This is a genomic window from Cytobacillus firmus NBRC 15306, assembly GCF_001591465.1.
GTDB lineage: Bacteria > Bacillota > Bacilli > Bacillales > Cytobacillaceae > Cytobacillus > Cytobacillus firmus.
This window is the reverse complement of record NZ_BCUY01000018.1, coordinates 1-56136: the sequence shown is the minus strand read 5'-3', so window position 1 is coordinate 56136 and position 56136 is coordinate 1. Positions and strand designations below refer to the sequence as shown.

The following is a 56136-nucleotide window of genomic DNA, read 5'->3' as shown; positions in this document are numbered from 1 at the left end:
TTTGGGTTCCTGTATTCACCGGGCTCAGCGGCATTCTCATTGCCGTTACACCGATCGTGTCCCACCTCGTGGGAGCAGGGAAACAGAGTGAGGAAGTTGCTTTTTCTGTCATTCAGGGTGTTTATCTGTCCATTATTATGGCCATCGTTGTATTTGCCGGAGGAGCACTCTCCTTAAATCCAATCTTAAGCGGAATGAATCTCGAAAACAGGGTCCAGGATACAGCTTTCAACTACCTTGCAGCCATAAGCACAGGGTTGATTCCCCTGTTTGTCTACAATGTATTAAGGTCGTTTATTGATGCTCTTGGAAAGACCAGGGTCAGCATGATCATCACCCTTCTAACACTGCCAATCAATGCTTTTTTTAACTATATACTTATTTATGGTAAATTGGGGTTTCCGGAACTCGGCGGAGCAGGTGCAGGCTATGCTTCATCTATTACTTACTGGCTGATCATGGTTATTTCGATTATTATTATTCATAAAAATTCTCCGTTCTCGAACTATGGAATTTTCAGAAGAATACATGCTGTTTCTATCGGCAAATGGAAGGAAATCCTTCTTATCGGGATCCCGATTGGCTTATCGATTTTTTTCGAAACCAGTATCTTTTCAGCAGTTACTTTATTAATGAGCACATTTGAAACAGCCGTAATCGCAGCTCACCAGATTGCCCTCAATTTCGCATCACTTCTTTATATGATTCCGCTAAGCATTTCAATGGCATTAACAATCGTTATAGGCTTTGAAGCGGGGGCTGGAAGATTCAGGGATGCTAAAGAGTACAGCTGGATCGGTGTCAGTATTGCTGTATTTATGGCATTAATTTGTGCAGCTGTTCTTTTGGCTTTCCCAAAAGAAGTGGCATCGATTTATACAAAAGACGACCATGTATTACAATTAACAGCCGCTTTTTTAATTTATGCCATGTTCTTTCAGCTTTCAGATGCCATTCAGGCACCTGTCCAGGGAGCGCTGCGCGGATATAAGGACGTGAACGTCACCTTCATTATGTCCCTTATTTCTTATTGGATCATCGGGTTGCCGTTTGGCTATTACCTGGCCAATCATACTGATTGGGGAGCATATGGTTATTGGATCGGCTTGATTACCGGGCTCGCAGCCGGCGCCATAACTTTAACAAGCCGGCTGATCTATCTGCAAAACAGAAAATACCCGGCATATATGGAAGCGAAGTAAATATAAAGTGAAACTTCAATCAGTGGGGGTTTTCCTTATCCCCCACTTTCCTCCTTTGATTCCTCTGAGTCTTGAAGTGGGGGTCTTACTGCCCGTTAGACTGCGATAAAAAGGCAGAAGAATACGGTTCTTCTGCCTTTTCTCTTTCATTCCTGATATATTTTTCCGAGGACGTCCTTTCCGCCTGTAACCGGGATTATGCTGCCAGTAATAAAGTCGGATTTTTCATCGGTAAGAAAGCTGATTACACGGGCAATATCTTCACCTGTACCCGGCCTTCCCACTGGTGATGCATTATCCTGAACCTTAGCAGCTTCTTTGATATTTTTTTCCTTCCAATCACCGATAATATCTCCCGGACAAACCATATTTGCAGTAATTCCGTTACCGGCCTCTTCAAGTGCAATGGATTTTGTTAAAGACGCTGCGCCCGTTTTTGCAGCCGCGAATGCAGAACGGTATATCCAGCCAGATGCTGCTTCGACACGATCAAACCCTATGGTTATAATTCTTCCCCATCCATTTTCCCTCATTTTCGGTATAAACAACTTGGATAAATAAAATACCGCATTTAAGTTGCCATTGATCAGGTAATTCCATTGTTCGAAAGTATAATCCAACATCTCTTTTCTTTCGTGCTCATAAGGACCGGCATTATGAATGACTATATCCATGACTTGAAATTCATTAAGAGCTTTTTCGGACATCTTTATACAGTCAGCCGGTAAAGAGATATCTCCCTGCAAAGCAATATTTTTAGTGCCGAATTTTTCGGTCAGTTCCCCGCACAATGAGACAGCTTCCTCTTGACTGCTACGGTAATTGATCACCAGATCGATGCCTTTATTTGCAAGCATGTACGCCGTTCTTTTCCCGATCCCTGTTGCCCCTCCCGTGATTAAAGCTGCTTTATTTCTCACAAAATTACCCCTCAGTATTTAATTATTTTATATACATCGATACCAATATAGTAGTAATTACAGTGTATTAATGCAAATAATAAGAAGCTTCCCCCCATAATGCAGCAAGTCTGTACAAGAAAACGAATCCATTATTAACAGATAGGCGCATATCTGCATAGAATATATGACTTAGTGTTGAATCATTGCCCATCGCGGCAGTTTAGCAAGGAAAGGATGAGAAGGATGTTCCCGTGGAATCTTTTTCCGTTTAATAAAGATATGAAGAATCCTCCCAGCCAAATGAAACCGGAGGAAATTGATAAATATATTAAAAATATCATGGGGCAAATGTTTCCTCAAAATATGCAGGGAATGACTGGAGCACCGGATTTTATGAAAGGCTTTAATGCTGCAGCTCCCGGAACTAATCAGCAGTCAAATTCTGCACCACTTAACTCATCCGTCTTCGAAACCCATGATTATGTTTATGTGAGATTCCCAATAAAAAACGAGGACTGGTTAAAAGAAATGAAGCTTTATCACACCTCCAACCAAATGATTATCGAACATATTCCCGAAAAAGACGACAAACATATCATTACCCTCCCTGCCATTGTCAGGAAAAAAGGATCATCTGCCAGCTGCAAAGAAGGGTATATGGAGATAAAGATACCTAAAAATGTCGATATGCAATATTCAGAAATAGATGTAACAGAAATATTATAAAGGGGGTCTCCTTATGGAACTGGAAAAATGGAAAGATTTAATCAAAATGACCGCACAATATCAGGATCAGGATTTCTGGGAAACGCTTATTTCACCTGAGGATTCCAATCATAATAAGAAACTTTCTTTTTCAGTCCTGGAGCAGGAAAAAATCAATCGTTTTCTGTCAAATCAAGAAATTTTTCCGCGCTGTGATATGTATGAGAACAATGGCAATATCAAAATTGAAGCAGAGCTCCCAGGTATAAGCAAAAATGATATTAAAGTATCTCTGGTACAAAATGAACTAATTATTAAAGGAAAATGTTCAGCATTTCAGCAGGACTTGCTCTATTTTCTGAAAGAAAGACATAGCAGAGCTTTTGAAAAAGTTCTGACCCTCCCTATGCCTGTTGATAAATATTCGATAAAATCATCATTTGAAAATGGGATACTTTCCATTTCTCTTCCCATCTTATTCGAAGAGGAAGAAATAATACCCATTTTTGTAAAGAGTGAAGAGCAGCTTTAATCAAGCAGCTTATCATAGCAATAAAAAGGGCTTTCCCGATCCATGAAGATTGTACCTGCTTTAACATATCCATTTTTCTCAAATAAATTTTGAGCCTTTTTATTCAATGAGTATGTATCTGTTCTCATATACGGTATCCCGTTCTTCACTGCATGATCTTCAGCAAATGCAATTAACCTGCTCGCAATTCCCTCCCCTCTAATCTCAGGATCTACGGCCAGACGGTGAAATACAAAGCATGGCTCTTCCTTTCTCCATGAGGCATTTTTATATTCTTCCGCCTGGATTTGATCGACAGTAATGGAACCTGCGACCTTTCCTTCATATATGGCAGTATACAAACTGCCTGCTTCCACATCAGCTAAAAAATCCTGATCCTGAGGATAAGTCCGGTTCCATTGATCATTCTCCTCAGATTCCATAATGCTGACAGTCTTTTGGACAATTTCCATTATTTCCTTCAAATCGTCTTTTTTCCCTTTTCTAATTTCCATTTATATCACCTGTTGTTTTTCATTTTTTAGCAGCTACTACTAATGTTCCAATGAATGATTGAATACATACATGGTGCTGAAGGAAATACTATACTGAATTAATTCAGGTGACAAGGCAAAAACTCATAAAAAAAAGACAGCCAGAAGAGGCTGCCTTTTAACTATTTAAACATTATTTCCCAATGAACATTTGTGTCCAGTAGTTTCCGTCAGCAACATGGCCAACACCAAGGTGTGTAAAGTTGGCATTCATGATGTTTTTACGGTGGCCTTCACTATTCATCCAAGCTTGTACAACTTCTTCAGGAGACTGCTGGCCCATAGCAATGTTTTCGCCCGCTGTAGTGTATGAGATGCCGAATTGCTTCATCATATCAAATGGTGAACCGTAAGTTGGGCTGTTATGGTCAAAATATCCTTTAGACTGCATATCACGTGATTTTTCACGAGCCACTTTGCTTAGTTCTGCATCCAGTTTAAGGGCAGGCACTCCTGCTTTTGCACGTTCCTGGTTCGTTAATTCAAGTACTTTTTTCTCGTAAGCACTTACTTCAGAAGAAGCAGGTGCTGCTTCTTTTGTCTGTTCAGCAGGTGCTTGCTGCTGTGCAGGCTGCTGCGCTGGAGCTTTTGCTGTTTCTTGTGTTTTGGCAGGGGTTTTTGCAGGCTGCTCTGCTGGAGCTGGAGCTGCAGGCTTTTGAGCTTCCTGTTTATTTACTTGAGCATTTCCCCAATTTATATTGTAGTCTTTAAGGTATTTTTGAAGAATGTTATTAATTTGATCCTGGCTTAGGTTGCCAGATTGAGAGATTGCGATTTTTTTAGCTTGTTCAGGAGTAGGACAATTTGAAGCTGCGTCCGCTTGGTTAGCTCCCGGTGCTGATACTAATAATGCTGCTGCCGCTGCTACTGAGTAAATAACTTTCTTATTCATGTATATAAATCCTCCCTGTGTTTGTTTTCTTTGTTGTGTGGTGCTGTGTGACTTGCACAATCATCATAACACAGGGTTTTTCGTAATATTTCTGGACAGATTTTACAAATACCTGATTACAGCACACTTAAGAGACTTTTAAACTTGTAAAAATAGACTTACAACTTTTCATAAATCCTTATTTTAATAGGTTTATGATCACTCAAAAATGGGTAAACGATTTTCTGGGTTTTTTTCTCTGTAGTGGAAGCCGCTCTGAACAAATACCATTTATATACTAAAACATCGCTATTGACAGGTATTTAGGCCGACCGTAATCTTTACTTTTATTACACCAATGTAACAAATATGATAGGTATATGTACCCGTTTTTGGGTATTTATGCCCCTGAAGGAAAGCTGTTGCAGAGTAACTAGACCCAAAACAAAAAGCAGCCAATGCTGCTTTTTAATGGCTGCTATGATCATTGTCCTCCATATTTTCTTCCTGGCTGCCCAACTCTTTTTCTGGTGCACTGGGCTTGCCGATAACAAATTCTTTTTTAGGCATATTATGCATCCTGCGCGCCGTTACATGTGAATATATATAATAGGTACCTTCTTCTTTAAAGCTTTTCTCCAGTCGATAGATCCCGTTTTCTGCATGTTCAACAGGAATTTTTTCGTGTTCTTCGGCATTCGCTCTCCATATCTCAAACTTGACTTCGTCTGCATCTTTAACCTCTTCTTCTCCATATGTAACTTTTGCTTCAAAAACAACCGGTTCATTTGCTTTTGCTTTTTCAGGGTTTATCGATAACTCGACTTCCAGGAATTGTGGTTCTTCTTCAGCTGCATTATGATTGCTGCAGGCTGCCAGGCTAATAATTATCATTAACGGGAGCCAAATATACATTAGTTTTTTCATCATAAATCTCCTCTATATTTACTTTATTTCGAGCAGCGGCAACATGATTCTAACTGTAGTCCCCTTATTTAGTTCACTCATCACAGCAAGCTTGCCTTGATGAAGCTTAACCAGCTTTTCTGCAATTGCAAGACCAAGCCCTGTGCCTCCATCTGATCTCGTTCTGCCTTTATTCACTCTATAAAACCTTTGTTTAATTTTGCTTAAATGTTCTTCTGAAATCCCTATACCTGTATCCTCTATTTCAATCAGGCATTGATCTCTCTCTTGAGATAAACGAATGCTGATTCTGCCTTCTGCTGTATACCTAATGGAATTGTCCATAATATTTTGGATAACCTGCTCAATCCTGCCTTCATCTCCGTTAATGATTACTTCAGGATCCAGGCGATATTGCAAATCCACATTTTTTTCACGGAGGATCGGCTTGTATTTTTCAATAGCGTCCTCTATAAGCTGTGCCAATGGCAGCGGCATTTTTTCAAGTTTGTATTCGTCAGCTTCAAGCTTAGATAAATCAAGCAAATCTCCCACCAGACGTTCCATCCTTCGTGATTCTCTTAATATCAGCTGCAAGTATTTTTGCCTGTCCTCTTCGGATTTTTCCATTCCGGAAATGAGCGCCTCACTATAGCCTTTTACATAGCTGATAGGGGTTCTTAACTCATGTGAAACATTTGCCAGAAAATCCCTTTTCTTTTCATCTTCTTTTCGTATAGATGAAGACATATAATTGAAGGCATTTGCCAGCTGGCCAATTTCGTCCTTTGAATCAATGTTTAAATGAATATCATAATATCCCTTTGAAACATGTTCAGCTGCATCCTTCATATCCAGCAGGGGCTTTGTCAGTTTTTTAACGAGCATCGTGCCTAAAATGATGCTGATAACTGTAAAAACTGCCGCAGCTGCGAGCCACAGATAGGCAAAATCCCGGGTAATCTCTGAAATCTTCGCGAGGGGAACATATAAATAAATAATGCCTTGAAGCCGATTATCATCAAGAAGCGGAATAATGACACCCATAATTTTTCTGTCAAACCTTTTTTCATAGCCGAGTTTTTCAACTGGAATGCCTTTAAGAAGCTCTTCACGCTCTGCTTTGCCAATTAGTGTCTGATAGTCAATTTCAAAAGGCAGACAGGCACTAAGCTCTCTGGGATTACTGACTATAAAAATCTCTGTTTCTGATTTTGAATTATACCATTCGATTTTTTCCCTGAGATCCTCTGTCAAAGCACCTCCCTGGTACTCTGAGGCCAAGCTTCTCCCTTCAGTCAGCAGGGAGTCTCTGACATTTTCCACATAAATTTTTTCATAAAATAAGTAAGATAAAAAATAGGAATATAAGATCGTAATAATAATCGCTGCTGTTACGGTCAGCCACATTTTTTTAGCCAGGCTATTGGTCAGGAATTTCATTCATCCGGCACCTCGAATTTATAGCCAACTCCCCAGACTGTTTGAATATAGTCACCAACTCCAAGCTTCATTCTCAGCGTTTTTATATGAGTATCCACTGTTCTTAAACTCCCTGTATAATCAATGCCCCATATATATTCAAGCAGCTGCTCCCTGCTTAATGCCTGGTTTTTATGTTCGATAAAAAACAGAAGCAATTCATATTCTTTAAGAGTAAGCGTGACATCCTTTTCCGCAACTGAGACTTTTCTTGCTTTCATGTCAATTGCGACCTTACCAATTCGAATAGAATCCATGTCACTTTTTAATCCGCCCGTTCTTCGAAGGACAGCATTGATTCTGGCGACAAGCTCTCCAGGACTGAAAGGTTTGACAATATAATCATCCCCTCCTAACTGCAGGGCTTTCACTTTATCCCATTCCTCTCCCTTAGCAGATAGAAATATAATTGGCACATTTGATTTTTTTCTGATTTGAGAACATACTTCAAATCCATCCTCCCCAGGCATCATTATATCCATAATAACTAAGTCCATCACATTATTTTCAAGTATGCCATATGCTTCAAAGCCGCTTTCTGCTGAAAAGCATGCAAATCCTGAATTCCCGAGGTACATTTCAATTAAATGCCTCATATCTGCTTCATCATCTATAATCAGGATATTCAGCATATCATTTCACACTCTCCCTAATGACTATTTTAAAAGGTCCCTCTCCAACCTTGATGCGTTTAAGCGTTTTTAAATTTTCCGGCTCCAGTATATGTAAATCATTGCTGTCATAACCGGCCACTAATAGTTTATCTGCTGCGAAAGCCATTTCAAAAGGATTTGCCGCAATCGAAACAGAGTCTGCTTCTTCCCCTGATTCATTAATTTTATATAACATATTTGATCCATGGCTTAGGACATATACTTGATTTTCTTGTCCCAGAAAATTAATCGGCATCGAAGCGGCTGGAATTTTCTTTTTTAACTTTCCTGTTTCTTCATCATATACATGGATATTTTGTTCAATATCTACACCTTCTCCATGTCCGCCAATCCAGATTTCACCGTTTTTCTCATTAAGCCAAGCACCGGCTGCTGAAGGATGGATTGTAAATTCCCCGCTTTTTTCTTTTGATTCAAGGTCGATAATTCCCAGTTTTTCATGATTGAAGCTTAGGACAAATAACTTATTCTCTTCACCAGATTCCAGCAGGGTAAGGGGATCCATCTCAGATTCGACCTGTTTTACTTCTTCTCCATTTAAATGAAAGAACCTTATTTTGTTTAAATGCTGATCTGCAAAAGCGATTTCATTCGTTTCAAGCAGGATTCCATTTACGATTCCTTCTCCTGTTTCCCAGCTATCAATCAGTTTGCCTTTCTTTAAGGAGTAAAGATCAGCCGTTTCAAGCTGTTTTCCATACAGAAGGATGGAATCATTGTCCGGGAGAATTAAAGCGCCTGCATAAGGTTTCTCCATAGCCCAATCTGCCGCCAGCTCCTTTTTTTCCAGGTCCACAAAAGATATGGTCATATCCTTGATATTCACTGTGGCAGCAAAGCTTATATCCTCGGGTATTGCAGGGTGTCTCTTTTCAGAGCAGGAAGTAAGGAAGGCCGTTATGATCCATAAAAAGAAAACCCAATACATTTTTTTTGACATACAATTTCTCCTCATGACTATCTTATCTTTATCTTACATTAATATTGTGAGATAAATGTGAAAGGATCTTGAAATCTGCAGTTAACCTATAAATTAAAAAAAGGAGGCTTGAACCTCCCTATTTCAAACCTTCCGCTTCATGGATATGCATATGGATAAGTTCTGCTTTGGATGTGTCATCCAAGTCTGAATGTGCAATTCTCTTAACCGCAAGGTAAAATTTTTCAAAGATAGTCTTACGGACTCTTGGATGGGAATTTTCATCCCTTAGTTCCCTGGAGATTGCTTCCTTCAAAATGTTTTCTGCATTAATATCCTCTTCGAGTTTCCGGTTATTCCAAAGCTTCCGGTATTCATTCAGAAGCTTTTCATAATCTTGACTCATAACTGGCCACATCCCTTCCAAAACAGGAAACAATTATATTCCCTTAGCTGTATTTTTACATAAATAAAATTATAAATGCAAAAAATACAGCTAATATGCGAGAAAGGAGAATGAGTTATGAATTCACCTTATCGGTGCCCAAACTGTAAAACCAACAGAAGCCGATTCAATATTATTCAGCAGGTGCCTCAATCCATCAAAATGGATCCTCAGACAGGGAATGTTTTGGAAGAATACAGCAGTGAACAGCTGTCCCCCTTCCATATGCCTTATAAAGGCCCTGATAAAAGGGTGCAATGTGCGGCTTGCGGACTTGTGGAAGACGAGCGGACATTCATCAAATTTGGCGAAAAACAGTAAAACGAATGAAGGCCTGAGATTTTTGTTCTCAGGCTTTTATTCGTTTACTAACTTATTTTCCTTTAAGAATCTTTTATTATCCACTTTCCATGGGTCTGCCTGTGAAAAGCGCACAAGATAGATGCTGCCTCGAAAATGCTTGTTTCTTCAGCATTTAAAGGCTGAACATCTGCATGATGGCTTCCGGCACGCCGCTGGACCTTAAACTTCTTGCCTGTTTCAACATCCATAACGGTAAATTTACTGTATTTGGGCAATATCCCATTCACTTTCTCCCATGGCAGCATCTCAATCAGCCAGCCAATCCCCTCTTTACTTGCAGATGTGTGTGTGCCTCCTGCAACAAGAAGAAAGATGAATACAATGACTACGTTTAATGTTTTCATAAATTCCACTCATTTATATATTTTTTTGGTTAGGCATTATATAATGAGTTTCCCAAAAAAAGGTTTTCTTCATTCATTCAAGCAATAAAAAAATCGCACCATATGAATGCGATTTCCTTTAAATCCCCTGATTAATTAAATGCTTTCGAGAATTTTTAACCTTTGTTCGATTTCTGCCCAATCAAGTTTCTCTCCAATAAACACCATATTCAGGGGCATATTTATGTTTTCCTGCATATAGAGCGGCATTCCATAAGAAAACTGAAAAAGAAACGGGTACTGTGATGAATTCAGCTTCATATACCCTTTTATTCTGTACACAGTGTCTGGAAGTCCTCTAAGAAAATCCTCAAAATCTGTCTGATTGACAGACTTTTTAAACTGATAAACGAACGTGCTTAGCTTTAGATCAGAAAAAACATGTGACCTGGATCCCTTGCTCTTTTTCCCGGACGATATACCTCTTACCTGCTTCACAGCAATCTTTGAGTATGAAGTTAAGATGGTGAATGCCTGGCTGTTCAGACCCTGAATCTCCATGGTAAGCCGAGCCTGTTCCGCCTCGGAAAGTTCATCTGCTTTATTTAATATAATTAAGTCTGCATGCCGGACCTGCTCAATTAAAAGCTGCTGCACCTGAGGGCTTAACACATTTCGGTTAAGCCATCTTGGACCGTCAACAACAGAAATAATGCCTTTTACCTGCATCCTGTCAGCAAAGAGGGGGGAAAGGATGCTATCCAGAACTTCAATTGGATGAGCAGCACCTGTAGTTTCAATATAGATCGCTTCCGGCTTTTCAACCATCAATAATTCCTGAAGCTGCGCTTCCAGCTTATCTGAGATGGTACAGCATATGCAGCCATCAAGCAGCTCTTTTAATGGCACATCCTCATCGACTGCGTCCGAGTCAATTGAAACTTTCCCGAGCTCGTTCATCATGACTGCCACTTTTCTTCCTTGCTTCTTTTCATCCTGGAGCAGCTGCTTTAGAAGCGTCGTTTTCCCGCTCCCAAGAAATCCTGATAATATATATATTTCTGTTTTATTCATACTTTTCCCCTTCTTCACGATCTGCCAGCATTTCTTCAATCATAATCAACATTTTCTTCTCTATTGAATCAATATCCAGGTTGGTTAAATAACCAACGGAATGAAACATTTCCTGTTTGCATTTCCAGATGGGAATATAAGCATTTGGAAAAAAATCATCCTCCGTCTCAATTCCCAGTTCCAGAATGGACTCATAGTCAATTTCAAACACTTCGTTTTCTGATGCATGCCGGCCTTTTATCGTTCTGACCAGATCCACTGCCAGATTTTCCTCTTCAGTTTGAAAGTCTGTTTTGTACTTATGAAAAAGTTTTTCTGCAAGCTCTTCACATTTTTGTTCAATATCTGATATTTGCCTGCGGGTCTCTTCATTAAGCTTCACTACCTGCTTCAAAGGATCACCTCTTTATAGCTATCCTGTCTAATGACCCATTGTATATGATTTTACCAGTCCATACAAACCATAAGACATATTTGCTATAATTTCTATTAAGGATGGTGGAGTTAACATGCTGGAAAATACCGGGGAAAGAATCATACTGGAGGAAATGCCGGTTACTAACGGAATGCTTCTGGAACATTTGGCACGTTACTATTTTGCCCTTTATTACGCTAAAGGGAGAGTGCTGGATATTGCCTGCGGGACGGGGTACGGTTCAAAAATAATGGCAAAAGCCAAGAAAAAAGAAATTAATGAAATTGTAGCCGTGGACATTGATGAGGGTACATTGAAATATGCCAGACAGCATCATTATCATCCTCTCGTGCAATATATTAAAGCCAATGCGGAAGATGATTCCCTCCCTGAACAATTAGGATTTTTTGATGTGATAACGAGCTTTGAAACGCTTGAACACCTGGCATCAGAAGAAATATTTCTTAACAGTCTTTTTAAGATGCTAAAGCCAGGCGGGACTCTCATTTTATCCACGCCCTTCGGAGCCGGGAGGGGAAAGCCAACAAATGAGCCCTTCCATTTTCACCAGCTGACTGAAGATGAATTTATTGAACTGTTCAAGTCTTACGGAGCGACGGAATTTTATTATCAGAGAAGTGTTCTCATTGAACCGAAAAGAGAAGGCAAACACTACCCTTTTGGGATTGCAGTCTTCACAAAAAGTAAATGAGGAGCCCGCGGGCTCCTCATTTACTTTTTAAAAGCGCCTTTCTTATTACCGCTATTTCTTTTCAGCATCCAAAAACTGCTTAAGCGCTTCTGAATTTTCTTCAAAATCAAGCTGGAGAACCGAACCGGCATGTTCATATGTTTTATTCTCATAACTATCTTCAACAGGTACCCTAAGTGTTTCAATGTCAGTAACAGGATTCATTAAAAATTTCACACCGAGTGATAATGCTTCTTCAATCTTTAAGTCGGTTTCAACGTATTTCATTGCCTGGCTGATTACCTCAGGAAACCTTGCTAAACCGGCAGGTGATGAGAATTGGTTCATCACTTCATCTTTAAGCCCAATCAAAATTTCCTGCTGCCTGTCCACTCTCCCGAAATCACTTTGTCCGTCATGGCGAAATCTCACATATGATAAAATGTCACTTCCCTTAAGCTTTTGTTTCCCCGGCTCCAGTTCCAGTCCCATATCATCAATCATGGCAGAACTTACTTCTGCTTCAATTCCGTCCGGGGCAATGGCATCAAGCATTGCTGTAAACCCCTTAAAATCAATAATTGCTGTATGATCGATTTGGACTCCGAAGTTTTGTTCTATTGTATCCTTTAATAAATCCTTGCCGCCTATATAATAAGCATGATTCAACTTGCTGTACATATATTGGTAATCCGGTATTTTTACATAGCTGTCCCTCATTAGAGAGACCAATTTAATGGATTCCCCGGAAGGTTCATAGCTGGCCAGCACAATGGCATCCGAACGTGAATCCTCTTCTCCTCTGCTATCGACACCAATCAGCAAAAAGTTTTTCGTTTCATCTACAATCGCTGAGGGCTCTTTATTCACCTTTTCGGACTCGCCGATCTCCGTCTCCTGCCTTGCATTATTATTATCTTTTTGCTGAAAAGACATGCAGCCGGATAGTATAGCTGCAGCCACTGCAAATAGAATCATAATTTTTTTCAAGTAAATCACCCCTGCGCTGCTTAATAGTTATTTTTATTACCATTGTGGGAAAGAGAAACGCTTTCTATACCCACTTTCTAAGAACAGCCATACTTGAACTGCCCCCACCTGCCGCTACTTTCTTGAGGAAGGAATCGTCTCGCTTGAAAAATGATGCAAAAAGCTCTCCGAATCGGAGAGCTTTAGATTATGACCCTATTTGTTTTTTCAGCACTTCAGCTGCTTTTTGAATTTGCGTATCATTCTGATCGATTTTTTCACGGAGTTTTTCCATCAGTTTAAGAGTAGACTGCCCTGATAATACTCCATTTTGATCAAGCTTTTCAGCAGCCTGGAATTCTTTGACAGCCGCTTCCGTTTTTTCATCAAAGAAACCGTCTTCTCTTCCAGGATTATATCCCAGAGCTTTCAGCATAGCTTGAGCTGCTTTAACCTGGGCTGAAGAAGCAGAAAGCTTTAATTCAGTGTCTGGATTAATAAATGGCAGTGCAGCGTATTCCGGCAAGGCCACTTTGTGGTCAGGTGTGATTCCCTTTTTATGAATCCAATTCCCATCCGGTGTCAGCCATTTTTCAGTAGTGAATTTCATGTTTGACCCGTCGGAGAAGTCCTGTGCACGCTGGACGGTGCCTTTTCCAAACGATTTTTCACCGACAAGCGGCACATCTGCAGATTCGTGTACTGCCGCAGCCAGTATTTCTGATGCACTGGCACTTCCTTTATCAATCACAACGACTAAAGGTATATTCGGGTTTTCTTCACTCTTTGATTTTACTTCTTCTCTGTTTCCATTGCGGTCTTCTATTTGGAATAATATCTCGCCATCCGGGACAAACAGGCTGGAGATTTCCACTGCCTGATCCAGCAGGCCGCCTGGATTCTGGCGAAGATCAAGGATTAATCCTTTCATGCCCTGCTTCTGCAGCTCATTCAAAGTTTCCACCAGTTCTTTAGAAGTATTTTCCGAGAATGTAGTAATCTGTACTTTTGCAATACCATCTTCAAGCATTTCCCCATAGACGGTTTCAAGCGGAATGGTATCGCGTGTAATGGAAATATTCATAGGCTCATCTGTGCCGGGACGCTGAACTGCAAGTTCTACCTTAGTTCCTTTTTCGCCTCTGATCAGCATAACGGCCTCTGTAGAGCTCATCCCCTGAAGGCTTTTTCCATCAACTGATAGAACCTTGTCATTTGGCCTAAGCCCGGCTTTTTCAGCAGGTGAACCTTTTAATGGGGATACAATGACTATGTAGCCTTCCTGTTCCTGGATTTCAGCTCCGATTCCTTCAAATGAGGATGAAATACTCTGATGAAAGCTTTCGGCTTCTTCTTCATTCATATAGTCCGAGTAAGGATCATCCAGCGCTTCAAGCATACCGTTAATAGCACCATTTATAAGGTTATTCTGATCCACTTCCTGGAAATAGTTTGCTTTCAGTGTATCATAAGCTGTATACAGCTTATCAAATTCCCTTCTTTCACTTGTTCCCACATCTACTGCCTTTTCATCTCCAAAGGCCAGTGCAAATGTAGTAATTCCAGCTGAAAGGAACACAATAAAAAACAGCAGCATTACAAAATGAAACTTTTTCATGCGGATAAAACCTGAATGGTTATTATCTGGTGTTTCAGAAGTTTCTTTGTTTAAATCTTCATTTTGCAAACTTTTCACCACTTTCGTCACCGTAAAATAACTATGTACAATCCTTAAAGATTAGAATAACATTTATCGAAAAAATTACAAAGAAAAATGTGTGCGACGATTGAAAGAGCGCCAGCAAAATATGCGTGGCGCTCTTTCTTATGTCAGGCTACCCCATAGCCCTGGTCTTCTATCGCTTTTATCAAATTTTCCTTATCAGATTTTTCAGGGTCATATTCGATTTCTGCATGTTCATCATGAAAGGCAATCGAGACACTTGCCACTCCATCGATGGAGAGAAGGGCATTTTTGACTGCCTCTTCACAATGGCTGCAGGTCATGCCTGCAACTTTAAGAGAAACTTTTTCCAAAGTATGTGCCTCCTTTTTACAAGTAAACTTAGTTTATTAATACCTCATTTAAGAATGTTTTTAAACATCAGGTAAACAAACTGCCGGCAAAACCATGCTTCACCTAAATTTAACCGGCATTCTGCATCAGGAAAATAAAAGATTAATGTTTTGCCGGTATAAACATATTTTATTATATAGTCATTTTAAAAACCCTCTACCAATCCTTTTCACCGGCCAGCCCTCAGCTCTCCCATCACTTTCTTAAGGGGTGAATTTATGATGTTAACCGCAATATTATGGATAAGCTTCGCATTTTCCCTAATCAGCCTAATTGCCGGGATCATGAATCAGTCATGGAAACTTGCTCTATTAAGTTTTTTTCTGCTGCTGCCATTGGGATATTCTTTAACAGGGGCAGAAAATGTGCTCCGCATTCTATCAGGCCTTCCCGCTGTACCCTTCATTTTGGCGGTTATATTCTATTTTCAATCAGGAAAAAGCAGTCTAAAGAAGAAAGGCAAATAAAAGAGGCCATTTTGGCCTCTTAAATTTTTTTAACAATATCGAAGTACTCCTCCAAAGTCCATTTCTTTTCATAAATGACTTTTGCAGCTTCATGGCCCACATAACGGAAATGCCAAGGCTCATATTTATAACCTGTGATGGCCTCTTTTCCTTTGGGATAGCGGAGAATAAAACCGTAGCGATGTGCATTTTCAGCAAGCCACTTTCCTTCCTGTGTTTCCCCGAATTCTTCTGAAAGTCCAAGGTTTGCACTTCTGCTTGAGATATCCATTGTAAGTCCTGTCTGATGTTCACTGCTTCCGGGAATCGCCACAGCCTGAACCGCTTTTTCTTTACCAACTCTATTTACTTCGGCCTCGAAAACTTCCGATTGCCGTATAAATGAGCGATAGCCGGATACAGCAAATAATTCCACACCTTCATTCAATGCTCCGGTAAACAGCTTCTCCAGCTCCTTAGCTGCGTCCTGGCGCATATAGCTCTTTTCCAAATCTAACTTCCCGTAAGAAAATGCGACATTCGGGATTATTAGCTTGGATGGTTCATAGCCATCCGGAAGGCTGAATTGTTTATTCACCAGAACCATCACATTATCAGGGTTCTGGATTATATTTCTGCCATCCACAGCTTTTATATCATTAAAATATGAAGCTTCCAATGAAAGAGGATCCTTTTGAATATCTTCTTTCTCTTCATTGTCTGCTTTCCCGGCACTGTTTTCTTCTCTATTTTGTGATTCATTTTCTTGAGAAGGTTCATCAAGGCTTTTATCTTCCCCAAGGAACGGAATTTTTTCAATAAGCGGCTTTGCTTTATCCAAATACGGATCAAGCTGGCTGCAGCCGGAAAGCAGGAGGCTGAGGGACCCTGCCATAATTATGATCTTCTTCATTCAAACTCACCTGTCTTTTTATTTCTTTGCAACAATTACTATTTTAACACTACACGTCAACTAGTCCATAATTGTGTTAAAAACAGGACAAACGGCACAAAATATTCTTTTTACAGAGAACACTCTCATCAAAAAAAATAAAACTGGCTCAATGAACCAGTTTCTTTCTATATTAATTCTTAACAGCAGCCTCAAGTGCCACTTCGATCATTTCATTGAAGGTGGTTTGTCTTTCTTCAGCAGTCGTTTCCTCTCCTGTCAGGATGTGATCACTGACTGTTAAGACAGATAGTGCTTTGCGGTCAAATTTCGCTGCAAGTGTATATAGAGCAGCCGTTTCCATCTCAATCGCCAGAATCTGATACTTTGCCCATTTTTCAAGTTCCGCATTGTCATTATAGAACATGTCGGCAGTGAAGACATTTCCGACTTTAAGGTTTAATCCTTTTTCAACACCTGCATCATAAGCTTTTTTCAATAGATCAAAGTTGGCTGTCGGCGCAAAGTCAACTCCTCCGAAAGTGAGCCTGTTCATTTGGGAATCTGTAGAAGAGCTCATCGCCAGGATTACATCGCGAACCTTTACATCTTTTTGAATCGCACCGCACGTTCCTACTCTAATCAGGTTTTGGACATTATAGCTTTGCATAAGTTCATTAATATAGATGGAAATGGATGGCACTCCCATGCCTGTGCCCTGAACTGATATGCGCTTCCCTTTATACGTTCCAGTATAGCCAAACATGTTGCGGACTTCATTGTAGCACTCCGCATTTTCTAAAAATGTTTCTGCAATATATTTTGCACGAAGAGGGTCACCAGGAAGCAGGACCGTTTCCGCAATTTCATTTTCTTTAGCACCAATATGTACGCTCATAAATTAACCTCCAAATTAGTTCTGAAGCCGCTGTAAATGCTTCCAAGTCACACTATACCATATGTGCCATCAGTTAGAAACAAATAAGACAGGGCATGTTTTTTCTCTGTGCGGGAAAGCTAATTTTAGCTTTTCCAAAGGAGGTTGTAATCATGCCGCAAAAAGGAATGAGCAAAAAACTCAGACAGGCAGTCCAGCATGCCAATGAGACAAATCCATCTTCCAGAGCTAATACCGAGCCTAATACATCCAAAACAGTCAAAACAAAAAGCAATCGATAAGCGGAGGGACTTAATATGGGCAAAAAGCACCGCAACCGAATAAATTCACCAAAGAAGAATAATCATATTCCTGCAGAAGCAATTGTTGCAGAGCAGGAAGCACATGGCAAGGAGTTCACAGCCAATAAACGCAAAAACAGTCCGGGATCAAACATAACCGAATAAGAAAAGCGCAAGCGCCTTGGTCACCCCCGACAAGCACAAGACGAGCCTCACGGAAAGGCGTCCTTTGCCTTTTTGGGAGGATTGGCTTGTGACCTGGAGGGGGTAGGCGCTGGAGCTAGACAGTTATCGAAGTTACAAGTTATACTTTCCTATATTATAAAAATAACAGGAGAGCTATTATGCCCTCCTGTTTTCTTTTTTATCTAATATGTATCCTATTAACTTCTTCCCAGCCGCCCGGCTTCAGCTGATAATAAAATTGTCCTCTTCTGCCTTCATCAATATAGAGTATATCTCCTGTGGAAATAAACCGGCCATCGAAATCCTCCGGGATCCGATCATGCACATTAAACTTTCTAAATACTGATTCAAGGCATTCATTACGAGTCAAAGCTTCTACATTAAGGCGATATACTTGCTGAAAGCCTTTTTTGCCCCTGAATTCAGGTGTTTGAAAGATCGTAACATCATACTCTCTTCTTTTGATCCTTGTTAATTCCTTCAGCATATGGCATCCCCCTCTTATTCCCAGCATCCGCTATTTTTGCCTGATTCTAATACACCAAGCATCCTTATGACGTTTGTTCTGACAGTTGCCTAAAACTCCATGAACAACTTTTTATTACTGTTTAATTAGCCTTTTTTCTTGTCGTTTCCTCCATCAAAAAAGTACTATTTTTGTCGATTAACGGTTTTTTTCGATGGGAAAATGCTTTCAAAATTGTCTATTCTGCATATTATGTATAAAACTCTTACCTGGAGGTGATGAATTTGCTGGTACCTAAAAAGCCTGTTTTGCTTTCAATCCTAATCGGAATGTTATTAATGACTATTTCTTATTTTTTTCAGCCTCTCATGCCCTTTAAGTCTATCGCACATAGAGGCGCATCGGCACTTGCACCGGAAAACACGCTTGCATCGTTTGAAAAAGCTATTGAAATGGGCTTTGACTATATTGAGTTAGATGTAAGGCTAAGCAAGGATAAACAGCTGGTTGTTATTCATGACGCCAATGTTTTGCGGACTACCGACGGTGAGGGGCTAATTGAGGAATTAACAGTTAAAGACTTAAAAAAACTGGATGCAGGATCATGGTTTTCTCATGCGTATTCCGGTGAAAAAATCCCTTTATTGACTGAAGTATTAAAACAAGCCAGCGGAAAAATAGGAATTATAATTGAAATGAAATCACCTGAAAATCAGCCTGGCATGACAGAAATTCTCGCAGATGTACTAAACTCTTACAAACCCGACAGTCAGATAAGAGTCCAATCTTTTCATATTAATGAAATGAAAAAGTTTCACGAGCTGGCTCCCGAGATTCCTGCTGGCCTGCTGCTGAGCAAACACCTGGACTTGTTTCATTTGGCATCCTACCGCGATTTTGCCTCTTTTCTATCTGTTCACCATCTCCTGCTTTCCAAGTCCTTCATTAATCAAGCTGAATTATTCGGTTATGAGATCTATTCGTGGACCATCAGTAAACAATACCAGTTTGCAGACATGCAGAGGCTTGGTGTTCACGGCATTATTTCCGATGACGAGAAGCGAATTCCCGATTCAATCATGTACGCGCTCATTACCCCCTTTTTAAAAGGACAAAATTTAATTAAAACACTTCTGGCATAACAGGTATAGCTCCCCAATGCCAATGCCTAAGCAAAAAAACGATGGGCATCACCCATCGTTTTCGCATTCAATTAAGCATATTTTGCAATGACCGACTGAAGCTTCTGCTGCATATAAGGAATATCTGTATTTGTAACAGTGAAACGGACAAAGGTTTCATCCATTTCCAGTGCTTCTGCCAGGAATCCGCCTAATCCTCTCGCTTTACGGTCTACTTGCATCATAACCTCAGTCTCTCCGTTTGACTGTGGAAAAAATACAATTTCCAGTTCATCAAGTTTTCCTCTAAATGGACCGGAGACTGGAACAAATTCAAACTCCTGGATAAACGGCAGCCTTCTGCGAAGCCTGTGCGGAGCCTGTTCGCATTCTGCTTCCCGCAAACGGAATCCCATACTTGAAACAGCGTTCAATACAGAATCCATAAGCGGAGTTGCAATTATACGAATATAATCCTTATCAGCAGGATCCACCGCGTTTTTAATATCCAGTCCTGTCGCCACCCATATTTTCGTTTTGCCAAAAGACAAAGGTGTGTCCGCTGGAAGGTTAAAGGTAAAAGGAATTTCCTTTCGTTCATTCGCTGCCAGGGTAAAGGATTGAGCGAGTCTGAAACGGTCAATCAGACCGGAGACAGTATATTTTTTATCATCTGATTCTTTAATGTAAGTAGTATTCAATGAAAGGTAAATATCATCAATTTTCTGTTCGGTGCTTCCCCCTGTAATCTCAACCACGCCTCTGATGGCTTCACCCGGTACTGCTGAATCCTTCTCAAGTTTCGTATCCACTTTTGCTGATCCAATTCCCACACTTGCCAGGACCTTATTAAAAAATGACATATGCTTCTCTCCCTGTTTCTTTTTTTATTTTTTTTACTGCCATAAATAAAGCAAAGCACTTATTTCACTTAGATATACGTGGTTATTAACAAGAAGGTTTCATTTTCAATGGAGGCAGCACATATTTTTTTCGGAATAGCTGCGTTCACTGTATAGAAATATGTATGTGTAAGATGTTCCTGCTGCTCCGCAAAAAAATGACGAGCACCTTTCCTCGTCATTTTTCTATATCAGTCATCTTCAATTTCTTCATCAATGATGCACTTTTGCAGCAGGTATTCAAACGTGATATCTGCAAGTTCATCCAATTCTCCTTCAGTAGGCACATATCCCCTTTTTGCCAGCTCATGAAAGAAAAACTCAGCAATTTCTTCTGTATCTATTACGACTTCTATTTCCTTCACAGCAACGCCCCCTTTGTACAAAATGTATGAAGCACTCCCTGGATTCATGCAGAACAACTTTCAGAAAAGTCATATTCTTTATTTTATTTTAGATGCATTTTTCCTCGGTTAGGACATACATATAGGATAAACAGCCAGCAGCAATCCATTTTATACAGAAATTGAGGAGGCAGCGACATGTCCAGTATATCCAGACTAGCCCAACTAATTAAAGAAGATGTCAATCGTGATGAAAGCTCTATAGTAAATCTTTATAGCAATCTATTAAATGCCTGGTTCAAGCTCGTCATATGGTTTGGCATCCCATTTTTACTGTATCTCCTGGTCACCTGGCTCTAAAAAGCAAAGAATTCTGTGCTTTTTACACAGTGCTCTTATCATCATTGTTGGCAATATGCTTCAGCTTTCTAAGTATAACCCGCATGATATGCTTATACTCATCATCCTGAAACATTTCATAAAGAATACGATAATCATTGTATATATCAAGCAAACCATCAATCAGCACTTTTCTTTCTTTTATCCCTTCAAGCAATTCCTTTTCCGCTTTGCGGAATGAATGTGCCGTTTCCCTTAATTCAGGAAGCTTTTCTTTTTTATTGATCATATAGAGGAGCCCCAGCTTTTGAATAAATGCATCAGCACTTTCAGCATCCGCAACGAGTGTCAGCTCTTCTTCCCCTGCTTCCAGCCATTCCCCGTCATTAATTCTTGAAAGCTCATAAATAACATCTTCCCATGCATCTTCTTTGTATCTCCAAATTTCCGTCCTGAAGCCTACGACTTTGAAAAGATCCGAACCATACCCCTTGACTTGGACAAGGTCGCCAAAAAAGTATTTATATTCGATGTCAATATGCTCCTTTTCCATAATCTCACCTTCATACTCAGACAGCATTTGAAGGCTGGATTCCATATATAGACCTTCACTTTTATTGACTTCATAGACGTACATATCATCTAGCCACTTTACATCTGTTACTTTTCCGACTGTACCATAAATAGTGATCACGACTGTATCACCGATTTTGTACTTGGGTTTTTTCTTTTTGCTCATTTCCTCCATCCTCTCAATGACTGAGTCGTGAGTAGTGAATACAATAGTATATGCACTTTTTATGAAAATCGTCCGTACGTTCATCACAAACAGACATTTCAAAATAAAAGTTACCTGTCCAAAAGCAACAAGATTTTCGGAAACAGCAAAAAAACACTCCTATGCAGGAGTGTTTCAAAATGTTCATTCAGCTTTCAGAGAGTACATACAATTGCCAGGCTTCATCGAAAATAGACATGGTCTCCAGATAGCTTCCGTTCAGTTCAAGGTAAGAGCTTACCTCATCATAATCATAAGCTGTTTTCGGAAAGCTGTGGTCCTCATATGCGTCATTAGCAAAACGGCTGATGCTATCCTTTGGTGCAGGATGTCTGTATTTCATTAAAAAGTGATAGAAAGTTTTTGACATACTAACGCCTTCCTTTTTATTCTGTCGTTCATTAATTTATTTTCTACTATAATCGAATTGTGCTAAGCTCGTCTACTTATACACATTAAAAACAGCCCGCTATCTGCGGGCTGCTCTTTTCCTCACTTATCATAGGAAGAGAAATCAAAATAATTTCGCTTCAGCAGCCTTGGCTGCTCCATCAATTTTTCATAATTAATCTCTTTTCCGATCTTCTTGACATCAATCAAAAATAGCTGGTCCTCAATCGACTTAACAAGCTCATCTGACTGGTAAACTATATCACAATCCCTGCAGGAAATGGAAGGTGTCTCATTTATTTGGATGGCTCTTGTTCCATCAGGGAGCTCCCAATAAACCGTTTTACTGCTTTCACTTATATTTTGGCTTTCACACCAGGCACATTTATTTCCCATTCCTGTCCTCCTATTCCTTGGCAGCTGCAGCTTCTGAACCCGCTTCTGCTGCAGGACTCTGCTTTGTCTGCTGGGCATTGAATTTCTTTTCCTTTAATTCATCCCGTTTGCCCCGCTTATCTTTCAAAGAGCTGTGCTCTGGGTCGCTGTCATATTTTTCACGGCGATCCAGTCTTGCCAGGCCTTCAGGCACCAGGTTGAATTGCTGGTCATTCATTAGCGCCGCAATGCCTACATTTGATTTTTTCTCATCCATATCAGGATAAATTTCTTTAAAGTAGCCTTCTGCACGGCCTGGGACATAGTTTTCAGGCTCAGGATAAGTCGTGATTACACCTTCGAAATTGCGGAGGACCACTTTGTCAGCACTTTGCGAGATCAAATAATTCGGCTGCAGTGAAATCTTTCCGCCTCCGCCAGGCGCATCGACCACAAAAGTCGGGACAGCATAGCCGGATGTATGTCCCCTTAGCCCTTCAATAATTTCAAGCCCTTTCGAAACCGGAGCGCGGAAATGGCCAATGCCTTCAGAAAGATCACATTGATAAATATAATAAGGACGGACCCGGATTTTAACAAGGTCATGCATCAGTCTTTTCATAATTGGAACGCTGTCGTTTATGCCTGCCAAAATAACGGATTGATTTCCCACAGGCACACCGGCATTTGCCAGCATCTCACATGCTCTCTTGGAATCTTCGGTTATTTCAATGGAAGTGTTAAAATGTGTATTCAGCCACACCGGATGATACTTTTTCAGGATATTGCATAAATTCTCGGTGATCCGCTGGGGAAATACAACCGGAGCCCTCGTGCCAATCCTGATGATTTCAACATGATCGATTTCACGCAAATTTTTCAGGATGTATTCAAGAATATTGTCATTGATCAAAAGTCCATCACCGCCAGAAATGAGAACATCCCTAACCTGAGGAGCATTCCTGATATAGCTGATAGCCGCATCCAGCTGTTTTTTCGGTACACCCATGCCGATTTGTCCGGAAAATCTTCTTCTTGTACAATAACGGCAATACATTGAACATTGATTTGTTACCAAAAATAAGACACGGTCAGGGTAGCGGTGCGTTAATCCCGGAACTGGGGAGTCTTCATCCTCGTGCAGCGGATCTTCAAGATCATATTTAGTTTTATAGATTTCATTTGAAATAGGTACTGATTGCATCCTCACTGGACACCGCGGGTCATCAAGATTCATAAGTGAAGCATAATAAGGTGTAATATTTAAAGGGATGGTTTTTGCGGAAATTCTGACTCCTTCCTCCTCTTCTGGTGTAAGATTAATCACCTTTTTCAAATCATCAACTGTCCGAATGGTGTTCGTCAGCTGCCAGAGCCAGTCATTCCATTGTTCTTCTGTGACATCCTTCCATAACTCAATATCTTTCCAATGCCGATCCGGTTTATATAAAAAGTTCTTCATCTGAATTCCCCCTAAATGAATTTCTATAAAATACATATTGCAAGTTTCATGCCAATTCTGAAAATTTGTACTATCATATGAAATCTCTTCCGGATTGGCGATTATTAGCAGCTGAAGGGTTATTTCCATTTCTCTTAATACAAAAAAGTGCCGATTACTCGGCACTTTCATGAGTGTTACAGACCAGGATTCTCTTATTAATTTCAATATTATACTTGGCCAGTTTATATTGCAGTGTCTGACGAGGTACCTCCAATAGCTTTGCGGCTTTTTTTATATTTCCGTTTGTTTCTTGAAGAGCTTTTTCGATTAAAGCTTTTTCCTGCTTTTCCATACTCGCCTTTAATGGCTGAACGTTTAGTGAAAAATCCTGTATATTCTTTTGAAGCTGCTGTTTCATTATTACCGGCAAATCCTCAGCTTTAAGAAAGTCCTGTTCACAGACATTCATCATGTATTCGATTGTATGCTTTAATTCCCTGACATTTCCCGGCCAATGATATTGTCTGAAAAAAGCCAGCACATCATCCCCGATTCCTGAAAGGCTTTTGTTTAACACCTGATTAAATCGCTTAATAAAATGATGTGCAAGAAATTCAATATCTTCCTTTCTCTCCCTTAGAGGCAGGAGCCCAAAAGTGAGAACATTTAAGCGGTAAAATAAGTCCTTTCTCATTTGATTCTTCTCAAGTGCTTCCACTGGATGGATATTCATGGCTGCAATCACCCGTACATTGACCCGGGAGCTCTTCGGACTTCCTACTCTTCGGACAATGCCATCCTCAAGCACTCTCAAGAGTTTAGCCTGCAGCTCAATCGGCATGGCATGTATTTCATCGAGAAAGAGTGTCCCGCCATCGGCTAATTCAAAAAGCCCCGGCCGGTCTACCGCTCCTGTATAGCCTCCTTTCGCAGTCCCAAAAAGAATGCTTTCAAGCAAGGACTCCGGTATAGCCGCACAATTCTGGGCAATAAATGGGCCCTCAGTTCTTGAGGAAGCATGATGTAGCCCCTGGACAAAGAGCTCCTTTCCGCACCCGCTTTCCCCAAACACAAGAATGGAAGAATCGGACTTTGCCAGTTTGGCTGCTTCCTTTTTAATATTTTTCATTTCCTTATTTATTGTGAGAAGGCTATCGAATGTATACTGTACATTATTGACAGCACCCGTTTTTTTGACAGGCTGTTTTATTTTTTTGCGCAAATCAAGAAGGCTTTCAGAAAGAAGCTTCAATCTGGAATAGTCCTTGGCAATCTCGACAGCTCCCGCTACCTTCCCATTAACAGTTATAGGGAGAGTGGTATTGATGGTTTCTATTTGTGCACCATGGAGGTTTACATAGGACTGAGTCTGATTATAAATCGGTGTTTTTGTTTTCATAACTTTTAATAAAGTGCTTGTCTCTTCATCCAATGAGGGAAAGACTTTCAGCACAGGTTTTCCGATAACCTCAGAAACCTCCAGACCATCGTGTCTTGCTGCAATTTCATTATAAAAAATGGTAATTCCATTCAAATCCACTACATGTATTCCTTCATCAATGCCTTTTAAAATGGCTGCCAGAACTTCTTTGGAAATACTTTGAGTTTCAATCATTAAATCCCCCCTATATATGTATATATATGACAGGGTGCCGAAAACTTGTCAGGATGGCGCCGAAAATCCGGCACTTCTTTTTTGGCGCCATCAATCCGAATAGGCCAAATTCTTTACCCAGACATTCATATTTTCAAGTTTATCGAATATATAGCAGTTGTTAAGAAGACGGCCCCGATAGGAATAGCCAAGCTGATGCAGAACGGCATTCATACCTAATGACAGCGCTCTGGCGATGGAGTAGACACAGAATACACCCTGCGATTTTAGGTCTTTTTCCAATTTGTCGAGGAGTATTTTCATTAAACCATGTTTACGGTGGGATGGGAGTGTCGCACAATCTGTCAGTTCTGCGTTTTTATAAAAAAGATTGACCTCCGCTGAAGCAGCACTGACAAGGTCATCTTTATACTGAAATGCGTAATAAATGGTGCCCTCCCGGATTGTCTTTTTAATATAGGAGGGATCATGGAGAGGTGTTGGATAAATCTTAAATACTTCACAGTATAGTTCAGCCAGTTTTTCAGCATCCTGCTCCGTTATTTTTATAAGCTGATATTCAGAAGGAGGCATAATGACACCGAGGTTTCTTTCAAGGGCTACTACATTTTTAACGATGCTGTCTTCAGAGATCCAGTGTCCATTGGTTCTTCTTTCGTCAGAAAAATACTTGCAGAAAAAGTATTGATCAGAGCCGCGGAAATATCCGTCGATAACAGCCTCGCACTGAAACCCCATTGCAAGAAGATCTATATAATTTTCAACTCTTCCCCTGAAAATTAATTTATCACACTGGTATTCTTTTGCTGTTTTCTCTGCTTCATGGACGGCATCTGCCAATTTACCTGCATAATCGTCTACCCTTATTCGTTTATTGAATGAATCAAGATAGAATTCGGCCACAAAGCCTTCTTTTTTTAATGTTTTTACCGAAGCAGTATTATTCATTGCTAAGACCCCCTTCTATTAATAAAACTGCCCGGCCAGGGGGCCAGGCATTCTGAAAGCTTAAAGAATACCGGCCAAAACAGCAACTTTTTCGGCTAAGTATTCTTTCTTTAGTCTATTTTAAAGCTGATAAGCTTCATCTCTGTCATTTCTTCAACAGCATATTTGATTCCTTCACGTCCCATTCCGCTCATTTTCACTCCTCCATATGGCATGTGGTCTACACGGAAGGTTGGGAAATCGTTCACCATTACCCCGCCGACATGAAGCACTTTTGCTGCTTTGAAGGCTTTGTTCACATCATTGGTGAAAACACCTGCCTGAAGGCCAAAATCTGAATCATTCACAAGTGCCAGCGCCTCTTCAAAGCTGCTGAATGAATTAATATGAACCACTGGTGCAAATGCTTCCTCACAAGAAATTTTTTCAGATTTGTCAACATTCAGCAGCACGGTCGGATACAATGTATTATCTGTCGCATTCCCGCCAAGAGCAAGCTCCGCTCCGCTTTCTACGGCACTCTTGATCCAGGTCTCTGCGCGTTCAGTGTCACTCCGGGAGATCATCGCTGATATATCCGTATCCTCATTAAGCGGATCGCCGATTTTCAGCTTTTTGGCTTCCTCTACAAAACGCTCGGCAAATGTCTGATACAGAGATTCATGCACATAGATGCGCTGCACGGAAATACATACCTGACCCTGGAAGGCAAAAGCCCCGGCTGCGATACGCGGGACAATTTTCTCCACGTCTGCATTCTCATCCACAACAACTGCTGAATTAGAACCTAATTCAAGTGTTACTCTCTTCAAGCCTGCATGTTCGCGGATCTGCCTGCCTACTGCCGGGCTGCCTGTAAAAGTAATCATGGATATGCGTCCGTCGGCAACAAGTACATCCCCAATCGTTCCGCCGCTTCCGGTTACCACATTCAGCACTCCGGCAGGAAGTCCTGCTCTGTGGAAAATATCAGCAATTTTGTAGGCCGACATTGGCGTTTGAGATGCAGGTTTTAAAACAACCGTGTTGCCGGCCGCAATTGCCGGTCCCACTTTATGTGCAACCAAATTCATAGGAAAATTGAATGGCGTGATGGCTCCGATAATCCCGAGAGGCTCCCGTACTGTATAGGAGACCCTGCCTTCGCCTCCAGGAGCCGCATCCATTGGGATTGTTTCTCCATAAAGTCTGCGCGCTTCCTGGGCAGCGAAGGTATATGTCATGATGGTGCGGTCAACTTCTCCTCTTGCAGCCTTTATCGGCTTTGAAGCTTCGAGCGCAATAATTTTTGCGCACTCCTCTTTTTCCTCCTTCATGATGGCGACCACATTTTCCAGTATTTCCGCCCGTTTATGGGCAGGCATTTCAGCCATTATTTTTCTGGATTGTTCTGCCGCATCAATTGCTGACTTCACATCGGAAGGAGCTGCCATGGCAACTTCTGCAATAACCTCCCCGCTATAGGGGCTTTTTAATGCTTTGTATTTCTCTGTTTCCTTGAACTTTCCGCTGATCCATAAATGTTGTTTCAATGGAATTCCTCCTTATGTGCAGTATTCACCTATTACTTCTTCCAGTATGGAAAATCCTTCATCAAGCTGTTGATTGGTTGTCACAAGCGGGCTGAGCAAACGAATAATATTGCCATATAAGCCGGCGCTCATTATGATAAGGCCGCGCTTGTGTGCCTTCCAAAGAATTTCCTGCACGATTTCTTTATTGGGTTCCTTTGTTTCCTGATCTTTAACAAATTCAATGGCACACATTGCTCCTAAAGAACGTACTTCACCCACTTGCTTATATTTTAAAGGAAAATCAGAAAATTTTTCAGTGAAAAGACTTCCGATTTCATTTGCTCTTTCTAATAATCCTTCTTCCTCAATCGTCCGAATCACTTCTAATGCAGCTGCACAGCCTAGCGGACTGCCTCCATAAGTTCCGCCGATTTCACCAATATTTGGTGAATCCATTATGTCTGCTCTTCCAGTTACAGCACTGACCGGCAATCCGGCACCGATCGATTTAGACATGGTCATAAGATCCGGCACAACATCATAATGCTCCATGGCAAACATTTTGCCTGTCCTGCCAAATCCTGTCTGTACCTCATCAGCAATAAAAAGGATTCCATGTTTTTCACAAAGTGCTTTAACACCTTTTATAAAATGGGAAGACGGCATAACAAAACCGCCTTCACCCTGAACAGGCTCCATAATGACAGCAGCGACTTCTTCAGGCGGCACCTCGCTCAGAAAAAACGTTTCGAATCTTTTAAGCAGGGCATTATCATGGTCTTTATCCTTTAGGCCCTCGCTGCGGTAATAATAAGGATAAGGCCATTTATATGTTTCCGGCGCAAATGGCCCGAATTCATATTTATATGGTTTTACCTTGCTCGTTAAGCTCATGGACATATATGTCCTGCCATGGAATCCCCTTTCAAATGATATAATTCCTTTTCTGCCTGTATATTTCCTTGCTATTTTAACCGCATTTTCCACCGCCTCTGCTCCGGTGCTTAAAAAGAAGGTTTTTTTGCTGTGATTGCCGGGTGTAATGCTGTTGAGTTTCTCTGCCAGCTTGATATAAGGCTCATACATCATGACATGGAAGCATGGGTGAAGATATTGGTCAATTTGGGCATGGAGCGCTTCAACAACCCTTGGCGGACAGTGTCCAACATTCAGTGTCCCGATTGCCCCCGCAAAATCAAGAAAAGTATTCCCATCTATATCTGTCAGGAGTGCTCCATCCCCTTTAGCAGCAAATGTCTGCATCGTGTTAAAGGGCCCCTTTGGGACATTCTGCTCTTTTTTAACCAATAACTCCTTCGCTTTTGGTCCCGGCAGCTCTGTTCTTATATTAATCGATCCCATCCTTATTTCCCCTCTCCCTGATTAGTGCCGCACCATTCCAGTATGGCCAGAGCAATAATTTCAGCCGCTTCAAAAACTTCCTCCAAGGAAATAAATTCGTTAACATCATGGGCGGCTTCCGTCACACCTGGGCCGAAGACAACAACAGGTGTATTTCCCACTTTCGATAATATGCCTCCATCAGTGCCCCATGGTGATGCCTCAACTGCCGGCTGCCTTCCTTTTACAGTTTCAAAGGATTCCGATAATACAGCCATTAAAGGATGATCCTGCTCCAGATCTCCAGGCAGCCAGCGTCCGCCAAACCATTCAACTTGAGGAGGATTCTTTTTAAGCCACGGATCATTTTGTGCCGCTTCCTTCAGGCAATCTTCCAGCTCTTTTTCGGCCGATTTCATCTCTTCGTCCGGCGCTACCCCCATCCTTCCCTCTATGACAGCAATATCCGGTACGGAAGATGGCCACTCTCCGCTGTATATTTTTCCGATATTGATAGGAATCGGAATAGGGATTTTTGAATAGAGCGGGTCTTCAATGTTAAGGTTCCTTAACTTCTCAAGCTCCTGAAGCTTTGTCATCACATACATTGCTTTTTCGATGGCATTAACGCCCTCATATCGGGTGCCGCCATGAGCTGAACGCCCTTTTACTGATATCCGAAACCACATCGAACCCTGCTGTTTTGGAAATAGTTTCATATTTGTCGGTTCGGGAATGATTGCCCCATCCGCTGAATATCCCCTGAGGACCGCTGCCAATGTACCCGCCCCGCCGCTTTCTTCTTCTATGACACTTTGAAAAATCACATCGCCTTTAAGCTTGATTCCAATCGCAATAATGGCTTCCATGGCAAGCAGGAGCGAAACGGTGCCGCCTTTCATATCGGTCGAACCACGGCCAAATAGCTTTCCATCTTCAATTCTGCCGCTAAATGGATCATGTTCCCAATCATTTCGGTCTCCCTCCGGAACGACATCAATATGGCCATTGAGGATGATCGACCTTCCTCCGCCTGTTCCTTTCAAAACAGCCACCACATTGGGATTTCCGGAAAAATCCTTTCGATCTGAACAAAAGGCAGGATGCTTAGTCAATTGTTCCTTGCCGATTTCCCAAATATCAAGGGTTAGTCCAAGTTTGCGGCATTTTTCAATGATGACAGCCTGTGCACTGCTTTCATTTCCGCGGATGCTGCCTTCCTGGACCAGCTGCTGAAGAAGTCTTGTTCCTCTTTGCTTATTTTCTTCCAGCCATTGTTTAACCTTTGCATGATCATTCATATTCTCACTCCTTTTTAGAACAAAGCCAATATATCTATCAATTAATCACTCTCACATTCTCAGCAATTGTAAAACTGCAGCCCGTTTTTGCCCTTACTTCATTTATGGAGTGCGGCGCAAACAAGTCAGTCAGTATGAGTCCATGAGCTGAGATTTGAAAGACAGCCATCTCTGTAATAATCATGTTTACACAGCGTGCTGATGTAAGAGGCAGGGTGCACTCGTCCACAATTTTGGGGTTCCCGTACTTGTCTGTCTGGTTCATAAGGACAATGACTTTCCTTGCTTTTTGGGCAAGCTCCATTGCACCGCCCATGCCAGGAACTTTCTTTCCCGGTACAATCCAATTTGCCAGGTCCCCTTTTCCGCTTACCTCCAGGGAGCCAAGAATTGTCATATCAACTCTTCCTCTGCGTATCATCCCGAATGCAATGGTGCTGTCGCAATATGAAGCACCTTTTACAATGGAAACCGGGAAACCTCCTGCATTACAGAGATTCTCATCTTCCTTCCCTTTCTCCGGACTTGGCCCCATACCTGTAATGCCATTTTCGGCATGAAACATTACGTTTGTCCCGGCAGGCAAATGATTGGGCACAAGCGATGGGATTCCAATTCCGAGATTTACAATCATTCCATTCTTTATTTCCTCCGCAGCACGTTTGGCAATACGATTTCTAATCTCTACTCCCATGCCCATTTCCAATTCACTCCTTTCGAAGGAACGATGTAATTAACGAAAACGCCCGGTGTTATAATTTCATCAGGATCCAGGCTGCCAAGCGGGACAATTTCCTCCACTTCCGCTATGGTCATATCACCAGCCATGGCGACAAGCGGGTTTGTATTTCTGGCACTTTTGTCAAATATTAAGTTCCCGTAAGGATCAGCTTTCTTAGCAAATACAATCGATATATCTGCAGTCAGTGCCGTCTCGACAAGATACTTTTTTCCGCCCACGCTGCAAGTTTGCTTATTGCCGGTCACAATATCGTTATCAAGGCCAATGTCGGAAAGGATGGCAGGTATGCCGACTCCGCCAGCTCGTATTCTTTCTGCCAATATCCCCTGGGGTGAAAATTCCACTTCCATCTTTCCATCTGTCATAAGTTGGCCCGCAACGGGATTTGAGCCAATATGAGAAGCAATCATTTTTTTCGCCCTTCCCCGGCTTACCACCTTCCCGATTCCAATATGAGGAAAGCCTGAATCATTGCCAATAAGGGTTAAATCTTTGAATCCATTATCCAAAATGCCGTCAATAAGGGATGGAGGGGTTCCAATTCCGCCAAAGCCGCCAAACATAATGATCATGCCGTCCCGAAAATGCTTCATTGCGTCATCCAGTTCAATGATCTTATTAAATGTGTTCTCCATTGTTATTCAGCCTCTTCCTCACCAGGGTTCAGATGATCTGAGAAAATCTGCAAAGTCTTTTCAAACCGCTTTACCAGATCATCAATTTCCCTTTTGGTAATGGTCAGCGGCGGTGCAATCAATACGGCATCCCCGTCTGTGCCATTTGTGCCCGCACCTGCAGGGTAAATAAGCAGACCCTGTTCCTGTGCTTCCTGTATTAACCTCTGAGTCAGACCGAAGCTTTTTGTAAATGGCTCTTTAGTCAGAGGATTCTTTACAAATTCAAGTCCGACCATTAGCCCTTTTCCCCTTATATCACCAATAAAGGGAAATTTGGATTGCAGCTTAGTCAATTTATTTCTTAAATACACTCCTTTGCTTTCTGTTTCCGGGATAATATTGTTTTTCTCAATATATTCAAACACTGCGAGGGAAACTGCACATGACTGCGGATTAGCACTTAACGTATGACCGCTCATAATGCTTTTTGAACCTGCCAGTATGGGCTCCATTACTTCATCGCTTACAAGTGCAGCCGCAATCGGGGCATATCCGGCTCCCATTCCTTTTCCAAGTGCGACAATATCAGGCTTTATATTCCAATGCTCACAGGCAAGCATGGTGCCTGTTCTGCCAAAACCAGTCATCACCTCATCAGCAATAAATAATATGTCATTCCGCTCACAAATTTCTTTGATTATCCGGTAGTAATCCTTTGGAGGTGTAATAGCCCCCCCTGCAGCCCCAATGACTGGTTCTGCGATAAACGCAGCAATATTCTCTGGCCCTATCCGTTTAATGACGGTTTCAAGTTCATGTGCACACAGATAACCGCATTCAGGGGCTTCCAGATTGTATGGGCACCTATAGCAATATGGAGGATGAATGACAGGGAAATCCTCCAGCAGCGGTATAAAGCGAGCCCTTCTGCCCGTATGTCCTGACATTGATAAAGCTCCAAGAGTTATGCCATGATAGCTCATCCACCTTGAGAGCACCTTTGTTTTTGTCATAATGCCTTTTTCCTGCCAGTACTGAATCGCTATTTTCATAGCTGTTTCTGTGGCCTCAGACCCGCTGTTCACAAAAAAGCTCCAATTCAAGTCTCCAATCGCAGCCTCCGCAATCTTATGGGCAAGCTTTTCAGCTGCCCCGCTCGTAAATTGCGAGCGATATACAAAAGAAACTTTTTTTGCCTGTTCATGCATTGCCTTAATGATTTCCTCAACACCATGGCCAATATTGGCAGTTATCGCGCCAGATGAAGCATCCAGGTATTCCTTTCCGTCCATGTCATATAAATAAACTCCCCTTCCATAATCTATGATCGGGTACTGTGCATCAAGCATCGGCTTAATTAAGTTCGACTGGTTCATCAGCGTACTCCCTCCAACTATAATTGCGAAATTTGCCTGCGGCTAATCAATATCCGCCGATGGCTTCATGAGCTTTCACAGCAAATCCTCAATTCTACAAGCCAACTATGCTCTACCATTTGGCAATATAGTAAATTGTATGAAGTCACTTAAGAAATCTTTCATAAAAGAATTTTGCAGAGTTATCTATTTTTCGCTGCAAATAAAAACAGCCGCTATCCAGCGGCTGCTCAAAATTCATTTTCCTAATTCTGTTCGATCCAAATTTCACTTTCAAAACCTTGTGCTTCTATAACTGCTTTCCCTCCAATTGGGATAGTGGCATAGGGCTGAACATGGCCGAAGTTTACATTTGCAATTACAGGTATGCCTCGAAGCTCTTTTTTGGATACAATAATTTTCTTCAGTGCTTCATCTGTCACTTGAGAATTTTTCTGAAACCTTCCAATGAGGATTCCTTTGATGTCACGGGCATCAGGCAGGTGCAGAAGTGATTGAAGATCTCGATCAAAGGTGAACGTAGTCTATGTAATTTAAAAGCTGGTTGGCGTTATAGCCGCCGATCACTGTCAGGATCCCCTTTACATTAGGATCAGTGAAAGCATCATGCAGATCTTCAATTCTTTCTTCAATAGAAGTACTGAAAAACTCATCATGCTCTTCTGCATTTTTGCCGTATGTCACTGTGAATCCCAGCTGATTCAGCCGCTCCTGGGCAATGCGCAATTGTTCTCCTTTTATGATGGCCATACTTCTGGATGGTGCAATGACCCGGATCTCATCACCGCGCTTTAATCGCTCAGCAAGCATTGTGTCCTCTCCTTTTCCACTTTCAGACTTGTAGATTGTTTTACATTTTATCAAATGCAGGCTTGTTTGGAAATAACTGCTTCTTTTTATTAAAAAAAGGCCGGCTATTCAGCTCGGCCTTCTGCTTTTATACTAATGCAGGTTCCCTTCTTGGTGCATTACTTGTCTTTTCGATAATATCCCGTGCAATCCAGACACCGCAGGCACCCGCCTGTGCAAGTCCTCTGGTGATGCCTGCACCATCCCCTCCGACATATAGTCCGCTGATTTCCGTTTCGAAACGGTCATTCAACTTGGGACGTGCAGAGTAGAATTTTGCCTCCACACCGTAGAATAAGGTATGTTCTGATGCAAGGCCGGGAGATACATGGTTTAATGCCTCTGTCATTTCAATCAGGCTTTTCATTGTATTATATGGAAGCACAAGGCCTAAGTCGCCAGGCACCGCTTCCTTTAAGGTTGGTTCAAGGAAGCCTTCTTTAATTCTCTTCTCGGTAGATCTTCTTCCTTTTAATATATCTCCATACTTTTGAACAATGATTCCGCCGTTTGAAAGGCTGTTGGCAAGCCTGGAAATTTCATGCGCATATTCATTTGGCTTATCAAACGGTTCCGAGAATGTATGGGATACCAGCAGCGCAAAGTTCGTATTCGGGCTTCCCAGCTTAGGGTCTTTGTAAGCATGGCCATTCGCAAGCATGATTCCTGAGTGGTTTTCCACTACAACATGGCCGGAAGGATTGCTGCAGAATGTACGCACTCTTGTACCGACAGATGTATTAAATGTGAACTTTCCTTCGTAAAGATGTTTATTGATCTCTTCCATGACTATATCCGAAGTTTCAACCCGCACGCCAATATCTACCTGATTATTGATCATCTTCAAGCGGCGTGACTTCAGGAGGTTTGCCAGCCAAACTGATCCATCTCTTCCTGGTGCTACAACTACCTTATCAGCAAGAACTTCATTTCCGGACTTAAGCTTAACTCCCAAAATGCGATGGCCATCAGGGGTTTTCACTGTTATGAGATCTTCAACCTCTGTCTTATAGGACATATCAATTTTTTCACGTAAATATTCATAAATGCTCTTTAGGATTTCAAGATTCTGCTCGGTGCCCAAATGTCTGACCTGCGCACGAAGCAGTTTAAGTCCTGCTGCATATCCGCGGCGCTCGATATCCCTCACTTCATCTGTCATTGGGTCTGTAATGCTTTCAGTCGCGCCGTGCTTCAAATTGATTTCGTCTACATATTTTATCAAATCAACAACCTGGGAGTCAGGGAGATAATCGGTCATCCAGCCGCCAAACTCACTCGTAATATTGAATTTTCCATCTGAATAAGCCCCTGCTCCGCCAAATCCATTCGTGATAGAGCAAGCCGGCAGGCAGCCGGCAAATTCTTTTCTTCCTGCTGCCGGCGGGCATTTAGCAATCTTTTTCTGTAAAATCGGACAATTTCTTTTATAAATATCGTGTCCTTTATCAATTAATAAAATTTTTGCTTCAGGCATTTTCAATGTTAATTCATAACAAGTAAATATTCCAGCCGGTCCAGCACCGACCACAATAACATCATAATTTGTATTCATCGTCCTATTCCCCCAGACGCATTATTCGTTAATTTCATCAACCAAAGGTAACTATATCAAATACAATAGAGCAGGTCAATATTTTTACGAACTATTTATTTAAGTTTATATATAATGTTCGTATTTACAATAATTTATGTAAAATTCCGTTAATAATTCTGTGTCCAAAAAACAGAAGGCTGCTCATTACGAGCAGCCTTCACAATATCCATTTATATTACCAATTTCCGCAGCAGCATGCTCCGATAATAATCAATAGAATGAACAATACGACGATCAATGCAAAACCGCCATATCCACATCCTCCATAATGAGCACCAGCAACAGGATAGCCATATCCCGGATAACATTGGTCGTAGCCAGCACCGGCAACTGCACCTTTATACATAAATAATCACTCCTCAACAAGATTTCTTGGGCATTTTCAATATTAATGTATGTAGGGTGAACTTGACCCGCATGTGCATTTGCCCATTTTTATAAAAAAACGCTCTAACTCCATTTTAAAACCTTCCCCCTTTGCCATTAATAGGGTACGATAAACGTAAGAGATTCAGATAAGAAGCGGAGGATTCAAACCAATGAAGAGAAGGAAGATTGGCATATATTTTTTTATCATCACTTTTATATATGGTTTGTATCATTTGTTTGATAGCCTATCTAAAGTTGAAGGGGCAAATCCAACTAACGTGTATCAAAAGCTATCGTCAAAAGAAAATATCAATTACCTGATTATCGGGGACAGCATTGGCAGGGGGTCAGGTGCGACCTCCAAATCATCGGCATGGTTTACAAGGCTTGAGAAGCATCTGCATAGTGAATTTGGGATTAAAGCCAAAAGACATTCCATCGTCCAAAGTGGTGCCACTGCCTTTGAAGGTTTATATAAACTTCAGCAATCCGAACATTTAGGGAAAATTGATTTAACTTTTATTGTATTTGGGGAGAATGACCGCAAATATATGGATGAGACGCAATTTTCATATTTCTACGAAGGGCTTATCCGGAAAACAAAACAGCTTTACCCTGATACCGAGATCATAACTATTACAGAAAACCCGCTTGATAATGAAGCGTTCGTTCAGGCGATTTCTTTTATTTCCAGCCATTATGGCGCAAAAAATGTGGATATGAGAAAGCCTTTTGAACTATCGGGATTACCTGCAGAGGAACTGACAAAGGATTTAGTCCATCCAAATGATGAAGGCTATGAAATATATGCAGATACCTTGATAAAGAAAATAAGGGAGCTTACCGGCAGTCATGCAGAAATTGCAGAGCTTTCTGCCCCCATTCATGAAAATGCGGACATCGAAATATCATCCATCCCTCATGTGACAGATATATCTGGATCATTTATTCACAAAGACGGCATTTGGGAGAGCCGCAAGGCGGGTGACAGTCTTGAATATCAATTTAGCGGCCCTTTCCTTGGGGTCGATATGATTCGAAGCGAAAAAGGAGGGATGATGGATGTGTTTATAGATGATGTGTATATTACATCCTTATCCGGCTGGTGGCCGCTGACTAAAGAAAGATATCAATATATTGTCAGCGGTCTCGAAGACGGACAGCATCTAGTGAAGTTTATTGTGGCCAATGAAAAATCAGTGAATAACAGTACTGACGATGCCGTTATTCAAATCTCCTCCATCCTCACCAGGGCAGACCAATGAAGGGCAAAAACAGAAGAAGACTGAAAAAAATAATGAGAAAAAGCCGCCAATATTATCAGCGGCTTTTTCTCATTATTTCGAAGTAACTGTCATTACTGTTGAAGTACCTCTCGTTACAGCTCCTGCTGCATTTTTCTCAAGAGAAGCAACCTGGTCGCCATTAGTGATTATCATTGGTGTTACTGTGCTCTTTGCCTTTTCTTTAACCAGCCCTAAATCAAACGTGACAAGCTTATCACCTTCACTGATCTTTGAACCCTCGGAAATATGGGTCTCGAATCCTTCCCCTTTCATGGAGACCGTTTCAAGGCCTATATGGATTAAAATCTCGGCACCATTTTCAGCACGAATGCCAATTGCATGTTTGGTAGGGAATACTTGAACAACTTCTCCATTTACCGGGGAAACAACCACCCCTTCTGAAGGTTCAATTGCAATGCCGTCCCCCATCATTCTTTCTGCAAATACGGGATCAGGCACCTCTTCCAGATTAACCGCTGTACCCGTCAAAGCAGCCTTAATTTCAATTGTTTTGACTGTTTCCTTTTTACCGAATAATTTCTTGAACATAAAAGCACCATCCAATTCTTAGTTTTCATTATTAAATAGACGCAGATATTCTTTGTAGCCTTCTTCCTCGAGTTTTTCCTTAGGGATAAACCTGAGTGCAGCAGAATTAATGCAATAACGGAGGCCTGCAGGTCCCGGCCCATCATCAAAAACATGACCAAGATGGGAATCAGCTGATTTGCTTCTCACTTCTGTTCTGACCATAAAGTGACTGCGGTCTTCTTTTTCCACAACTTCTTCATCCTGTATGGGTTTTGTAAAGCTGGGCCAGCCGCATCCTGCGTCATATTTATCGTTTGAGCTGAAGAGAGGCTTTCCGGAAACGATATCCACATAAATCCCATCTTTAAATTCATTCCAATACTCATTGCGGAATGGCGGCTCTGTGCCATTATTCTGAGTTACTTCATATTGCATGGGATCAAGTTTCTGCTTTAAATCTTCTCTATTTTTTGCCATTATTCTTCACCCCAATGTTTATTAATAAATGCTTTTCTTCCAGAGCCGGTTTGATAAGCATTGTATCTATCCGGATTTTTTTTGTAATAGTGCTGATGATATTCTTCTGCAGGATAAAAGTCTGAAGCAGGCAGAATCCTGGTAACAATCGGTTTTGTAAATGGACCAGTTTCTTCAAGCTTTTGTTTCGATTCTTCTGCTAACTTCTTTTGTTTTTCATTGTGATAAAATATCGCTGTCTGATAGGATTGGCCGCGATCATAGAACTGCCCGCCTGCATCTGTAGGGTCAATCTGCTGCCAATATAGTTCAAGCAGCTTTTCATATGGGTAGACCTCAGGATCAAATGTGATCTGAACCGCTTCATAATGGCCAGTTGTTTCCGAACAGACTTGCTGGTAAGTAGGGTTTTCTACATTCCCTCCGGTATATCCGGATAGTACTTCTTTTATTCCAGGCTGTTCATCAAAAGGCTTTACCATGCACCAGAAGCAGCCTCCTGCGAAGCTTGCCTTTTCGTATTGTTTCTCTGTCATTCTGCTCCACCTCTTTCCGGCACTTTTCTATCTTTTACTTTTTCCCTTAAAATGATGATTTAAAGCTATATACATAAGATTAATGAAAAGAATCATTTTATGCAAAAGAAACCTCTTTACAAAGAGGTTTCTGAATCTTTACATTCTTTTATTCTTTGCTCCAGCACTTATTTTTTTCCAGCGTTTGCGTTCTTCAGATTGGGCTCGTTTATCCTGCTTTCTATCCAGATATGCGAGTTCCTTGAGAAGCTTCTTATAGCTGGAAAGACGTGCTCCTGATATGCTTCCTTCTTCTATTAGCATATGCACAGCGCATCCCGGCTCATTTTCATGTGTACAGTCCCTGAATCTGCAATTTTCAGCGGCTTTCTCAATATCTGTGAAGCTTTCTGAAAGACCGCTTTCGCTTTCCCACAGCTGAAGCTCTCTCATTCCTGGGGTATCAATCAGTATGGCACCCTCAGGAAGAAGGATGAGCTCCCTGTGAGTAGTTGTATGCTTTCCTTTGTCATCACTTATTCGAATATCCTGGACCTTTTGCTTTTCCGCACCAAGAAGGTAATTGGTAAGAGTGGACTTTCCAACACCCGAAGAGCCGAGCAGTGCGATTGTTTTTCCAGGCTCCAAAAACGGCTTAAGCAGGTCTATTCCCTTCTCTTCCATCACACTGATTGAGAGAACAGGAACACCCATGGCGACGGTGTCCACCTCAGCAAGCTTTTCCTCCAGATTCTCACAAAGGTCAGCCTTGGTAAGAACAATCACTGGAGCTGCCCCGCTTTCCCATGTTAAAAGCAAATAACGTTCCAGTCTTCTTAAATTTAGATCCTCATTAAGTGAATTAACCAGGAATATGGTATCTACATTAGCAGCTACAATTTGTTCTTCCGTATTCACCCCTGCTGCCTTCCTTGAAAATTTGCTTTTTCTTGGAAGGACAGCATGAATAGTACCCCGCTGTTCATCCGCTCTTTCTTTGATGACAACCCAGTCACCTACAGCAGGAAAATCCTCCCTTGATGATGCATCGAAAGAAAATTTTCCTGATACTTCACAGAGCATTTCACCCTTATCTGTCCATACACGATACATTCTTTTATGCTCTAAAGCCACCCGGCCCATTTGATATTCTTTTTCTTCATACGCTGAAAAAGCCTCTTTAAAAAAGGGATCGAATCCAAGTTTATTAATTGTCAATGTTTGTTCCTCCATGCTTATCGAATATTTTTTTACATACGAAAAACCATAGGCAATCAGCCCATGGTTTGATCATGCAAAGTTCAATAAGCAGAAAAAAACAATCTGGTCCGCTCGATTAAACGAATTCCATTTGGGCTGTGCCTGAATTATTTACAATGGACGTATTTGCGTAAAATTCTCTTGTCATAGCACATCACCCGCTTTCGTTTATTTGTTTATATTATATGGAATTTCGATCCAGAAGTAAAGTCCATTTATTTATTGTGGCATTCACACAGGGAGAAGCATATGGTATTAAAGCAGATTTAGGAGGGAAATTATGCCTACTGAGAGAAATCAGCAGTGGTACTTACAAAAAGCGGCAAAATATGATCTTTTGGCTCAGTATTTTAAATACATTGATGCAGCACAGCATATTGCTTATTACCATAAACATTTACATTGCCTCAATCAGGCTTTTCGAATGATGCGTACAAATAATTCTGCGCCTTCTGAAGAAGCTCATCAGGGACAGCAGGCACGAGTACGGATGTTCCATGGTTCCCCTGATTCCGGTCCGATTGATATTTATATAAATGGCACGCGAATTTTAAAGGACTTTTCATATAAAGAAGCAAGCGGTTATGCTGTACTGCCTGCCGGCAAGCATCAGATAGACATATATCCGGCTGGCAGCATGGTTTCCACTCTTTTAAGCAGAAAAATCACTGCCGCTGCAGATAACGTGTATACAATTGCGGCTGCAGGAAATGCAGCAAACTTAAAGCTTGTCTTATTAGAAGATCACCCTGAAGTGCCTGCCGGCGAAACAAAAGTAAGATTTATCCACCTGTCACCCGATGCTCCTGCAGTTGATATTGGCGTAAAAAACAGGGATGTTGTTTTCCCCAATATCGCTTTCAGGCAGGCAAGCAGGTACATGGCATTAACTCCAATGACTGTCGACCTGGAAGCCAGGGTAGCAGGAACCCCTAATGCAGTGCTGTCAATCCCTCGAGTGCAATTTAAAGCAGACCAGGCCTACACCCTGCTGGCTGTAGGTTCCGTTGCCAAAGAGCCTGAGCTGGAAGCAATTATCATTTCAGATTAATGCTTTCCGCCAATCAAAAGATCAAAAAAGGGAACCCCTCCAAAGCTCGGAAGGATTCCCTTTTCTCATTTAACCGGAACAAGAAGGGTAAAACGAATATCATCCTGCTTTAAATTAAATTCATTTACTTTTACTTTCACATCACTTTTCAGCTTCATTTCCTGCAGTGACACATAGATTCTTTCTTTCTGCGGCTGAATGGTAACACCTTCCGGAAGCTTGTAGCGGTCTTTTACCAGCTTCAGAACATGTGAAACAGGAAGATTCAGCTGCCCAACAGATATAGACTTTTGCTGAAGGACAACATCTCCATTCTGCAAGGCTTCTGGTTCAAATGACAGTTTCATCTGCAGATCCTGGCTGAAGAAAGGGATTGTGCCATATAAATCAACTTCATCATTTAGAAGGACCTTGTAATCTATTGCTCCTGTCAGCCCTTCTTTTTCAAGATAGTGGTTAATAACTCTATTCAAATCTTCTTTATTGGCTTTTATGTTAAAAGGAACATAATTATCACTATTCTCGGTGACCGCTGTGTAGTCTTCGTCATCTGCCGGCATACTGATAAAAATAAACAGCACAGCTAAAACGAGTGCATTAATGGCCAGCAGTGCAAAAAACAGCTTTTTCCATTTTCTATCTTTCAATCAGCTTCTCTCCATTTCCTTCGGCTTCCCTTTTATACGGAATTTCTTTCAGCACTTCCTCTGTGAGGATTTGATGGACCCGTCCAGCTATTAATTCATAGCCTTTATCATTTGGATGAAAATAGTCTGTAAATAAAAGATTTTCATCGGTATTTTCAAATATATCATCTATTTCAACAAAATAAGTCCCCGGATAATTTTTCAAAATATCCTGACTTGTGTCATTCCAATCTCCAAGAATAGCATTAATTTCCGTTATTTCTGAAAACCATTTTAAAAAGGGATTATATAAGCCTATTAAAACAATTTTACTATTTGGGTTTACCTCTTTAATTGAATCTAAAACCTCGGTCAGATTTTGTTCATAGATTTCCTTTTCCTTGGCAAAGGCCCTCAGCTTCAGGTTCGAAAAATTCTCACGGACAACTTTCATAACGTCATTGCCGCCAATGGTTATGATCACCGCGTCTGCATTCTTCACAACATCTTTTACTTCATCTGTCCCCAGCTTTTTCAATAATTGATCGGAACGATTGCCTTTTACACCGAAATTATAAAAAACAGCGTCTTGAACACTTTTGTCTTTTTCCAGTGACATTTCAAGATATGGCACGTAACCTCCACGTTCAGTACTGTCTCCAACCCCCTGGGTTAAAGAGTCCCCTACTGCAGCAACAGTAAGGTTTCGAGGGAAAAAATCCAATGGTATTTCTTCTTTAACTGTCAGGCGGGATTCTTTTACGGAATGATTTGTATCGCTGTGGTTAACTGAACTGCAGGAGGCGAGAAGCAGCATGATCAAAAAGATGAAGGTGAATTTTTTTATCATACTATCACCTGCCCATTTTTCTCATTCATATTATAACATGTAACTCAAATTTAAAAATAATTCGCATTGTCCCTGCAGCAGCACGAACTAAACAGAAAAGAAAAATAGACCTTGTCCAAGGTCTATTGCAATGCTTTAATATCATTCATAATTTCATCTAATGGAATTTCATTAAGACCAGTATAGTATTTCATTACTTTTCCATTCTGGTCAACAAGATAAAAATCTGTTCCATGGATAACCTGATCACCTGTTTGCGGCTTTTTCACAATGGTTTTGAAGTATTCCATAGCATATTTCTCAATTTCTTCCTGGTCATAACCGGTCAGAAAATGCCAATTGCTGAAATATGCATTGTATGTAGATGCAAATTCCTTTAAAACTTCAGGTGTATCCACTTTTGGATCCACACTGAATGAAACAAATTCAATATTTTTAATGCCTTCCTTCTCAGCCAAATCCTGAAGCTTCTTCATATTAGCTGTCATGGGCATACATACATCTTCGCAATTGGTAAAAATAAAGTCGGCTACCCAAACCTTGCCCTCAAGATCCTTCAAACCAAATTCTTTATTATCCTGATTTGTATACGTAAAATCAGCCAGTTCCCAATTTAACGCGTCCTTAATGCCGCTCTGTCCGCATGCTGAAAGGACTGCTAGCATAAAAGCAGAAACCATTACAGCAAAAACTCTTTGTCTCATACATTCACCTGCTTTAATTAGTTACGATGCTAATTTTAGCAAATATTCATGAAAGAAGAAAGAAGTTCTTATGACAAACTTGTGAAAAGGAACCTTTCTTTCTATTATCGCGAATTAATGGATGAAAAACTTTTAAGTTGGTTTCGTTTTATGGTTCGTCATAATCTCATAAAATGTTCTGATGAAATTTGAATAATTAAATTGCACTGCAATCCGATGTATCCGGTATTTCATCTTGTTTTCCGGAGGGACATTTCTAAAGTCTCCGATGCTCTGGCCAAACGCCTCCCCTTTGTCAGTAATTATCTTTACCGGTACATCCTGATATTGAATGTCAGCCCCGTCAAGCATTGCCCAAAATGTAAATAAATCGTGCATGGGACTTCCGCTTATGCCTGGATAGGTTTCCTTATAAAAATTGAAATAATAATCAACCATTGGCTTAAGAATCAAGCCGACTTTATTTTGCACTTTTTGATAATAGGCATCAAGAGAATCGATAAGTGCTGGAGTAATGATTGCAGACATGGTTACATCCAGAGGAAAGACATGAATCTTCTTCGGTGCATTAGCAAACACAACATTAGCCGCATACGGGTCCCCATAAAAATTTGCTTCAGCCACTGGAGTCACATTGCCCGGAACATTGAATGCCCCTCCCATAATATAAAAGTCACTGACTTTACTCATAAGTCCCGGATAAAGGATAAAGGCCGTCGCCAATGAAGAAAGTCTTCCTACATTAACGATTGTTATATCATTTTCATAGTTCTCAATCAGTTCCTTAAAATCATCGAAGTTTTCAAACATGTTATTGGAATTCTCCAGGTTAGGAATAATCGGACCCAGCCCTTCTTTGCCGTGAACATCCGGATAAAACACCGGAACCTCGCCGGTTAAAGGCAATACGGCTCCGCTGAATACAGGAGTATTTTGTCCGGTTAATTCACGAAGGTAAGCAGCATTTCGGACAGCATCCTCCCTGGAAACATTTCCATAATCAGCAACAATCCCGACGATATTGATTTCCTCTGAGAAAAAGGCAAATATAACCGCAACAAAATCGTCAATGCCAAAGTCACTAAACAACAAAACATTTTTCCTCTTCAATCCTACACCCCCATAATTCATTTTATTCCGGGGATATTCAAGAATGGCAAATATTTTCAATTAGTAAAAAGTATGTATTATGATTGACTGCGCAAAAAAAACGCATAGCCTGATGAGCTATGCGTACGCTTTATTAATCTTCCAGATAATACATAAATCCAATCGCACCTGGCCCAGTATGTGTACTGATAATTGGGGTCGTTTCTTCGATTTCAACCTCTGCATCAGCATCAAGCCCTTCAATTAAATTCTTCAGTTTAGAAGCTAACTCAATGCCTTCTGCATGTACAAGGCCTACACCTTTTATTGTTTTCCCTTTAATATCCCCGGCAAATTGCTTGGCCAAATATTTGGCAACCTGGGTATGACTTCTAACTTTAGCGACAGGTGTATATACCCCGCCTTCAAGCGATGCAATCGGTTTAATATTCAGCAAGGATCCGATCATGGCTTTGCCTTTACCGATTCTTCCGCCTTTAACGAGATTTTCCAAAGTATCCACAACTACAAACAATTTAGTGTTAGCGCGAACGGTTTCCAGGCGGCTGACAATTTCCTGAATAGCTTTTCCTTCCCTGGCCATTTTTGCAGCCTCTATTACCTGAAAAGCCAGTGCTTTGGAGATATACCTGGAATCTACTACTGTAACATTTGCATGTGACATAGCTGCCGCACTTTCCGCTGATTGAACAGTTCCGCTCATTCCGCCAGTCATATGGATGGAAAGAATTTCATAGCCCTGGTCACCAAACCTGTCATACACCTCTGCGAAGACTCCCGCAGGAGGCTGTGAGCTTTTTGGCAGTTCATGAGATTCTTTCATCTTTTTCATGAATTCAGCTGGAGTAATATCTACCCGATCCAGATATGTATTTCCATCAATGTGAATAGATAGAGGAACGACTTCAATATCGAATTCTTCAATCAATTCTCTTGATAGATCCACTGTAGAATCTGTAACAATTTTAATCTTAGCCATTTTGCCTTCACTTCCCTGCATTTACAATTAGTTCATATTATACATTTAAGCAAAATACAAATAAAGCAATAAATACAAAGCTTTTCTTACTTAGCCTCCGATGACCAAAAAAAAACCGGCTGGCTGCCGGCATCAATGTTGTTAAGCGTTATTTTTTAATTCTGGAGCCTTAAAAATCTCTTCATAGACCGGCCATTTTAAGACTCGTTTTAAATATTCCCTAAAGGAATGGTTCTTACATGTCTTTTCATTGGCATTAGTGGCCGCTATGAATGTTTTCAAACGGACTTGGATCATAAAATAATAAGGGCTATCTTTTGCCAACACAGGAATTTCAATAATTTTTACCTTCTGTCCAACAGCATTTTTGAACTCTAGGCTTTTAAATAGCAAAATATCAATCCTCTTTTTCACCCGTTTGTTTATATTATACCCCAAATAAGGCTCGAAATGTGTCTGATTGTGCTATCCCATTAATTTTTTTATGAAGATGCCTCTCCTGAATTCTCTTGCTTTTTCAGCTTTCTTTTATAGACAATTTTTGATAAGTTGATGCTTATTTCATAAAGCAGCAGCAAGGGAATGGTAACAAGAATATCAGACATGAAGTCTGGAGGTGATATAATGACCGAAATTACGATAAGAACAAAATAAGCATATTTCCTGATTTTTGTAAGCACATACGGATTAAGGATCCCAAGCGAAGTCAGGAACATGATGACGACTGGGAGTTCAAATAAAACTCCAAATGGCAAAGTCATATTAAGGACAAAGCGGAAATATTTATCCGCAGTAAAATTGGCCTCAAACATTTCGCCCCCCAGCTCTACAAGAAAGCTTAATACGGTTGGGAAAATGACAAAATACCCAAAGCAAAGGCCTGTAATAAACAGGATAAACAATGCAGGCACATAAGAAAGAGAAATCTTCCGCTCATGCTCTGTCAGGGCAGGCTTGACAAACAGCCAAATCTGCAAAGCCAGAACAGGTATTGTCGCTGCAACGGCAATAACTGTGGCAAGCATAAAGTAAACCCAGATAATATCACTTGGGCCCAGAACAATCAATTTAACGTCCAGGTCTCTTACCAGCCATTTATAAATATCCTCCACAAACACAAAGCCTGCAATAAAGAACAGGATAAATGCTGATGCCGTTATAATGAGTCTTTTTCTTAATTCATCTAGATGTTCGACTAAATTTAACTCTTTTTCTTCCATACGATTCTCCTGCTAATTTTATATCTGGCCCAGCCTGTTGTATCTTAACCAAAACAAAAAGGTGCAAGAAGTATATCCTTACACCTTATTTAACCGTTTTTTTCTTAGTATCCTGTTCAAGCTCATCCATCACGTCACTGGTCAGGTCTCGGGTAGATTTTTTAAATTCTCTTAGTGTTTCACCAAAAGCACGGCCAATTTCCGGCAGTTTCTTTGGACCGAATATGATTAACGCCAAAACAAGGATTAAAATTAATCCTGGTACACCGATATTTGAAAGCATATTCACATCTCCTTTAAAGTACTTCCCTTTTGAATCTAATACGATTATAGTACTTTTCAAAGGAAATGTCACAGATATCAAAAAAATTCATATTTCAGTCACATATCTTATTAAATAATAGGGATCTGCCAGTCGTCCGGGTACTTATACAAGCAGATGAAAAAGGTTGCTGTCTTTGTTTATCTCTTTGTAAGTGAATCCCTTTTTATTCATTCTCACAATGAGGTCGCTATAGTCTTCCCTATGCTTCAGCTCAATTCCTACAAGAGCCGGACCATTTTCTTTATTATTTTTTTTCGTATATTCAAAACGTGTAATATCGTCCGTCGGACCAAGAACTTCGTCAAGGAACTCTCTTAATGCCCCTGCCCTTTGGGGGAAATTCACTATGAAATGGTAAAGCAGGCCTTCATAAAGCAGGGAACGCTCTTTAATTTCCTGCATGCGGCCAATATCATTATTGCCGCCGCTGATCACACAAACAACATTCTTTCCTTTAATTTGATCCCTGCACATATCCAATGCAGCAATCGGCAAAGCACCGGCAGGCTCTGCCACAATCGCATGCTCGTTATATAATTCAAGGATTGTCGTGCACACTTTCCCTTCAGGAACCATGAAAATATCATCAACAAGCTCATTGCAGATGTCATAAGTTTTTTCACCGACACACTTTACCGCAGCACCATCTACAAACTTATCAATCTCCCCGAGTGGTGCTACTGTTTGTACCCTGATTGCTTCGCTCATAGAGGGTGCTCCTTCAGGTTCAACTCCAATCATCTGCGTTTCCGGCGAGATGCTTTTTATGTAAGTGCTGAGTCCGGCCATTAATCCGCCTCCGCCAATGCTGGCAATAACAAAATCGACTTGCTCTTCACAATCGTTAAGCATCTCAACCGCAACTGTTCCCTGTCCTGCTATCACCATTTCATCATCAAACGGGTGAATAAATGCCCTGTCCTCCTCCGTGGCACATTTAAGAGCTTCGTGATAGGAATCATCAAAAGTGTCTCCAACTAGTATGATCTCCACTGAATCTCTCCCAAACAGCTCTACCTGGCTCACCTTCTGTCTCGGCGTGGTCGCCGGCATGAAGATCTTCCCCTGAACTCCGAGGTGTCTGCATGCATAGGCAACTCCCTGTGCATGATTCCCTGCGCTTGCACAGACTACACCATTTTCAAGCTCCTCTTCAGTTAAAGATTTCACTTTATAGTAGGCGCCTCTTAATTTAAATGAGCGGACATGCTGAAGATCTTCCCTTTTCAAATAAACATTGCACTCATACTTTTCTGATAGGCGTTCATTTTTCTGTAAAGGTGTATGGGCAACAATATCCTTTAGCTGCTGGTATGCAATTAAAATATCTTCCACCTGCACCCATTTTTTTGTCATCACTTTCTGTTCCATTTTGCCACCCTCTTCTTTACAAGTTATTAATTTGTACATTATACCATGACAAATCACGATTTCAATCCGGCTTTTTAAAAATTTACATTTTTCGAATTATTTTATGGATAGAAACTGATAAAACTGACATATAATAAGCAAAAGTTAATTTATATCTCAAAGGGGTGCAGGAATGGAGTTTTCTTTATGCAGTCTGGATAGCGCTTTGCCTGTGGAGGTAACAGTGGATGAAGATAACGGCAGGTATATGATTCGGAAAAGCGACACAAGTGGGGAGTACTTCAACAGTGCAGATGAATTAATAGAGTGGGTGAAAGCTAACTTTACCGCAGAAGAGTTTTGCGATCCCAGGGAATACCACGGAATGATTCAGAAGCTCACAGATTATTTAGTGAATCCGAATTTATAAATTTACCGCCTAAAAAGGCCCCTGACCGAATGGGGCCTTTTTCTTATGAAGCGATTTTTCTGTCAGAAAGACTGCTGCAGATTATTGCTCTTACTTCCTGTGCAAGAAACTTTGCATCCATATCTTTAACGATCTTGGCATTCACAGCTTTGCACACCCTGATTTCTATTTTAGCCGGCTTTATGAGTCTCCCATTCCTTTCAAAGGCATCTGCTGTCCCTTTAATGGATATTGGCACAATCGGAACACCTGCATCCTGTGCAAGTCTGAATCCGCCTACTTTAAATGGCCCTACCTTCCCTCCCCTGCTTCTCGTCCCTTCCGGGAAAATCAGGAGAGAGTGCCCCTGTTTTAAAAGCACTGCAGCATTCTTCAAAGAATCGATAGCACTCCTGCGATTGCTGCGATCAATAAAGACACAGTTCATGACTTCCATCCATGATGAGATGATGGGTGCTTTCCTCACTTCAACTTTCGATATAAAACCAAAAGGTTTATTAATAGATGCAAGAAGGACTGGAATATCAAAATCCCCTTCATGGTTGCAGACAATGACGACAGGCCCTTCTGGAATTAATTCCTGCCCCGTAATTTTTACTTGAGAGCCTGATATTTTCATTATTATCCTGGACCACCTTTGGGGCACATTATGGATGATGCGGTCGCGTTCTTCAACGGGGAGTGCTGAATTCAGGTTTCTCATCCGGGATAGAGCAGGCAGGCTATAAACCAAATATCCGCCCATATAAAGAAAAAAGATTATTAATCGAAGCATACATACCTCCAGTTGTTGGGATGGTTTACATTATATAATAATCAGGTTCCTTTCACTATATGTTTGCAGATTAAACGGTCAAAAAAGCAGCCCGCCGGTGCGGGCTGCTTTTAAGGTTATTTTCTTTTATAAATAAGGAATTCAAAATCATATGGATTTTTTTCATCCCTTGTGCCCTTCTCCCTTGAAAGAAGGTCCCATTCTGACATGTCCAATTCTGGAAAGTATGTGTCCCCTTCAAATTGGTCATAAATCATAGTCAGATATAGACGATCAGCTGAAGGAAGAATGGCTTTGAAAATCTCGGCACCGCCAATGACAAAGGTTTCATCTTCTCTATCGCCACTGTACTTCAGCAGCTCCTCAACTGTATGTACTACTGTGCATCCTTCACAGGAAAAGGATTTATTGCGGGTTATCACAATATTCTCTCTCCCCGGCAGAGGTCTCCCGATTGAATCCCAGGTTTTGCGTCCCATGGCAATCGGATGCCCCATCGTGGTTCTTTTAAAAAACTTTAAATCCTCAGGTAAATGCCAGGGAAGTTTATTATCCATGCCGATCACACGATTCTCATCCATTGCCCACATTAAAGAAATCATACACTGACAACTCCTTTAATGTGAGGATGCGGATTATAGTCTTTAAGCTGGAAATCGTCAAACTTAAAGCTGAAAATATCTTTCACCTCAGGATTAATCTTCATCTTTGGAAGCTTTCGGGGATCGCGGCTCAGCTGGAGGTTTACCTGTTCAAGATGATTCTGGTAAATATGCACATCACCGAAAGTATGAACAAATTCACCAGGCTCCAGATCGCAAACCTGGGCAACCATCATAGTCAGTAAAGCATAGGAAGCAATATTAAACGGCACGCCGAGAAAGACATCTGCAGATCTCTGATAAAGCTGGCAGGATAGCTTTCCATCTGCAGCGTAAAACTGGAATAGGCAGTGGCAAGGCGGCAAAGCCATCTTTTCAATTTCTCCAACATTCCATGCATTTACAATCAGGCGGCGGGAATCAGGATTTGTTTTGATTTGCTCAATCAGGCTCGTGATCTGATCAACTGTATTTCCATCAGCACCTGTCCAGGATCTCCACTGATGTCCATAAACGGGCCCTAGATTCCCTTCCTCGTCTGCCCACTCATTCCATATCCGCACACCATTGTCCTGAAGGTATTTCACATTTGTATCTCCATTTAAAAACCATAATAGCTCATGGATAATGGATTTTAGATGCAATTTCTTAGTAGTAACAAGCGGGAAGCCCTCCTGCAGGTCAAAGCGCATCTGATAACCAAACGTGCTTATTGTACCTGTGCCTGTACGGTCTTCTTTTTTAGTGCCATTTTCCAGGACATGCCTGCAAAGATCCAAATATTGTTTCATTTCAACCCAACCTTTTTAAGATACTCATTGCTATTGTACACAATTTGCGATTGTTTAACATTAGTTAAACATCATAAAAAAACAGGTAAAATCAGTTTAACTCTTTTATAAAATTATAGGTTTTCGGGGCATTCTCTCTTAATAATTCCCTCGATTCCCCTTCTGCAAAATACATGGCAAAAGCCTCAGCAAAATATTCTTCAGGGAAGGAAAGAAGATAATTTTGGCCCGGAAACAGTTTAGCTTTTTCAGCTTTCCACACAGAAAGAAACTTCTGATTAAATCGAATGCCATCGTACACATGACGATCAACAGAATGGGCAAGTTCATGAAGTTCCAGATTAACGGATCCATGACCTCTCCCCCTCTCACTGAAGCCTATTTTTACAAGGACTGTTTTTGCGCCGCCAATCCCCGGGACATCATCCCAAGTGGTATCCCCTGTATAGCCGCGCGGTATTACCCCTGTGAGATGCTGCGCTGTAGGATTATCAGTAAGTTTCCCCGTGAATAACTTCACCCTAATATCTTCACCCTCTATTTTGGAGAGCAGGGAAGCGGGCAGATGATCCACTCGGGAAATCATCTCTGCAGCCTCTCTCTCATCAAAAGGTTCGATAGGCACAATAAAGATTTCACCAAGCTGGCGTGGAGATTTCAGACTGAGAAACTCTTTAAGCTGGGAAGAATGCGGGTAATCCTTTAGTTTTATGCCGCCCATGGCAGCCTGAGAATTCCCGAGCAGTGCAAGGGAAATGATTATAATTGTAAATGTAAGTACCATTTTGCGCATGTTAAAAGCCCCTTCTGCTAATCTAAGATGTATAATTTGCGGGCAACAGAGCTCTTTGAAGTGTATAAGCTGCGGAACTGCCTGAATGGAGAAAAAATCTTTAACCGATCTGATATTCTATTAAAATTATAACATATGAAAGGAGGATAAATAGGAAACAAATGATGGGAAACTTTTATGAAAATTCAAAAAGGGCCCGAGTAATTTCGGGCCCCTTCTAAGTTTATTTTATTAAGAATAAGAGCGCACTACATCTGAAAGGCCGGGAGAAGCCGTCCCAGTACCAACTGCCGCAAACTTCCAATCGCTTCCATGGCGATAAATCTCTCCAACTATTAAGCTGGTACTTCCGCTGTAGTTGTCAGTCAGGTTGTAATGAATCAGTTCCTGATTGTTGCCGGAGTTTACTACTCTGATGAATGCATTTTGGATCATTCCGAAATGCTGCTTTCTCTTTACACTGTCATAAATGTTTACAACGAATACCATTTTGTGAATGTGTGCAGGCACTCTGCTTAAATCAATCAGCACCTGCTCGTCGTCTCCATTTCCTGCTCCTGTCAGATTGTCCCCCGTATGCTGGACACTTCCGTCGCTGCTTTTTAAATTGCCGAAGTAAATGACATCTTTATTGCTTTTAAGCTTTCCATTTTCACCAAGCATGATTACAGAAGCGTCACAGTCGATATTTGCTCCGCCGCCCCCTCCGAATAAAGATCCCAGGAGACCGCCGCCTCCGCTCTTTTGAACTGGATCCCAGCCTAATCCTACCATAATTTTAGATAATCCCGGATTTCCTTTAGTTAAGTCAACACGCTGGCCTTTTTGAAGATTTATTGCCATATCAATTCCACCTCGTCAATAATTTATATTTTATTTAAAAATGTGCAGCTGACTAACCCTGCTGCTTCATTTTTTTAAAATTGTCCTGGAGCTGTTCCAGTCTCCTGGTTCCTTCTTCCCGCAGACGTTTGTTTTCTTCTTCTATCGATTTTGTCTCCTGCATACCTTTCATGATGATATTCCAGGATTCCTCAATCGTTTCAATCTTAATACTTGGACCGCCTGCCAATCTTGCAATATCAGCACTTTGGTTTGAAATATTCTGCGCATTGCGCACCAGCATTTCATTTGTCCGTCTGTCCAGTTCGCTCATAGAATCAGCAACAAGCTTTTGTCTTTTCGCTGCGACTGCCTGAATCAGACCGTTTTTAAAGATTGGAATAGTGGTTACAAAGGCAGAATTAATCTTACCGATAAGCTTGGTATTTCCTCTCTGAAGCAGCCGGATTTGCGGTGCTGTCTGAAGGGCAACCATTTTAGCCATTTCAAGATCATAAACTCTTTGCTCGAGTAAATCGACGGCATTTCTTAACGTATCAAGCTGCATCGAAGCCATCTGATCCCCCTGAGCAGACCGCGCTTCCAGCTGTGGAAGCTGATTGGCCTTTAAATCATCGGCTTTCATTTGTCCTGCAACAGCATATTTTTCGAGCGTCAGATAGTACTGATAATTTTGCTCATACATTTGTTCAAGCATGGTTGTGGAATCGACCATTTCACTTTGGTATTTGGAAATTTCAACATACACTTTATCAATTTCCGCACCCATTGTCTGGTATTTTCCGAAAAGCTTCTCAATCATTTTTTCTCCGCGCTTGAAAAGCTTGCCAAAGATGCCTTTAGGTCCCTGCTCGAAATCCTTCTTATCAAATTTGTCCATGATTCTGCCGAGCTGCTTTAAAAGTTCACCTGAATCTTCAACCTTTGTTGTTCTCATGTTGCTCAATATCTGGTCAGAGAAGCGGGAAATCTGAACAGCAGGCTCTTTGCCGAATTCAAGTATTTGAATTTGATCCTTCTCATCAATGGACCTGGCCAGATTTTGCACCTCAGGCTCCTGCCTTAAAGCAAGCTTAATTTCTGAAACGTTATTTTCGGTTAATTTATCATCCTGCAGCTGGGCTGTTAAATTTAGTTCTGTTGATTTGGTCGGATTCATTTTCAATCACCCTTTAAATTTTTTAATAATCCTTGAAAGAGAACCTTTTTTAGAAAGGATGGCTCCTTAAATTCCTGTTCAAAAACAACATCCTCAAGCCAGTGAACATCATATAAATCTTCCTCAATGAAGTTTTCAATGTCGTTATGGCCCGGCGGATTATACAGTACAATATCTATCCCAAATTGATTAAGCAGCAAAAGGAGTGCGGCATCTGATCTTACCATCGTCCCGTTCAGCTCGTTGTTATAGAGGATAATCTTAGGAACTTCCTGCGAGTAATCAAATTGCTGCATTAATTTTAGAATGCTCGGCGGAATTTGCAGGCTTTGGCTAAATAGATAAATCTTCAATTCTTCTTCCGATTCACCCGGCAGCGGCTTTAATCGCGGACGTTCACACATATTTCTAATGGCCTTTGCAATCCCATTTTGAAGGCCGCCAGGAAGCTGCTGATACCTCCAATAGTGTCCAGAAATGATTTTTTCAGGGTCAAGCTTTCCTTCCCTGTCCAGTGCATTGCGATAATGGAAACGAAAATCATTGTTGACGCTGTTTGTAAAAGGAAATCTCCTTATCAGCAGACTTTCTTCATATTGGCTGATCGTTTGTATTCGATCCCAGTATTCCTTGCGGTTCCTGCTGACTCCCTGGATCTTTGAAAAAACGGACGGTATCATAACCCTTCCATCCTTCACCTCAAAGTTTGGGCGGATCATAGCTTTCTCTTTAATTAAAATAAAAAGTTCATCATAAGTAGTTTTCAGGGTCACAGAAGAAGGTGTATACTCCCTAAGCTGCCAGGGTTTATAAAGGCCTGAACCCTCATGGTTAAGGATGGTTTCTATTTCCCTGGATGCCCTATAGGCGACTGTAGCACTCCTTCTTCTCTTTTCCTGCGGGAAAGGTTCAGGCTTTTTCTTTTCAGGATAATGATGTACAAAAGAATCCTGAACTTCCTGACCCATCTCTGCAAAAAGGTCTTCTCCTGAAGGAGAAAAATAAAGAATATCGCACCCGATTTGAATTAAGTAGTACAAAAAGTAATAATGACTCTTTTTCCCATTCCCGTACCAAAGGACTTTTGGCATACCCAATTTCGGGTCAATATCTTTAAGTTCTGTGCCTAAATGATTAGCGGACCACTTTATCACATCTACAAGCACTCTTCTTATATCCTGGTTTTTCAAGCCGCCTGATTCCTTTTCAGAAAACAGATTCAGCATAGTGATCATCGCTTCTCTTATTTTCCTGTGCAGAGAAGGTGAGGAAGATTTGAGCAGCAGCTGTTCGCCATCAAGAAAAGCAGCAAACCGGTTTATGGATAAATTCTGTTCCCGGTTAATATTCAGGACTTTTTGTATTGCCTGAAACTGCTGGTTATTAATCGTTTTATCCAGATGTTCATCACTAAGGAGGAGAAGCCCTGAATTCTGTGTGTGAATTAGATCAAAAAGACGATTATAATATTCATCTTCATCAAGGGGAACACCAAGAAATCTGGCAACAATTTGGCCAACATGCAGCGTTTGCTGTTCCTCTCTGTAACTTTCACGTTCATAATTAGGCTTTGTTAATTGAGAGCTCCAGTTTTCATATGTAACCTTTAAGATGTGAGTTTTAATTTGACTGTACGACAAGTTCAATAGTTATCCCTTCCCTCTATGAGCGAAAGATGCATTCTTATCATTTCATTCAGAAATTGCGTTTCAGATCCCGGATAATGGCACGGGACAAAAGATATGTAAACTTATTACCATCATATCATAGGAATACAGCCTTTTTCTAAAATGGTTTACTTTCTTTACGAATTAACAGTAAGAAAGTTTCATTCCGGCAATATTTTTCATTGCTGATAGACCTCAAATGGACTTTTTCACCTTTATCCCTGTCCCCGCATAAAGTGGAGTACTTTGTAAGAGGAAGGTGAGTCAGCATGAGGCTGCTTTTTCGAAGAGTGAGATATCGGGGGATTGATCATGATCTGGATATAATCAGGAATACTTTATGTTCAAGTTCCTTTGTTTTTATAGACATCTTTTTCTTGTCAATGATCCTTGCCATCTTCTCTTTTGCCAATTACCAGTCTATTCCCATCAGCAGCTTAATCTTTACAGGAAGCTATACTTTTTGCATCTGCTTATTTATCGTTTTAAAAAAATGGCTGAGGGACCAGCCGGACTAAACTCTTTCTTTCATACTATTTAGTATATTATTTAGAATTTCTTCCCCTGCTGCTGTCCCC

The 56136-nt window shown here is 41.0% G+C and carries 66 protein-coding genes and 1 pseudogene (1 of these 67 only partly in view); 13 read left to right on the top strand and 54 right to left on the bottom strand.

Annotated features, from left to right (window positions below; translation table 11 throughout):
- Positions 1-1202 carry the 3' portion of an MATE family efflux transporter gene (locus tag BFI01S_RS07790; RefSeq protein ID WP_061792095.1) on the top strand. It extends 166 nt beyond the left edge of the window, so the window shows 1202 of its 1368 coding nt (coding positions 167-1368); its start codon lies off the left edge, out of view; the stop codon is at positions 1200-1202.
- A 146-nt stretch (positions 1203-1348) separates the two neighbouring features.
- Here BFI01S_RS07790 and BFI01S_RS07785 read toward each other — a convergent pair whose 3' ends face one another.
- Positions 1349-2122, bottom strand: coding sequence for an SDR family oxidoreductase (locus BFI01S_RS07785; RefSeq protein ID WP_061792094.1), 774 nt, complete (start codon positions 2120-2122; stop codon positions 1349-1351).
- A 225-nt stretch (positions 2123-2347) separates the two neighbouring features.
- On the opposite strand from BFI01S_RS07785, the gene BFI01S_RS07780 reads away from it, so the two are divergent.
- Both BFI01S_RS07780 and BFI01S_RS07775 read left to right on the top strand, forming a co-directional pair.
- Positions 2348-2830, top strand: coding sequence for an Hsp20/alpha crystallin family protein (locus BFI01S_RS07780; RefSeq protein ID WP_061792093.1), 483 nt, complete (start codon positions 2348-2350; stop codon positions 2828-2830).
- Between the two features lie 13 nt (positions 2831-2843).
- Entirely contained in the window at positions 2844-3341 is a 498-nt protein-coding gene (locus BFI01S_RS07775) for an Hsp20/alpha crystallin family protein (protein ID WP_061792092.1), read from the top strand.
- Here the strand turns inward: BFI01S_RS07775 and BFI01S_RS07770 are convergent.
- The 7 genes from BFI01S_RS07770 to yoyC all read right to left on the bottom strand — a co-directional run bounded on the left by BFI01S_RS07770 (position 3338) and on the right by yoyC (position 9132).
- Positions 3338-3835, bottom strand: coding sequence for a GNAT family N-acetyltransferase (locus tag BFI01S_RS07770; RefSeq protein ID WP_061792091.1), 498 nt, complete (start codon positions 3833-3835; stop codon positions 3338-3340). The two genes, BFI01S_RS07775 and BFI01S_RS07770, sit on opposite strands and share 4 nt — an antisense overlap.
- A 172-nt stretch (positions 3836-4007) precedes the next feature.
- Positions 4008-4766: a CAP domain-containing protein gene (locus BFI01S_RS07765; protein ID WP_035331486.1), complete on the bottom strand. Its 759-nt coding sequence runs from the start codon at positions 4764-4766 to the stop codon at positions 4008-4010.
- 447 nt (positions 4767-5213) lie between these two features.
- Positions 5214-5672 (bottom strand): FixH family protein, encoded by a 459-nt coding sequence (locus BFI01S_RS07760; RefSeq protein WP_061792090.1) that lies wholly within the window; start codon positions 5670-5672, stop codon positions 5214-5216.
- A gap of 18 nt (positions 5673-5690) precedes the next feature.
- Positions 5691-7094 (bottom strand): sensor histidine kinase, encoded by a 1404-nt coding sequence (locus tag BFI01S_RS07755; RefSeq protein WP_061792089.1) that lies wholly within the window; start codon positions 7092-7094, stop codon positions 5691-5693.
- On the bottom strand, positions 7091-7765 hold the full coding sequence (locus tag BFI01S_RS07750; protein WP_061792088.1) for a response regulator transcription factor: 675 nt from the start codon (positions 7763-7765) through the stop codon (positions 7091-7093). The genes BFI01S_RS07755 and BFI01S_RS07750 overlap by 4 nt, the downstream gene beginning before the upstream one ends.
- Position 7766: 1 nt before the next feature.
- Positions 7767-8747 carry a YncE family protein gene (locus tag BFI01S_RS07745; RefSeq protein ID WP_061792087.1) on the bottom strand — a complete coding sequence of 327 codons (981 nt, stop codon included), beginning with the start codon at positions 8745-8747 and terminating at the stop codon, positions 7767-7769.
- 118 nt (positions 8748-8865) lie between these two features.
- The gene (gene yoyC / locus BFI01S_RS07740; protein WP_061792101.1) at positions 8866-9132 is read right to left on the bottom strand and encodes a protein YoyC; all 267 of its coding nucleotides are present in this window, start codon (positions 9130-9132) and stop codon (positions 8866-8868) included.
- A 117-nt stretch (positions 9133-9249) separates the two neighbouring features.
- Here yoyC and BFI01S_RS07735 point away from each other — a divergent pair, with 117 nt between their 5' ends.
- The gene (locus BFI01S_RS07735) at positions 9250-9492 is read left to right on the top strand and encodes a hypothetical protein (RefSeq protein WP_009332565.1); all 243 of its coding nucleotides are present in this window, start codon (positions 9250-9252) and stop codon (positions 9490-9492) included.
- A gap of 62 nt (positions 9493-9554) precedes the next feature.
- Here the strand turns inward: BFI01S_RS07735 and BFI01S_RS07730 are convergent, their stop codons facing one another.
- The 3 genes from BFI01S_RS07730 to BFI01S_RS07720 form a co-directional block, all read right to left on the bottom strand.
- Complete coding sequence (locus tag BFI01S_RS07730) at positions 9555-9878, bottom strand: hypothetical protein (RefSeq protein WP_235831134.1); 324 nt, start codon at positions 9876-9878, stop codon at positions 9555-9557.
- Between the two features lie 135 nt (positions 9879-10013).
- The gene (locus tag BFI01S_RS07725; RefSeq protein ID WP_061792086.1) at positions 10014-10931 is read right to left on the bottom strand and encodes a CobW family GTP-binding protein; all 918 of its coding nucleotides are present in this window, start codon (positions 10929-10931) and stop codon (positions 10014-10016) included.
- Complete coding sequence (locus BFI01S_RS07720) at positions 10924-11325, bottom strand: hypothetical protein (RefSeq protein ID WP_061792085.1); 402 nt, start codon at positions 11323-11325, stop codon at positions 10924-10926. Before BFI01S_RS07720 ends, BFI01S_RS07725 begins: the two co-directional genes overlap by 8 nt.
- Before the next feature lie 115 nt (positions 11326-11440).
- Between BFI01S_RS07720 and BFI01S_RS07715 the strand changes: the two genes are divergently transcribed.
- Positions 11441-12058, top strand: coding sequence for a class I SAM-dependent methyltransferase (locus BFI01S_RS07715; RefSeq protein ID WP_061792084.1), 618 nt, complete (start codon positions 11441-11443; stop codon positions 12056-12058).
- A 51-nt stretch (positions 12059-12109) separates the two neighbouring features.
- On the opposite strand, the gene BFI01S_RS07710 is transcribed toward BFI01S_RS07715, so the two are convergent.
- The 3 genes from BFI01S_RS07710 to BFI01S_RS07700 all read right to left on the bottom strand — a co-directional run bounded on the left by BFI01S_RS07710 (position 12110) and on the right by BFI01S_RS07700 (position 15043).
- Complete coding sequence (locus tag BFI01S_RS07710; protein ID WP_235831133.1) at positions 12110-13036, bottom strand: LCP family protein; 927 nt, start codon at positions 13034-13036, stop codon at positions 12110-12112.
- A gap of 178 nt (positions 13037-13214) precedes the next feature.
- Positions 13215-14693, bottom strand: coding sequence for a lmo1851 family serine protease (locus tag BFI01S_RS07705; RefSeq protein WP_061792082.1), 1479 nt, complete (start codon positions 14691-14693; stop codon positions 13215-13217).
- Between the two features lie 143 nt (positions 14694-14836).
- Positions 14837-15043, bottom strand: coding sequence for a heavy-metal-associated domain-containing protein (locus BFI01S_RS07700; protein WP_061792081.1), 207 nt, complete (start codon positions 15041-15043; stop codon positions 14837-14839).
- 258 nt (positions 15044-15301) lie between these two features.
- Between BFI01S_RS07700 and BFI01S_RS07695 the strand changes: the two genes are divergently transcribed.
- Positions 15302-15550 carry a hypothetical protein gene (locus BFI01S_RS07695; RefSeq protein ID WP_235831132.1) on the top strand — a complete coding sequence of 83 codons (249 nt, stop codon included), beginning with the start codon at positions 15302-15304 and terminating at the stop codon, positions 15548-15550.
- 19 nt (positions 15551-15569) lie between these two features.
- Here the strand turns inward: BFI01S_RS07695 and BFI01S_RS07690 are convergent, their stop codons facing one another.
- Both BFI01S_RS07690 and deoD read right to left on the bottom strand, forming a co-directional pair.
- Complete coding sequence (locus tag BFI01S_RS07690; protein WP_061792080.1) at positions 15570-16442, bottom strand: M15 family metallopeptidase; 873 nt, start codon at positions 16440-16442, stop codon at positions 15570-15572.
- 172 nt (positions 16443-16614) lie between these two features.
- The gene (gene deoD / locus BFI01S_RS07685) at positions 16615-17319 is read right to left on the bottom strand and encodes a purine-nucleoside phosphorylase (RefSeq protein ID WP_061792079.1); all 705 of its coding nucleotides are present in this window, start codon (positions 17317-17319) and stop codon (positions 16615-16617) included.
- A 152-nt stretch (positions 17320-17471) separates the two neighbouring features.
- On the opposite strand from deoD, the gene BFI01S_RS24335 reads away from it, so the two are divergent.
- Positions 17472-17600, top strand: coding sequence for a hypothetical protein (locus BFI01S_RS24335; protein WP_268745125.1), 129 nt, complete (start codon positions 17472-17474; stop codon positions 17598-17600).
- 15 nt (positions 17601-17615) lie between these two features.
- A complete protein-coding gene (gene yoyE, locus BFI01S_RS23320) occupies positions 17616-17765 on the top strand; it encodes a protein YoyE (RefSeq protein WP_169799738.1) in 150 nt (49 codons plus the stop codon).
- A 199-nt stretch (positions 17766-17964) separates the two neighbouring features.
- Here yoyE and BFI01S_RS07680 read toward each other — a convergent pair whose 3' ends face one another.
- On the bottom strand, positions 17965-18273 hold the full coding sequence (locus BFI01S_RS07680; RefSeq protein ID WP_061792078.1) for a YodL domain-containing protein: 309 nt from the start codon (positions 18271-18273) through the stop codon (positions 17965-17967).
- Positions 18274-18536: 263 nt separating this feature from the next.
- On the opposite strand from BFI01S_RS07680, the gene BFI01S_RS07675 reads away from it, so the two are divergent.
- Positions 18537-19394 (top strand): glycerophosphodiester phosphodiesterase, encoded by an 858-nt coding sequence (locus BFI01S_RS07675; protein ID WP_235831131.1) that lies wholly within the window; start codon positions 18537-18539, stop codon positions 19392-19394.
- A gap of 71 nt (positions 19395-19465) precedes the next feature.
- On the opposite strand, the gene BFI01S_RS07670 is transcribed toward BFI01S_RS07675, so the two are convergent.
- Complete coding sequence (locus BFI01S_RS07670) at positions 19466-20236, bottom strand: sporulation protein (protein WP_061792077.1); 771 nt, start codon at positions 20234-20236, stop codon at positions 19466-19468.
- A gap of 230 nt (positions 20237-20466) precedes the next feature.
- A complete protein-coding gene (locus BFI01S_RS22365; RefSeq protein ID WP_009332582.1) occupies positions 20467-20640 on the bottom strand; it encodes a YozD family protein in 174 nt (57 codons plus the stop codon).
- 177 nt (positions 20641-20817) lie between these two features.
- Here BFI01S_RS22365 and BFI01S_RS22980 point away from each other — a divergent pair, with 177 nt between their 5' ends.
- The gene (locus BFI01S_RS22980) at positions 20818-20979 is read left to right on the top strand and encodes a hypothetical protein (protein WP_156478338.1); all 162 of its coding nucleotides are present in this window, start codon (positions 20818-20820) and stop codon (positions 20977-20979) included.
- A gap of 22 nt (positions 20980-21001) precedes the next feature.
- On the opposite strand, the gene yodN is transcribed toward BFI01S_RS22980, so the two are convergent.
- The 15 genes and pseudogenes from yodN to BFI01S_RS24505 all read right to left on the bottom strand — a co-directional run bounded on the left by yodN (position 21002) and on the right by BFI01S_RS24505 (position 36191).
- The gene (gene yodN / locus BFI01S_RS07665; protein ID WP_061792076.1) at positions 21002-21697 is read right to left on the bottom strand and encodes a germination protein YodN; all 696 of its coding nucleotides are present in this window, start codon (positions 21695-21697) and stop codon (positions 21002-21004) included.
- Positions 21698-21884: 187 nt separating this feature from the next.
- Positions 21885-22106, bottom strand: coding sequence for a YozE family protein (locus BFI01S_RS07660; protein WP_061792075.1), 222 nt, complete (start codon positions 22104-22106; stop codon positions 21885-21887).
- 122 nt (positions 22107-22228) lie between these two features.
- On the bottom strand, positions 22229-22522 hold the full coding sequence (locus BFI01S_RS07655; RefSeq protein ID WP_061792074.1) for a YokU family protein: 294 nt from the start codon (positions 22520-22522) through the stop codon (positions 22229-22231).
- 10 nt (positions 22523-22532) lie between these two features.
- Positions 22533-23963, bottom strand: a complete 1431-nt coding sequence (gene kamA, locus BFI01S_RS07650) for a lysine 2,3-aminomutase (RefSeq protein WP_061792098.1) — start codon at positions 23961-23963, stop codon at positions 22533-22535.
- A 154-nt stretch (positions 23964-24117) separates the two neighbouring features.
- A complete protein-coding gene (locus tag BFI01S_RS07645) occupies positions 24118-25560 on the bottom strand; it encodes a sigma-54 interaction domain-containing protein (protein ID WP_061792073.1) in 1443 nt (480 codons plus the stop codon).
- A 90-nt stretch (positions 25561-25650) separates the two neighbouring features.
- Positions 25651-26508, bottom strand: a complete 858-nt coding sequence (ablB, locus tag BFI01S_RS07640) for a putative beta-lysine N-acetyltransferase (protein ID WP_061792072.1) — start codon at positions 26506-26508, stop codon at positions 25651-25653.
- 110 nt (positions 26509-26618) lie between these two features.
- On the bottom strand, positions 26619-28040 hold the full coding sequence (locus BFI01S_RS07635) for an aldehyde dehydrogenase family protein (protein ID WP_061792071.1): 1422 nt from the start codon (positions 28038-28040) through the stop codon (positions 26619-26621).
- Between the two features lie 12 nt (positions 28041-28052).
- The gene (gene gabT / locus BFI01S_RS07630) at positions 28053-29384 is read right to left on the bottom strand and encodes a 4-aminobutyrate--2-oxoglutarate transaminase (protein WP_061792070.1); all 1332 of its coding nucleotides are present in this window, start codon (positions 29382-29384) and stop codon (positions 28053-28055) included.
- 2 nt (positions 29385-29386) lie between these two features.
- On the bottom strand, positions 29387-30664 hold the full coding sequence (locus tag BFI01S_RS07625; protein WP_061792069.1) for a peptidase: 1278 nt from the start codon (positions 30662-30664) through the stop codon (positions 29387-29389).
- A gap of 37 nt (positions 30665-30701) precedes the next feature.
- Entirely contained in the window at positions 30702-31364 is a 663-nt protein-coding gene (locus BFI01S_RS07620) for a 3-oxoacid CoA-transferase subunit B (RefSeq protein ID WP_061792068.1), read from the bottom strand.
- Entirely contained in the window at positions 31349-32041 is a 693-nt protein-coding gene (locus tag BFI01S_RS07615; RefSeq protein ID WP_061792067.1) for a CoA transferase subunit A, read from the bottom strand. The genes BFI01S_RS07620 and BFI01S_RS07615 overlap by 16 nt, the downstream gene beginning before the upstream one ends.
- Positions 32042-32043: 2 nt before the next feature.
- Positions 32044-33399 (bottom strand): aspartate aminotransferase family protein, encoded by a 1356-nt coding sequence (locus BFI01S_RS07610; RefSeq protein WP_061792066.1) that lies wholly within the window; start codon positions 33397-33399, stop codon positions 32044-32046.
- Positions 33400-33644: 245 nt separating this feature from the next.
- Positions 33645-34209 (bottom strand): annotated as a pseudogene (locus BFI01S_RS07605) (LD-carboxypeptidase).
- A gap of 127 nt (positions 34210-34336) precedes the next feature.
- Positions 34337-35803 (bottom strand): NAD(P)/FAD-dependent oxidoreductase, encoded by a 1467-nt coding sequence (locus BFI01S_RS07600; protein WP_061792065.1) that lies wholly within the window; start codon positions 35801-35803, stop codon positions 34337-34339.
- Between the two features lie 217 nt (positions 35804-36020).
- A complete protein-coding gene (locus BFI01S_RS24505; RefSeq protein WP_048009382.1) occupies positions 36021-36191 on the bottom strand; it encodes a YjcZ family sporulation protein in 171 nt (56 codons plus the stop codon).
- Positions 36192-36384: 193 nt separating this feature from the next.
- Between BFI01S_RS24505 and BFI01S_RS07590 the strand changes: the two genes are divergently transcribed.
- Positions 36385-37479, top strand: coding sequence for an SGNH/GDSL hydrolase family protein (locus BFI01S_RS07590; RefSeq protein ID WP_061792064.1), 1095 nt, complete (start codon positions 36385-36387; stop codon positions 37477-37479).
- A gap of 72 nt (positions 37480-37551) precedes the next feature.
- Here BFI01S_RS07590 and BFI01S_RS07585 read toward each other — a convergent pair whose 3' ends face one another.
- From BFI01S_RS07585 to rsgA, 4 genes are all read right to left on the bottom strand, one after another.
- Positions 37552-38049 (bottom strand): PTS sugar transporter subunit IIA, encoded by a 498-nt coding sequence (locus BFI01S_RS07585; RefSeq protein ID WP_061792063.1) that lies wholly within the window; start codon positions 38047-38049, stop codon positions 37552-37554.
- An 18-nt stretch (positions 38050-38067) separates the two neighbouring features.
- Positions 38068-38508 carry a peptide-methionine (R)-S-oxide reductase MsrB gene (gene msrB / locus BFI01S_RS07580; RefSeq protein ID WP_061792062.1) on the bottom strand — a complete coding sequence of 147 codons (441 nt, stop codon included), beginning with the start codon at positions 38506-38508 and terminating at the stop codon, positions 38068-38070.
- Positions 38508-39044: a peptide-methionine (S)-S-oxide reductase MsrA gene (msrA, locus tag BFI01S_RS07575; RefSeq protein ID WP_061792061.1), complete on the bottom strand. Its 537-nt coding sequence runs from the start codon at positions 39042-39044 to the stop codon at positions 38508-38510. The genes msrB and msrA overlap by 1 nt, the downstream gene beginning before the upstream one ends.
- Before the next feature lie 138 nt (positions 39045-39182).
- Positions 39183-40241: a ribosome small subunit-dependent GTPase A gene (gene rsgA, locus BFI01S_RS07570; protein ID WP_061792060.1), complete on the bottom strand. Its 1059-nt coding sequence runs from the start codon at positions 40239-40241 to the stop codon at positions 39183-39185.
- 322 nt (positions 40242-40563) lie between these two features.
- Between rsgA and BFI01S_RS07565 the strand changes: the two genes are divergently transcribed.
- Entirely contained in the window at positions 40564-41334 is a 771-nt protein-coding gene (locus BFI01S_RS07565; protein WP_061792059.1) for a DUF4397 domain-containing protein, read from the top strand.
- Positions 41335-41399: 65 nt separating this feature from the next.
- Here BFI01S_RS07565 and BFI01S_RS07560 read toward each other — a convergent pair whose 3' ends face one another.
- The 9 genes from BFI01S_RS07560 to ilvA all read right to left on the bottom strand — a co-directional run bounded on the left by BFI01S_RS07560 (position 41400) and on the right by ilvA (position 48519).
- Positions 41400-41981, bottom strand: coding sequence for a YpmS family protein (locus BFI01S_RS07560; protein WP_061792058.1), 582 nt, complete (start codon positions 41979-41981; stop codon positions 41400-41402).
- Complete coding sequence (locus BFI01S_RS07555; RefSeq protein ID WP_061792057.1) at positions 41971-42810, bottom strand: SGNH/GDSL hydrolase family protein; 840 nt, start codon at positions 42808-42810, stop codon at positions 41971-41973. The genes BFI01S_RS07560 and BFI01S_RS07555 overlap by 11 nt, the downstream gene beginning before the upstream one ends.
- Before the next feature lie 122 nt (positions 42811-42932).
- Positions 42933-43514 (bottom strand): SCO family protein, encoded by a 582-nt coding sequence (locus BFI01S_RS07550; RefSeq protein WP_061792056.1) that lies wholly within the window; start codon positions 43512-43514, stop codon positions 42933-42935.
- 132 nt (positions 43515-43646) lie between these two features.
- On the bottom strand, positions 43647-44645 hold the full coding sequence (locus BFI01S_RS07545) for a nucleoside hydrolase (protein ID WP_373682877.1): 999 nt from the start codon (positions 44643-44645) through the stop codon (positions 43647-43649).
- Between the two features lie 112 nt (positions 44646-44757).
- Positions 44758-45603 (bottom strand): DegV family protein, encoded by an 846-nt coding sequence (locus tag BFI01S_RS07540; protein WP_061792054.1) that lies wholly within the window; start codon positions 45601-45603, stop codon positions 44758-44760.
- A gap of 141 nt (positions 45604-45744) precedes the next feature.
- Positions 45745-45996 carry a DUF2535 family protein gene (locus BFI01S_RS07535; RefSeq protein WP_035331400.1) on the bottom strand — a complete coding sequence of 84 codons (252 nt, stop codon included), beginning with the start codon at positions 45994-45996 and terminating at the stop codon, positions 45745-45747.
- 89 nt (positions 45997-46085) lie between these two features.
- Positions 46086-46823, bottom strand: a complete 738-nt coding sequence (tatC, locus tag BFI01S_RS07530; RefSeq protein ID WP_061792053.1) for a twin-arginine translocase subunit TatC — start codon at positions 46821-46823, stop codon at positions 46086-46088.
- 85 nt (positions 46824-46908) lie between these two features.
- Complete coding sequence (locus BFI01S_RS07525) at positions 46909-47106, bottom strand: twin-arginine translocase TatA/TatE family subunit (RefSeq protein WP_035331398.1); 198 nt, start codon at positions 47104-47106, stop codon at positions 46909-46911.
- A gap of 144 nt (positions 47107-47250) precedes the next feature.
- A complete protein-coding gene (ilvA, locus tag BFI01S_RS07520; protein WP_061792052.1) occupies positions 47251-48519 on the bottom strand; it encodes a threonine ammonia-lyase IlvA in 1269 nt (422 codons plus the stop codon).
- A gap of 172 nt (positions 48520-48691) precedes the next feature.
- Here ilvA and BFI01S_RS07515 point away from each other — a divergent pair, with 172 nt between their 5' ends.
- Positions 48692-48928, top strand: a complete 237-nt coding sequence (locus BFI01S_RS07515; RefSeq protein ID WP_061792051.1) for a hypothetical protein — start codon at positions 48692-48694, stop codon at positions 48926-48928.
- Positions 48929-48971: 43 nt separating this feature from the next.
- On the opposite strand, the gene BFI01S_RS07510 is transcribed toward BFI01S_RS07515, so the two are convergent.
- From BFI01S_RS07510 to BFI01S_RS07480, 7 genes are all read right to left on the bottom strand, one after another.
- The gene (locus BFI01S_RS07510; protein ID WP_061792050.1) at positions 48972-49703 is read right to left on the bottom strand and encodes a lysophospholipid acyltransferase family protein; all 732 of its coding nucleotides are present in this window, start codon (positions 49701-49703) and stop codon (positions 48972-48974) included.
- A 116-nt stretch (positions 49704-49819) separates the two neighbouring features.
- Positions 49820-50305: a dihydrofolate reductase gene (locus BFI01S_RS07505; protein ID WP_061792049.1), complete on the bottom strand. Its 486-nt coding sequence runs from the start codon at positions 50303-50305 to the stop codon at positions 49820-49822.
- Positions 50302-51096 carry a thymidylate synthase gene (locus BFI01S_RS07500; protein WP_061792048.1) on the bottom strand — a complete coding sequence of 265 codons (795 nt, stop codon included), beginning with the start codon at positions 51094-51096 and terminating at the stop codon, positions 50302-50304. Before BFI01S_RS07500 ends, BFI01S_RS07505 begins: the two co-directional genes overlap by 4 nt.
- A gap of 91 nt (positions 51097-51187) precedes the next feature.
- Positions 51188-51889 carry an anthrax toxin lethal factor-related metalloendopeptidase gene (locus BFI01S_RS07495; RefSeq protein WP_061792047.1) on the bottom strand — a complete coding sequence of 234 codons (702 nt, stop codon included), beginning with the start codon at positions 51887-51889 and terminating at the stop codon, positions 51188-51190.
- Between the two features lie 231 nt (positions 51890-52120).
- A complete protein-coding gene (locus BFI01S_RS07490; protein ID WP_061792046.1) occupies positions 52121-52732 on the bottom strand; it encodes a TerD family protein in 612 nt (203 codons plus the stop codon).
- Between the two features lie 52 nt (positions 52733-52784).
- Positions 52785-53891 (bottom strand): toxic anion resistance protein, encoded by a 1107-nt coding sequence (locus BFI01S_RS07485; RefSeq protein ID WP_061792045.1) that lies wholly within the window; start codon positions 53889-53891, stop codon positions 52785-52787.
- Between the two features lie 2 nt (positions 53892-53893).
- Positions 53894-55531, bottom strand: coding sequence for a YceG family protein (locus tag BFI01S_RS07480; RefSeq protein WP_061792097.1), 1638 nt, complete (start codon positions 55529-55531; stop codon positions 53894-53896).
- Between the last annotated feature and the right edge of the window lie 605 nt (positions 55532-56136).

Coding starts and splice junctions, on each gene's coding strand:
- BFI01S_RS07660 (WP_061792075.1), bottom strand. CDS start 22,106: ATGTCAAAAACTTTCTATCACTTTTTAATGAAATACAGACATCCTGCA.
- BFI01S_RS07770 (WP_061792091.1), bottom strand. CDS start 3,835: ATGGAAATTAGAAAAGGGAAAAAAGACGATTTGAAGGAAATAATGGAA.
- BFI01S_RS07525 (WP_035331398.1), bottom strand. CDS start 47,106: ATGCTTTCAAATATCGGTGTACCAGGATTAATTTTAATCCTTGTTTTG.
- BFI01S_RS24335 (WP_268745125.1), top strand. CDS start 17,472: ATGCCGCAAAAAGGAATGAGCAAAAAACTCAGACAGGCAGTCCAGCAT.
- BFI01S_RS07765 (WP_035331486.1), bottom strand. CDS start 4,766: ATGAATAAGAAAGTTATTTACTCAGTAGCAGCGGCAGCAGCATTATTA.
- BFI01S_RS07490 (WP_061792046.1), bottom strand. CDS start 52,732: ATGGCAATAAATCTTCAAAAAGGCCAGCGTGTTGACTTAACTAAAGGA.
- BFI01S_RS07505 (WP_061792049.1), bottom strand. CDS start 50,305: ATGATTTCTTTAATGTGGGCAATGGATGAGAATCGTGTGATCGGCATG.
- BFI01S_RS07600 (WP_061792065.1), bottom strand. CDS start 35,803: ATGAATACAAATTATGATGTTATTGTGGTCGGTGCTGGACCGGCTGGA.
- yoyE (WP_169799738.1), top strand. CDS start 17,616: ATGGGCAAAAAGCACCGCAACCGAATAAATTCACCAAAGAAGAATAAT.
- BFI01S_RS07730 (WP_235831134.1), bottom strand. CDS start 9,878: ATGAAAACATTAAACGTAGTCATTGTATTCATCTTTCTTCTTGTTGCA.
- BFI01S_RS07655 (WP_061792074.1), bottom strand. CDS start 22,522: ATGGGAAATAAATGTGCCTGGTGTGAAAGCCAAAATATAAGTGAAAGC.
- BFI01S_RS07745 (WP_061792087.1), bottom strand. CDS start 8,747: ATGTCAAAAAAAATGTATTGGGTTTTCTTTTTATGGATCATAACGGCC.
- yodN (WP_061792076.1), bottom strand. CDS start 21,697: ATGAGCAAAAAGAAAAAACCCAAGTACAAAATCGGTGATACAGTCGTG.
- BFI01S_RS07760 (WP_061792090.1), bottom strand. CDS start 5,672: ATGAAAAAACTAATGTATATTTGGCTCCCGTTAATGATAATTATTAGC.
- BFI01S_RS07565 (WP_061792059.1), top strand. CDS start 40,564: ATGCCTACTGAGAGAAATCAGCAGTGGTACTTACAAAAAGCGGCAAAA.
- BFI01S_RS07500 (WP_061792048.1), bottom strand. CDS start 51,096: ATGAAACAATATTTGGATCTTTGCAGGCATGTCCTGGAAAATGGCACT.
- BFI01S_RS07715 (WP_061792084.1), top strand. CDS start 11,441: ATGCTGGAAAATACCGGGGAAAGAATCATACTGGAGGAAATGCCGGTT.
- BFI01S_RS07555 (WP_061792057.1), bottom strand. CDS start 42,810: ATGATAAAAAAATTCACCTTCATCTTTTTGATCATGCTGCTTCTCGCC.
- BFI01S_RS07545 (WP_373682877.1), bottom strand. CDS start 44,645: ATGAATTATGGGGGTGTAGGATTGAAGAGGAAAAATGTTTTGTTGTTT.
- BFI01S_RS22980 (WP_156478338.1), top strand. CDS start 20,818: ATGTCCAGTATATCCAGACTAGCCCAACTAATTAAAGAAGATGTCAAT.
- msrB (WP_061792062.1), bottom strand. CDS start 38,508: ATGGCAAAAAATAGAGAAGATTTAAAGCAGAAACTTGATCCCATGCAA.
- ilvA (WP_061792052.1), bottom strand. CDS start 48,519: ATGGAACAGAAAGTGATGACAAAAAAATGGGTGCAGGTGGAAGATATT.
- BFI01S_RS07590 (WP_061792064.1), top strand. CDS start 36,385: ATGAAGAGAAGGAAGATTGGCATATATTTTTTTATCATCACTTTTATA.
- BFI01S_RS07695 (WP_235831132.1), top strand. CDS start 15,302: ATGATGTTAACCGCAATATTATGGATAAGCTTCGCATTTTCCCTAATC.
- BFI01S_RS07690 (WP_061792080.1), bottom strand. CDS start 16,442: ATGAAGAAGATCATAATTATGGCAGGGTCCCTCAGCCTCCTGCTTTCC.
- BFI01S_RS07775 (WP_061792092.1), top strand. CDS start 2,844: ATGGAACTGGAAAAATGGAAAGATTTAATCAAAATGACCGCACAATAT.
- BFI01S_RS24505 (WP_048009382.1), bottom strand. CDS start 36,191: ATGTATAAAGGTGCAGTTGCCGGTGCTGGCTACGACCAATGTTATCCG.
- deoD (WP_061792079.1), bottom strand. CDS start 17,319: ATGAGCGTACATATTGGTGCTAAAGAAAATGAAATTGCGGAAACGGTC.
- BFI01S_RS07645 (WP_061792073.1), bottom strand. CDS start 25,560: ATGATTGAAACTCAAAGTATTTCCAAAGAAGTTCTGGCAGCCATTTTA.
- BFI01S_RS07495 (WP_061792047.1), bottom strand. CDS start 51,889: ATGCGCAAAATGGTACTTACATTTACAATTATAATCATTTCCCTTGCA.
- yoyC (WP_061792101.1), bottom strand. CDS start 9,132: ATGAGTCAAGATTATGAAAAGCTTCTGAATGAATACCGGAAGCTTTGG.
- tatC (WP_061792053.1), bottom strand. CDS start 46,823: ATGGAAGAAAAAGAGTTAAATTTAGTCGAACATCTAGATGAATTAAGA.
- kamA (WP_061792098.1), bottom strand. CDS start 23,963: ATGAAGAACTTTTTATATAAACCGGATCGGCATTGGAAAGATATTGAG.
- BFI01S_RS07780 (WP_061792093.1), top strand. CDS start 2,348: ATGTTCCCGTGGAATCTTTTTCCGTTTAATAAAGATATGAAGAATCCT.
- BFI01S_RS07620 (WP_061792068.1), bottom strand. CDS start 31,364: ATGGGCATGGGAGTAGAGATTAGAAATCGTATTGCCAAACGTGCTGCG.
- BFI01S_RS07550 (WP_061792056.1), bottom strand. CDS start 43,514: ATGAGACAAAGAGTTTTTGCTGTAATGGTTTCTGCTTTTATGCTAGCA.
- BFI01S_RS07615 (WP_061792067.1), bottom strand. CDS start 32,041: ATGGAGAACACATTTAATAAGATCATTGAACTGGATGACGCAATGAAG.
- BFI01S_RS07755 (WP_061792089.1), bottom strand. CDS start 7,094: ATGAAATTCCTGACCAATAGCCTGGCTAAAAAAATGTGGCTGACCGTA.
- BFI01S_RS07725 (WP_061792086.1), bottom strand. CDS start 10,931: ATGAATAAAACAGAAATATATATATTATCAGGATTTCTTGGGAGCGGG.
- ablB (WP_061792072.1), bottom strand. CDS start 26,508: ATGAATAATACTGCTTCGGTAAAAACATTAAAAAAAGAAGGCTTTGTG.
- BFI01S_RS07680 (WP_061792078.1), bottom strand. CDS start 18,273: ATGCTGAAGGAATTAACAAGGATCAAAAGAAGAGAGTATGATGTTACG.
- BFI01S_RS07670 (WP_061792077.1), bottom strand. CDS start 20,236: ATGTCATTTTTTAATAAGGTCCTGGCAAGTGTGGGAATTGGATCAGCA.
- BFI01S_RS07625 (WP_061792069.1), bottom strand. CDS start 30,664: ATGAATGATCATGCAAAGGTTAAACAATGGCTGGAAGAAAATAAGCAA.
- msrA (WP_061792061.1), bottom strand. CDS start 39,044: ATGACAGAGAAACAATACGAAAAGGCAAGCTTCGCAGGAGGCTGCTTC.
- BFI01S_RS07750 (WP_061792088.1), bottom strand. CDS start 7,765: ATGCTGAATATCCTGATTATAGATGATGAAGCAGATATGAGGCATTTA.
- gabT (WP_061792070.1), bottom strand. CDS start 29,384: ATGGGATCGATTAATATAAGAACAGAGCTGCCGGGACCAAAAGCGAAG.
- BFI01S_RS07735 (WP_009332565.1), top strand. CDS start 9,250: ATGAATTCACCTTATCGGTGCCCAAACTGTAAAACCAACAGAAGCCGA.
- BFI01S_RS07540 (WP_061792054.1), bottom strand. CDS start 45,603: ATGGCTAAGATTAAAATTGTTACAGATTCTACAGTGGATCTATCAAGA.
- BFI01S_RS07510 (WP_061792050.1), bottom strand. CDS start 49,703: ATGCTTCGATTAATAATCTTTTTTCTTTATATGGGCGGATATTTGGTT.
- BFI01S_RS07610 (WP_061792066.1), bottom strand. CDS start 33,399: ATGAACCAGTCGAACTTAATTAAGCCGATGCTTGATGCACAGTACCCG.
- BFI01S_RS07515 (WP_061792051.1), top strand. CDS start 48,692: ATGGAGTTTTCTTTATGCAGTCTGGATAGCGCTTTGCCTGTGGAGGTA.
- BFI01S_RS07485 (WP_061792045.1), bottom strand. CDS start 53,891: ATGAATCCGACCAAATCAACAGAACTAAATTTAACAGCCCAGCTGCAG.
- BFI01S_RS07585 (WP_061792063.1), bottom strand. CDS start 38,049: ATGTTCAAGAAATTATTCGGTAAAAAGGAAACAGTCAAAACAATTGAA.